The sequence below is a fragment of the Vibrio sp. 1751 genome, from assembly GCF_033339895.1.
Lineage (GTDB): Bacteria > Pseudomonadota > Gammaproteobacteria > Enterobacterales > Vibrionaceae > Vibrio > Vibrio alginolyticus.
Map to the genome: position 1 here is coordinate 57,672 of NZ_JAWOVM010000002.1, position 57,263 is coordinate 114,934.

Annotated in this window: 62 protein-coding genes (2 of these 62 cut by a window edge); 18 read left to right on the forward strand and 44 right to left on the reverse strand. The window is 45.0% G+C overall.

Going from position 1 to position 57,263, the window contains the following annotated elements; genetic code table 11:
• From R7041_RS01415 to R7041_RS01460, 10 genes are all read right to left on the reverse strand, one after another.
• Positions 1-640, reverse strand: the 5' end (the start) of a protein-coding gene (locus tag R7041_RS01415) for a bifunctional NUDIX hydrolase/phosphatase PAP2 family protein (RefSeq protein ID WP_206949676.1). It extends 806 nt beyond the left edge of the window; only the first 640 of its 1,446 coding nucleotides appear in the window; its start codon is at positions 638-640; the stop codon falls past the left edge of the window.
• A gap of 385 nt (positions 641-1,025) precedes the next feature.
• On the reverse strand, positions 1,026-2,357 hold the full coding sequence (locus tag R7041_RS01420) for a trypsin-like serine protease (protein WP_017633778.1): 1,332 nt from the start codon (positions 2,355-2,357) through the stop codon (positions 1,026-1,028).
• A gap of 191 nt (positions 2,358-2,548) precedes the next feature.
• Positions 2,549-3,028 carry a GNAT family N-acetyltransferase gene (locus R7041_RS01425; protein ID WP_005377290.1) on the reverse strand — a complete coding sequence of 160 codons (480 nt, stop codon included), beginning with the start codon at positions 3,026-3,028 and terminating at the stop codon, positions 2,549-2,551.
• Between the two features lie 189 nt (positions 3,029-3,217).
• Positions 3,218-5,095: a propionyl-CoA synthetase gene (locus tag R7041_RS01430; RefSeq protein ID WP_206949675.1), complete on the reverse strand. Its 1,878-nt coding sequence runs from the start codon at positions 5,093-5,095 to the stop codon at positions 3,218-3,220.
• 77 nt (positions 5,096-5,172) lie between these two features.
• The gene (prpF, locus tag R7041_RS01435) at positions 5,173-6,369 is read right to left on the reverse strand and encodes a 2-methylaconitate cis-trans isomerase PrpF (RefSeq protein WP_005377286.1); all 1,197 of its coding nucleotides are present in this window, start codon (positions 6,367-6,369) and stop codon (positions 5,173-5,175) included.
• Positions 6,370-6,378: 9 nt separating this feature from the next.
• Positions 6,379-8,970 (reverse strand): Fe/S-dependent 2-methylisocitrate dehydratase AcnD, encoded by a 2,592-nt coding sequence (acnD, locus tag R7041_RS01440; RefSeq protein ID WP_005388187.1) that lies wholly within the window; start codon positions 8,968-8,970, stop codon positions 6,379-6,381.
• A 156-nt stretch (positions 8,971-9,126) separates the two neighbouring features.
• Entirely contained in the window at positions 9,127-10,269 is a 1,143-nt protein-coding gene (gene prpC, locus R7041_RS01445; RefSeq protein ID WP_005377283.1) for a 2-methylcitrate synthase, read from the reverse strand.
• Between the two features lie 132 nt (positions 10,270-10,401).
• Positions 10,402-11,298, reverse strand: coding sequence for a methylisocitrate lyase (prpB, locus tag R7041_RS01450; RefSeq protein ID WP_005388185.1), 897 nt, complete (start codon positions 11,296-11,298; stop codon positions 10,402-10,404).
• A 12-nt stretch (positions 11,299-11,310) separates the two neighbouring features.
• The gene (locus tag R7041_RS01455; protein ID WP_005377279.1) at positions 11,311-12,024 is read right to left on the reverse strand and encodes a GntR family transcriptional regulator; all 714 of its coding nucleotides are present in this window, start codon (positions 12,022-12,024) and stop codon (positions 11,311-11,313) included.
• Positions 12,025-12,288: 264 nt separating this feature from the next.
• Positions 12,289-12,687 (reverse strand): GFA family protein, encoded by a 399-nt coding sequence (locus tag R7041_RS01460; RefSeq protein WP_017633774.1) that lies wholly within the window; start codon positions 12,685-12,687, stop codon positions 12,289-12,291.
• A 266-nt stretch (positions 12,688-12,953) separates the two neighbouring features.
• On the opposite strand from R7041_RS01460, the gene R7041_RS01465 reads away from it, so the two are divergent.
• From R7041_RS01465 to R7041_RS01485, 5 genes are all read left to right on the forward strand, one after another.
• Positions 12,954-13,925, forward strand: coding sequence for a tripartite tricarboxylate transporter substrate binding protein (locus R7041_RS01465; RefSeq protein ID WP_206949674.1), 972 nt, complete (start codon positions 12,954-12,956; stop codon positions 13,923-13,925).
• 238 nt (positions 13,926-14,163) lie between these two features.
• Positions 14,164-14,658 carry a tripartite tricarboxylate transporter TctB family protein gene (locus tag R7041_RS01470; RefSeq protein ID WP_065274568.1) on the forward strand — a complete coding sequence of 165 codons (495 nt, stop codon included), beginning with the start codon at positions 14,164-14,166 and terminating at the stop codon, positions 14,656-14,658.
• Between the two features lie 19 nt (positions 14,659-14,677).
• Positions 14,678-16,204: a tripartite tricarboxylate transporter permease gene (locus R7041_RS01475; protein ID WP_005388177.1), complete on the forward strand. Its 1,527-nt coding sequence runs from the start codon at positions 14,678-14,680 to the stop codon at positions 16,202-16,204.
• A gap of 279 nt (positions 16,205-16,483) precedes the next feature.
• Positions 16,484-16,999 (forward strand): adenylate kinase, encoded by a 516-nt coding sequence (locus R7041_RS01480; protein WP_206949673.1) that lies wholly within the window; start codon positions 16,484-16,486, stop codon positions 16,997-16,999.
• Positions 17,000-17,080: 81 nt separating this feature from the next.
• Positions 17,081-17,851, forward strand: coding sequence for a sulfite exporter TauE/SafE family protein (locus tag R7041_RS01485; RefSeq protein ID WP_206949672.1), 771 nt, complete (start codon positions 17,081-17,083; stop codon positions 17,849-17,851).
• Between the two features lie 293 nt (positions 17,852-18,144).
• On the opposite strand, the gene R7041_RS01490 is transcribed toward R7041_RS01485, so the two are convergent.
• The 13 genes from R7041_RS01490 to sctW all read right to left on the reverse strand — a co-directional run bounded on the left by R7041_RS01490 (position 18,145) and on the right by sctW (position 28,984).
• On the reverse strand, positions 18,145-19,116 hold the full coding sequence (locus R7041_RS01490) for a TAXI family TRAP transporter solute-binding subunit (RefSeq protein WP_005388171.1): 972 nt from the start codon (positions 19,114-19,116) through the stop codon (positions 18,145-18,147).
• Positions 19,117-19,321: 205 nt separating this feature from the next.
• Complete coding sequence (vopD, locus tag R7041_RS01495; RefSeq protein WP_005377262.1) at positions 19,322-20,326, reverse strand: type III secretion system translocon subunit VopD; 1,005 nt, start codon at positions 20,324-20,326, stop codon at positions 19,322-19,324.
• Between the two features lie 10 nt (positions 20,327-20,336).
• Entirely contained in the window at positions 20,337-21,536 is a 1,200-nt protein-coding gene (vopB, locus tag R7041_RS01500) for a type III secretion system translocon subunit VopB (protein ID WP_005377260.1), read from the reverse strand.
• A gap of 7 nt (positions 21,537-21,543) precedes the next feature.
• Positions 21,544-22,029, reverse strand: coding sequence for a SycD/LcrH family type III secretion system chaperone VcrH (gene vcrH, locus R7041_RS01505; RefSeq protein WP_005377258.1), 486 nt, complete (start codon positions 22,027-22,029; stop codon positions 21,544-21,546).
• Positions 22,030-22,041: 12 nt separating this feature from the next.
• A complete protein-coding gene (locus tag R7041_RS01510) occupies positions 22,042-23,865 on the reverse strand; it encodes a virulence-associated V antigen (RefSeq protein ID WP_277987410.1) in 1,824 nt (607 codons plus the stop codon).
• Between the two features lie 10 nt (positions 23,866-23,875).
• Positions 23,876-24,160, reverse strand: coding sequence for an LcrG family type III secretion system chaperone (locus tag R7041_RS01515; protein WP_005377254.1), 285 nt, complete (start codon positions 24,158-24,160; stop codon positions 23,876-23,878).
• A gap of 60 nt (positions 24,161-24,220) precedes the next feature.
• Positions 24,221-24,634 (reverse strand): LcrR family type III secretion system chaperone, encoded by a 414-nt coding sequence (locus R7041_RS01520; RefSeq protein ID WP_053304394.1) that lies wholly within the window; start codon positions 24,632-24,634, stop codon positions 24,221-24,223.
• Entirely contained in the window at positions 24,634-26,760 is a 2,127-nt protein-coding gene (gene vcrD / locus R7041_RS01525; protein ID WP_086013006.1) for a SctV family type III secretion system export apparatus subunit VcrD, read from the reverse strand. The genes R7041_RS01520 and vcrD overlap by 1 nt, the downstream gene beginning before the upstream one ends.
• On the reverse strand, positions 26,744-27,085 hold the full coding sequence (gene vscY, locus R7041_RS01530; RefSeq protein ID WP_158156522.1) for a type III secretion system chaperone VscY: 342 nt from the start codon (positions 27,083-27,085) through the stop codon (positions 26,744-26,746). Before vscY ends, vcrD begins: the two co-directional genes overlap by 17 nt.
• A gap of 5 nt (positions 27,086-27,090) precedes the next feature.
• A complete protein-coding gene (gene vscX / locus R7041_RS01535) occupies positions 27,091-27,468 on the reverse strand; it encodes a type III secretion system protein VscX (RefSeq protein ID WP_206949670.1) in 378 nt (125 codons plus the stop codon).
• Positions 27,465-27,839 (reverse strand): type III secretion chaperone SycN, encoded by a 375-nt coding sequence (gene sycN / locus R7041_RS01540; RefSeq protein ID WP_005388159.1) that lies wholly within the window; start codon positions 27,837-27,839, stop codon positions 27,465-27,467. Before sycN ends, vscX begins: the two co-directional genes overlap by 4 nt.
• A complete protein-coding gene (locus R7041_RS01545; RefSeq protein WP_005377239.1) occupies positions 27,826-28,110 on the reverse strand; it encodes a TyeA family type III secretion system gatekeeper subunit in 285 nt (94 codons plus the stop codon). Before R7041_RS01545 ends, sycN begins: the two co-directional genes overlap by 14 nt.
• On the reverse strand, positions 28,091-28,984 hold the full coding sequence (gene sctW, locus R7041_RS01550; RefSeq protein WP_005388156.1) for a type III secretion system gatekeeper subunit SctW: 894 nt from the start codon (positions 28,982-28,984) through the stop codon (positions 28,091-28,093). The genes R7041_RS01545 and sctW overlap by 20 nt, the downstream gene beginning before the upstream one ends.
• A gap of 185 nt (positions 28,985-29,169) precedes the next feature.
• On the opposite strand from sctW, the gene vscN reads away from it, so the two are divergent.
• The 10 genes from vscN to R7041_RS01600 all read left to right on the forward strand — a co-directional run bounded on the left by vscN (position 29,170) and on the right by R7041_RS01600 (position 37,726).
• Positions 29,170-30,492, forward strand: a complete 1,323-nt coding sequence (gene vscN, locus R7041_RS01555) for a SctN family type III secretion system ATPase VscN (RefSeq protein ID WP_017821332.1) — start codon at positions 29,170-29,172, stop codon at positions 30,490-30,492.
• Positions 30,489-30,950, forward strand: a complete 462-nt coding sequence (locus tag R7041_RS01560) for a type III secretion protein (protein ID WP_025768127.1) — start codon at positions 30,489-30,491, stop codon at positions 30,948-30,950. The genes vscN and R7041_RS01560 overlap by 4 nt, the downstream gene beginning before the upstream one ends.
• A 9-nt stretch (positions 30,951-30,959) precedes the next feature.
• The gene (locus tag R7041_RS01565; RefSeq protein ID WP_206949669.1) at positions 30,960-32,165 is read left to right on the forward strand and encodes a type III secretion system needle length determinant; all 1,206 of its coding nucleotides are present in this window, start codon (positions 30,960-30,962) and stop codon (positions 32,163-32,165) included.
• The gene (vscQ, locus tag R7041_RS01570; RefSeq protein WP_206949668.1) at positions 32,162-33,130 is read left to right on the forward strand and encodes a type III secretion system cytoplasmic ring protein SctQ; all 969 of its coding nucleotides are present in this window, start codon (positions 32,162-32,164) and stop codon (positions 33,128-33,130) included. The genes R7041_RS01565 and vscQ overlap by 4 nt, the downstream gene beginning before the upstream one ends.
• Positions 33,127-33,777: a SctR family type III secretion system export apparatus subunit VscR gene (gene vscR, locus R7041_RS01575; RefSeq protein WP_005377232.1), complete on the forward strand. Its 651-nt coding sequence runs from the start codon at positions 33,127-33,129 to the stop codon at positions 33,775-33,777. The genes vscQ and vscR overlap by 4 nt, the downstream gene beginning before the upstream one ends.
• A 13-nt stretch (positions 33,778-33,790) precedes the next feature.
• Positions 33,791-34,057, forward strand: coding sequence for a SctS family type III secretion system export apparatus subunit VscS (gene vscS / locus R7041_RS01580; RefSeq protein WP_005377227.1), 267 nt, complete (start codon positions 33,791-33,793; stop codon positions 34,055-34,057).
• Positions 34,054-34,839: a type III secretion system export apparatus subunit SctT gene (gene sctT, locus R7041_RS01585; protein ID WP_206949667.1), complete on the forward strand. Its 786-nt coding sequence runs from the start codon at positions 34,054-34,056 to the stop codon at positions 34,837-34,839. The genes vscS and sctT overlap by 4 nt, the downstream gene beginning before the upstream one ends.
• Positions 34,840-34,854: 15 nt before the next feature.
• Positions 34,855-35,904 (forward strand): SctU family type III secretion system export apparatus subunit VscU, encoded by a 1,050-nt coding sequence (gene vscU, locus R7041_RS01590; RefSeq protein WP_042523790.1) that lies wholly within the window; start codon positions 34,855-34,857, stop codon positions 35,902-35,904.
• Between the two features lie 102 nt (positions 35,905-36,006).
• Complete coding sequence (locus R7041_RS01595) at positions 36,007-36,717, forward strand: helix-turn-helix domain-containing protein (protein WP_031781101.1); 711 nt, start codon at positions 36,007-36,009, stop codon at positions 36,715-36,717.
• 106 nt (positions 36,718-36,823) lie between these two features.
• Positions 36,824-37,726: a DMT family transporter gene (locus R7041_RS01600; protein WP_372035280.1), complete on the forward strand. Its 903-nt coding sequence runs from the start codon at positions 36,824-36,826 to the stop codon at positions 37,724-37,726.
• Positions 37,727-37,815: 89 nt separating this feature from the next.
• On the opposite strand, the gene R7041_RS01605 is transcribed toward R7041_RS01600, so the two are convergent.
• The 20 genes from R7041_RS01605 to R7041_RS01700 form a co-directional block, all read right to left on the reverse strand.
• Positions 37,816-39,294: a hypothetical protein gene (locus R7041_RS01605; protein WP_042523794.1), complete on the reverse strand. Its 1,479-nt coding sequence runs from the start codon at positions 39,292-39,294 to the stop codon at positions 37,816-37,818.
• A 9-nt stretch (positions 39,295-39,303) separates the two neighbouring features.
• Positions 39,304-39,762, reverse strand: a complete 459-nt coding sequence (locus R7041_RS01610; protein WP_005387141.1) for a CesT family type III secretion system chaperone — start codon at positions 39,760-39,762, stop codon at positions 39,304-39,306.
• A gap of 230 nt (positions 39,763-39,992) precedes the next feature.
• A complete protein-coding gene (gene vopR / locus R7041_RS01615; RefSeq protein ID WP_017821338.1) occupies positions 39,993-40,970 on the reverse strand; it encodes a type III secretion system effector VopR in 978 nt (325 codons plus the stop codon).
• A gap of 10 nt (positions 40,971-40,980) precedes the next feature.
• Complete coding sequence (locus tag R7041_RS01620; protein ID WP_025768119.1) at positions 40,981-41,427, reverse strand: type III secretion system chaperone; 447 nt, start codon at positions 41,425-41,427, stop codon at positions 40,981-40,983.
• Positions 41,428-41,682: 255 nt separating this feature from the next.
• A complete protein-coding gene (locus R7041_RS01625; RefSeq protein WP_104979260.1) occupies positions 41,683-42,846 on the reverse strand; it encodes a VopS family T3SS effector adenosine monophosphate-protein transferase in 1,164 nt (387 codons plus the stop codon).
• 3 nt (positions 42,847-42,849) lie between these two features.
• Positions 42,850-43,281 carry a type III secretion system chaperone gene (locus tag R7041_RS01630; RefSeq protein ID WP_206949679.1) on the reverse strand — a complete coding sequence of 144 codons (432 nt, stop codon included), beginning with the start codon at positions 43,279-43,281 and terminating at the stop codon, positions 42,850-42,852.
• Between the two features lie 185 nt (positions 43,282-43,466).
• On the reverse strand, positions 43,467-44,105 hold the full coding sequence (locus R7041_RS01635) for an HrpE/YscL family type III secretion apparatus protein (protein WP_005387146.1): 639 nt from the start codon (positions 44,103-44,105) through the stop codon (positions 43,467-43,469).
• The gene (gene vscK, locus R7041_RS01640; RefSeq protein ID WP_206949666.1) at positions 44,084-44,749 is read right to left on the reverse strand and encodes a Yop proteins translocation protein K; all 666 of its coding nucleotides are present in this window, start codon (positions 44,747-44,749) and stop codon (positions 44,084-44,086) included. Before vscK ends, R7041_RS01635 begins: the two co-directional genes overlap by 22 nt.
• The gene (sctJ, locus tag R7041_RS01645; protein ID WP_086012989.1) at positions 44,742-45,488 is read right to left on the reverse strand and encodes a type III secretion system inner membrane ring lipoprotein SctJ; all 747 of its coding nucleotides are present in this window, start codon (positions 45,486-45,488) and stop codon (positions 44,742-44,744) included. Before sctJ ends, vscK begins: the two co-directional genes overlap by 8 nt.
• A complete protein-coding gene (gene sctI, locus R7041_RS01650; protein ID WP_206949665.1) occupies positions 45,488-45,832 on the reverse strand; it encodes a type III secretion system inner rod subunit SctI in 345 nt (114 codons plus the stop codon). Before sctI ends, sctJ begins: the two co-directional genes overlap by 1 nt.
• A gap of 8 nt (positions 45,833-45,840) precedes the next feature.
• The gene (locus tag R7041_RS01655) at positions 45,841-46,476 is read right to left on the reverse strand and encodes a YopR family T3SS polymerization control protein (protein ID WP_025768115.1); all 636 of its coding nucleotides are present in this window, start codon (positions 46,474-46,476) and stop codon (positions 45,841-45,843) included.
• Positions 46,473-46,832, reverse strand: coding sequence for a YscG family type III secretion system chaperone (locus R7041_RS01660; protein WP_033906171.1), 360 nt, complete (start codon positions 46,830-46,832; stop codon positions 46,473-46,475). The genes R7041_RS01655 and R7041_RS01660 overlap by 4 nt, the downstream gene beginning before the upstream one ends.
• 3 nt (positions 46,833-46,835) lie before the next feature.
• Complete coding sequence (gene sctF, locus R7041_RS01665; protein WP_005377199.1) at positions 46,836-47,084, reverse strand: type III secretion system needle filament subunit SctF; 249 nt, start codon at positions 47,082-47,084, stop codon at positions 46,836-46,838.
• Positions 47,085-47,102: 18 nt separating this feature from the next.
• Positions 47,103-47,306 (reverse strand): EscE/YscE/SsaE family type III secretion system needle protein co-chaperone, encoded by a 204-nt coding sequence (locus R7041_RS01670; protein ID WP_149192513.1) that lies wholly within the window; start codon positions 47,304-47,306, stop codon positions 47,103-47,105.
• Positions 47,293-48,594, reverse strand: a complete 1,302-nt coding sequence (sctD, locus tag R7041_RS01675; protein WP_017821344.1) for a type III secretion system inner membrane ring subunit SctD — start codon at positions 48,592-48,594, stop codon at positions 47,293-47,295. The genes R7041_RS01670 and sctD overlap by 14 nt, the downstream gene beginning before the upstream one ends.
• Positions 48,595-48,599: 5 nt before the next feature.
• The gene (gene sctC / locus R7041_RS01680) at positions 48,600-50,474 is read right to left on the reverse strand and encodes a type III secretion system outer membrane ring subunit SctC (RefSeq protein ID WP_242531795.1); all 1,875 of its coding nucleotides are present in this window, start codon (positions 50,472-50,474) and stop codon (positions 48,600-48,602) included.
• Positions 50,471-50,899 carry a YscB family type III secretion system chaperone gene (locus R7041_RS01685; protein ID WP_206949663.1) on the reverse strand — a complete coding sequence of 143 codons (429 nt, stop codon included), beginning with the start codon at positions 50,897-50,899 and terminating at the stop codon, positions 50,471-50,473. The genes sctC and R7041_RS01685 overlap by 4 nt, the downstream gene beginning before the upstream one ends.
• Before the next feature lie 12 nt (positions 50,900-50,911).
• Positions 50,912-51,892 carry a T3SS regulon anti-activator ExsD domain-containing protein gene (locus tag R7041_RS01690; RefSeq protein ID WP_206949662.1) on the reverse strand — a complete coding sequence of 327 codons (981 nt, stop codon included), beginning with the start codon at positions 51,890-51,892 and terminating at the stop codon, positions 50,912-50,914.
• 148 nt (positions 51,893-52,040) lie between these two features.
• A complete protein-coding gene (locus R7041_RS01695; protein WP_005377191.1) occupies positions 52,041-52,901 on the reverse strand; it encodes an AraC family transcriptional regulator in 861 nt (286 codons plus the stop codon).
• Positions 52,902-53,510: 609 nt separating this feature from the next.
• On the reverse strand, positions 53,511-53,924 hold the full coding sequence (locus tag R7041_RS01700; RefSeq protein WP_047102708.1) for a YscW family type III secretion system pilotin: 414 nt from the start codon (positions 53,922-53,924) through the stop codon (positions 53,511-53,513).
• Positions 53,925-54,312: 388 nt separating this feature from the next.
• Here R7041_RS01700 and exsC point away from each other — a divergent pair, with 388 nt between their 5' ends.
• Positions 54,313-54,759: a type III secretion system regulatory chaperone ExsC gene (exsC, locus tag R7041_RS01705; RefSeq protein ID WP_005377174.1), complete on the forward strand. Its 447-nt coding sequence runs from the start codon at positions 54,313-54,315 to the stop codon at positions 54,757-54,759.
• A gap of 8 nt (positions 54,760-54,767) precedes the next feature.
• Positions 54,768-55,073, forward strand: coding sequence for a T3SS regulon translocated regulator ExsE2 (gene exsE2, locus R7041_RS01710; protein WP_017821350.1), 306 nt, complete (start codon positions 54,768-54,770; stop codon positions 55,071-55,073).
• A 126-nt stretch (positions 55,074-55,199) separates the two neighbouring features.
• On the opposite strand, the gene R7041_RS01715 is transcribed toward exsE2, so the two are convergent.
• A complete protein-coding gene (locus R7041_RS01715; protein WP_104975362.1) occupies positions 55,200-56,720 on the reverse strand; it encodes an aldehyde dehydrogenase family protein in 1,521 nt (506 codons plus the stop codon).
• Positions 56,721-56,959: 239 nt separating this feature from the next.
• Between R7041_RS01715 and R7041_RS01720 the strand changes: the two genes are divergently transcribed.
• Positions 56,960-57,263, forward strand: the start of a protein-coding gene (locus R7041_RS01720; protein ID WP_206949661.1) for a sigma-54-dependent Fis family transcriptional regulator. 1,463 nt of this gene lie beyond the right edge of the window; only the first 304 of its 1,767 coding nucleotides appear in the window; it begins with the start codon at positions 56,960-56,962; its stop codon lies beyond the right edge, outside the window.

Genomic DNA, 57,263 nt, shown 5'->3' on the forward strand with positions numbered 1-57,263 from the left:
GTTTCGAGATCTGACTAGCTACCTCGTAACTCGTTTCTGACAACGCCCCTACCCAACTCTGTAAATCTATCAGCCACGCCAATTCAACCTGTCGAAATGAAGGCGCGGATTCGATCAGCTGAGTCACATAAGATACTGATTGCTTGGTAGCTTGATCAAAAAACTGAGTGGCTTGTGGCCATTGCTCAGGATAACGATATAAAGATGATGGTAATTCAGATGGGCTAAGCAGCATCGCTGACGCAACTTCTACTCCATAATGAGGGGCAAACCAAATAGGCAGTTCATTTCCACCTAAAGAATTATTCATAGAAAAAGCGATAATATCAGAGTCTGATATACAGTCGTAAAAAACTGCAGTGTCCGTTCTGCCAAGCTCCTCTCCAACCGTAACCACTATACCGGTTTCTTCCCACGTTTCTCGTTGAGCAGCAACTTGTGGAGACTCACCATCAATGATGGTTCCGCCAGGTAGAGAAATCTTATCCGTCAATACTTCATGAACTAGCACTAACTTGTCATCAGCGCGAACAATACAGAGCGTTCCTTTAACTTCGCTCGCAGTGGCTTTAGCCGTAGAGATCGGTGAAACAGGTAACAAAATAAAACAAAGGATGAGTAATAACAGCTGTCTCAACACAAAATATGACCTTAAATAAACATAATGATAACCAATGAATCATGGCAGTTAATCTTATCTTTTTCGACAAAAATTAAGTAACGAGTTATGCCAAACTGAGTTGATCGCGTAAAATCTGATCTCAACGCTCACTGGAGAATAATTTAATGCAAACCTGACAAAAATCAGACAAAACATAAAATGTTGATCGCAATTCTGCCAGTTATATAAAGATAACGTCAGGACAAAGTCATACACATTTTGTGGGTTCTCATAGTTGACACAATAAAAAAGGGCTTATTATTCGCAAACAATAAACCCCAGTTATAATAACTATGTACTGATCGTTGAAACCAAGAATAAATCTTATCTCATGGTCAACGAATCAAATTCACTGGCCCGATCGTTAGTTAGACTTGCAATTCGCATCGCCTACTTTTTGCCAAACACCCCAAGGCCCTGAGTCTGCTGGATTATCACCTTGAGTCCACCACTGCGCTTGCCAAACTTTACCATTCCAAGTAACCGTATCTCCTTTGAGATACACTAAGCTGGCTTGCCATACAGTTGTACAGCTATCTGTGGGAGGCGTTGTCACCGTTTTCGCTTGAGCGGATACTAACGCTTGGTATTGTGTGCTGGTCTTATCAACGTTGAAGTTCAAAGCCACTCTTGCTTCTCCGCTCTGAGTAGCACCAAATTCAACATCAACACGACAACTTGCATTCATTGCTAACGTCGCCTGAGAGCACTGATCATTGGCAATAACAGCTGCATCAGTAACACCCGAAGCAAACGCGCGAACATTTTCCACAGTGAACGTGGTGCTCCCTGAATTCTGGATAACAAAGCTATGTTGCTGTAACTCCCCAACATTAAATGATGCCAGTGTCTGTTCGGTGGTGTATCCAACAGAAACATTCTCTTTTGGTGGTGTTGCTGTTCCGATAACACCATCGACAAAATTGCGCATAGCAGCGATATCGCTATAAACCCCATACATACCAGGACGAGCACAACCTATTCCCCAACTGACCACACCAAGTTGAGTAATTACACCACTGCGATTAATGACGATTGGACCACCACTATCTCCCTGACAAGAATCTATCCCACCTTGAGGAATACCAGCACAGAATGACACTTCTCCAACCGTTGTGTAGTTGCCACCGGCTTGACGGCAAGTCATATCCGACACAAGTGGGACGTCAACCTCTTGCAATCGAGACGGAGAGCTTCCTCCTTCAGAAGTTCGCCCTAAGCCAGCAACACTAAGCCAATCTCCGATGCTCGCGTATTGCGTTAGACTACCATTCGCAATCTCAACTGAAGAAACACCTTGAGGCACAGAGTCGAGCTTCAATACCGCGAGGTCATGAGAAAGCGTCGCGCGGCGATATGCCGGGTGCATATGGATCTCACTGACGTTTGCACGAACACCATCACTACCGTTATAAACAACGCCACCGATTTTAACCGCAATCTGACTCGGAGAATCACCCTCAACACAATGTGCAGCAGTCAGGACGTAACCATTCCCGATATAACTGGCCCCACAATACGATCGGTTACCATAACGACTAACAATTTGGGTGTAGAATTTCCAGTCACGTGGGTCGGCAGTTACTCCGCCTACGATCTGGGGTTGGATGGTGTGATTTTGCGTCTGTGACAAATCATCAGCACTTGCGAACATTGGCAAAACGGCTAAAGCAAGTAACGATTTTGTTAGTTTCAAAATATTGTCCTCTTGTTTTTGTAAGCACGATCCTCGTGCTACTAATAAACAAGCAGACAAAAACGCCGATACCAATGTAGGTGCATATCAATTTGTTAACATTGCGAGTAGCTTATAGAGAAAAGTCTATTGACGAACTGAATGATTTCAATTCGATCGAACCTAAATCACAATATTAAAGTTAAATACGATTATTCGTTCAGCGGTTTTCTTAAATAGTGGATATGGTGTGCAAACCCTTGTTTTTCATACAAAGATATTGCGCCCTGGTTAAAATGCCATACTTCAACAAACATCTGTTTTGCACCGTAATCAGAGAACGTTGACTCAATTTTATTAATCAAAGCCTGCGCCGTACCTTGTTTTCGATATTCAGGCAGCACATAGAGCTCATCCACGCTTCCCATCATAACTGGCTGGCTGACGGTAGAAATAAGTTCACAGAAGTGACCAGAAATAAAGCCAATAATTTCATCTCCTTGTTTTGCTACGTAAACAAGGCACTCAGGGTCGTCAATATATCGAGCAATGCTTTTTTCTTGTTCTATCTCCTCTGCCGTTTTGAAAAGCTCAGGAGATTGAAGATGATGCTCATCATGAAGCTCGAACATAAGATCGTTGAGCAACTCTAGGTCGCTAAAACACGCAGGTTTAATCGCAAACGTGGTCATACAAAGGGTCACTAAAAATGGAATGGCTGTAGTTTGTGAGGAAAACGTCGTATTGGCAAGTCACAAATGCTTTCACGATACGTTTGTACTGTTTGAACAACAAAAAGGCCCCTGCACTTAATAAACGTACAGAGGCAGAACCAACCAACAGAGTTCGAGGATCAGGGGTTAGTTAGAATTGAGTTTTTCTCAGCGTCGTAGCACTCGCTCAATTTCGTTCAAGCTACTTGGGTCATCAATCGTTGACGGAACGGTGTATTTTTCACCATCAGCTATTTGACGTATAGTTCGACGCAAAATTTTACCTGAACGTGTTTTCGGTAAACGGTCTACAACCAACGCATGCTTGAAGCAAGCAACTGCACCTATCTCACTACGCACTTTGCCAACAAGCTCACCTTCAAGGTCTAGCTCATCCACTTTGACGCCGTCTTTCAGTACAACAAAACCAAGTGGAAGCTGACCTTTTAGATCATCGTGGATACCAACCACCGCACATTCTGCAATCGCTGGGTGGCCTCCTACTATTTCTTCCATTTCACCTGTCGACAATCGATGTCCCGCGACATTAATCACGTCATCAATACGTCCCATAATAAACAGGTAACCGTCTTCATCCAGATAGCCACCATCACCTGACACGTAGTAGCCTGGGAACTGGCTAAGATAACCAGTTTCAAAACGGTCATGATTACGCCAAACCGTTGGCAGGCAACTTGGTGGTAGCGGACGTTTTAATGCGACAAAGCCTTGTTGGTTAGGCCCGACAGCCTCTCCAAGTTCATTCAGAATTTCGACCTGATAACCCGGAATGGGCTTCGTCGAAGAACCAGCTTTAACTGGCATCATTTCGACACCTGTCGGGTTGCCAGCGATGGCCCAGCCCGTCTCGGTTTGCCACCAGTGGTCAATAACGGGCTTGTCCGCTTTGCTCTGAACCCACTCCAGTGTCGGAGGGTCAAGGCGTTCTCCCGCCATAAAGATGGTTTTCAGATTCGACAAGTCGTACTGTTTTAAGTGCTCGCCTTCCGGGTCCTCTTTCTTAATCGCACGAAACGCCGTTGGTGCAGAGAACAACGCATCTACTTTATATTCATCACACACTCGCCAAAATGCGCCAGGATCCGGTGTTCGAACAGGCTTGCCTTCGAATAGGATAGTAGTGCAACCGTGAATCAGTGGAGCGTAAACAATGTAAGAGTGCCCTACTACCCAGCCCACATCAGATGCCGCCCAAAAGACGCCATCTTGAGGAATGTTATAGATTGCGCTCATGGAGTACTTCATCGCGACAGCATGGCCACCGTTATCACGCACAACGCCTTTCGGCTTACCTGTCGTACCCGATGTATAAAGTATGTAGAGCGGATCGGTTGCTAACACCGGAACACAACCATGTGGCAGCGCTTGGTTGTACTCTCGCTGCCAATCTAAGTCTCTATCTTGGTTTAGCTCAGCGTCGCACTCTGGACGTTGGAAAACAAACACTTTCTCAGGCTTCCAACGGCTGTCCATAATGGCTTTGTCTACCATTGGTTTGTATGGAATGACTTTGTTGATCTCAATCCCGCACGACGCCGTCATGATCACTTTCGGCTCTGCATCTTCAATTCGTACAGCAAGCTCATTAGGAGCAAAACCGCCGAATACTACGGAATGAATCGCCCCCAAACGCGCGCAGGCAAGCATCGCCATTGCGGCTTCTGGGATCATCGGCATGTAAATAACGACTCGGTCTCCTTTTTCAATACCTTGAGCAGACAGCATGCCAGCAATTTTTGCTACTTGGTCACGTAGGTCGCTATAGGTGTACGTGGCTTTACGACCTGTCACTGGCGAGTCATAAATGAGTGCAGTATTATCACCGCGTCCTTGCTCGCAATGGTAATCTAATGCTAACCAGCACGTATTCATTACACCATCTGGAAACCAACGTTCTATGCCGTTTTCATCAGATTTCAAGATAGTTTTAGGAGATTCGAACCAATCGATATTCTCCGCTTGAGCGCGCCAAAAACTCTCCGGTTCATTCTTCGCCCATAAGTATTCTTTTTCGTATGAAGACATATTGCTTCCTCCAGTATGTCCTGACATTGCTCTCGTTCTACTCAAAGATCGCTCTTTTAATCCAAAGATCGTCTCTTTTAATCGAAGACATAGAAGGGTACACGCACAAATCCCTCCATCAGTATTCTCGCACTTCGGCTCATAATGGCTTTTTGCACCACCCAGCCCTGCTCAGTTTGCTTCGCTTGTGCCCCAACTTTTAACGTTCCTGACGGGTGACCAAAAGTCACGGACTCTTTTTCACCGCCACCAGCGGCTAAATTCACTAACGTTCCGGGCACACACGCAGCAGAAGCGATAGCAACGGCTGCTGTTCCCATCATTGCATGGTGAAGTTTGCCCATCGACAGCGCGCGAACGAGCACATCAATATCCGACTCATTAACGGCTTTACCACTTGAAGACAGGTAACTTTTCGGTTTAGAAACAAACGCTATTTTCGGCGTATGTTGGCGTGTTTGAGCTTCTTCTAAATCAGAAATCAGGCCCATTTTTAACGCGCCATATGCACGGATGGATTCGAACATTGCTAATGCTGTGTCATCGTTGTTGATATCGTCTTGCAGCTCGGTGCCCTGATATCCTATCGATTCAGCATCAATAAAAATGGTTGGTATGCCCGCGTTAATAAAGGTCGCGTTGAACGTACCCACATCCGGCACCACTAAATCATCAACTAAGTTGCCCGTTGGGAACATACTTCCTTCGCCATCGGAAGGATCAACAAAATCCACTTGAATCTCTGCCGCTGGAAACGTGACACCATCGAGTTCAAACTCTCCGGTTTCTTGGACGAAACCATTGACGATTGGCACGTGAATCAAAATCGTTTTGCTTATGTTCACTTGCCAAACACGCACCGTCACAATGCCATTTTCTGGAATACGGTCTTGTGGGATCAGACCAGCATGAATGGCGAAAGGACCGACAGCGGCAGACAAGTTGCCGCAGTTACCGCTCCAATCGACGAATGGTTTGTCGATCGACACTTGACCAAATAAGTAGTCAACATCGTGATCGGCTCTGCTGCTGCGCGAAACAATCACTGTTTTACTGGTGCTTGACGTCGCGCCCCCCATACCATCAATTTGCTTCGCGTACGGGTCAGGGCTGCCAATAACGCGTAGCAACAGTTTGTCACGTGCGGCTCCAGCCACTTGCGCTTCTTGAGGCAAATCCTCTAGGTTGAAAAAGACACCTTTACTCGTGCCGCCACGCATGTACGTCGCGGGCACTTTTATTTGGCTTGTTTGATTCGGAGTATTATTTGACATACGCACTCCTTATTGTGCCAAGAAATCTTGCGCGAAACGCTGCAGAACACCGCCTGCGTTGTAAACGTGAACTTCGTCAGCGGTATCTAAGCGACAAGTAACCGGAACATCGACTTTATCGCCGTTGCTGCGTGTGATAACCAGCGCTAAATCAGCGCCCGGCTTGATTTCTCCAACCACGTCGTAAAGTTCCGTACCATCCAGCTCTAGCGTATTGCGGTTAACGCCTGGCTTAAATTGCAGTGGTAGTACGCCCATGCCAACCAAGTTAGTACGGTGAATACGCTCAAAGCCTTCAGCAACAATGGCTTCTACGCCTGCCAGTCGAACGCCTTTTGCTGCCCAGTCACGGGATGACCCCTGACCGTAATCCGCGCCAGCCACCACGATCAATGGTTGTTTACGATTCATGTAGGTTTCAATCGCTTCCCACATACGAACCACCTGCCCTTCTGGCTCTACACGCGCCAGAGATCCCTGCACGACTTCGCCGTTTTCCTTCACCATTTCATTGAACAACTTTGGGTTAGCGAAGGTCGCGCGTTGCGCCGTTAGGTGGTCACCACGGTGAGTCGCGTAAGAGTTGAAATCTTCTTCTGGCACACCCATTTTCGCTAAGTATTCACCTGCTGCGCTGCTTGCGAGAATCGCGTTGGATGGTGATAAGTGATCAGTGGTGATGTTGTCGCCCAGAATCGCCAATGGACGCATGCCAGACAATGTTCTTTCTCCCGCTAGCGCACCTTCCCAGTACGGTGGTCGGCGGATATAGGTACTCATCGGACGCCAGTCGTACAGCGGGTTGGGATTTTGCTCTTGATCATTCAGCTTAAACATCTGAATGTAAACTTGCTTAAACTGCTCAGGTTTAACATGAGTACCGACAACTGCATCGATCTCTTCATCGCTTGGCCACAAATCATTGAGATAAATTGGTTTGCCGTTTTGGTCCGTGCCCAATGCATCGCGCTCGATATCAAAACGAATCGTACCCGCTAGCGCATAAGCGACAACCAATGGTGGTGAAGCCAAAAAAGCTTGTTTGGCGTACGGATGGATTCGACCATCAAAGTTACGGTTACCAGAAAGCACCGCTGTCGCATATAAATCACGGTCGATGATCTCTTGTTGGATTTTTGGATCCAGCGCACCACTCATACCGTTACAAGTTGTACATGCGTAACCAACAATGCCAAAGCCAAGCTTCTCTAGCTCTGGTAATAAGCCCGCTTCTTCCAGATACAAGCGTGCAACTTTAGAACCCGGAGCAAAAGACGATTTCACCCAAGGTTTACGTACAAGACCAAGTTCGTTGGCTTTCTTCGCCACAAGGCCAGCAGCAACCACGTTTCTTGGGTTACTAGTATTCGTACATGAGGTAATAGCAGCGATGATCACTGCACCATCTGGCAACTCGCCTTCTTTCTCTTCCCACGCTCCAGAAATGCCGCGCTGTGCCAACTCAGAAGTTGGTAAACGACGATGAGGGTTTGACGGACCAGCCAAGTTACGGCTAACTGATGATAAATCGAACTCAAGTACGCGCTCGTAAACGGCGCTATCAAGATCGTCTGCCCAAAGACCGGTTTGTTTTGCGTAATTTTCTACTAGAGCAACTTGTTCTTCATCTCGACCAGTTAGTTTCAAGTAATTGATGGTCTGCTCATCAATATAAAACATGCCAGCTGTTGCGCCGTATTCTGGTGTCATGTTTGAAATCGTTGCGCGGTCTCCGATCGTTAGATCACGTGCGCCTTCTCCGAAGAATTCAAGATATGAAGATACCACACGCTCATTACGCAGAAACTCAGTAATCGCGAGGACAATATCCGTTGCGGTAATGCCCGGTTGACGTTTACCCGTCAGTTTGACACCGACAATATCTGGTAGACGCATCATTGATGGTCGGCCAAGCATGACGGTTTCTGCTTCCAGACCACCGACACCTATCGCAATAACACCAAGAGCGTCTACGTGAGGCGTGTGACTGTCCGTACCCACACAGGTGTCTGGGTAGGCAATGCCCTGCTTTGCTTGTACCACAGGAGACATTTTTTCCAAGTTGATTTGGTGCATGATGCCATTCCCAGCTGGAATCACGCTGACGTTTTCAAACGCTGTTTTACACCACTCAATAAAGTGGAATCGGTCTTCATTACGGCGCTCTTCAATCGCGCGGTTTTTGTCGAAGGCATCAGGGTCAAAGCCCGCATGTTCAACCGCTAAAGAGTGGTCAACGATCAATTGTGTCTCAACCACTGGGTTCACTTTTGCAGGATCACCGCCCTGATCTGAAATGGCATCGCGCAGACCCGCTAAATCGACTAGAGCGGTCTGACCAAGAATGTCATGACAAACAACGCGTGCTGGATACCAAGGAAAATCAAGATCGCGTTTGCGTTCAATTAACTGTTTCAGGCTATCTGTCAATGTGTTCGGGTCACAGCGGCGGACCAGTTGCTCAGCTAGCACGCGAGAGGTATAAGGGAGTGTTTCATAGGCTCCAGGAGAAATGGCATTGACGGCTTCGCGTGCATCAAAATAATCCAGTTGAGTTCCCGGAAGCGGCTTACGATATTGGGTATTAATATTTGTGTTCATGGTTTGCTTCCATTCAGTCTTTACATCTTGCCTTCATCAAGGTTTTCCATTGCTCCAGAAACACAGTGATGAGAGGTTTTCCTTCCTCTGTTAGAGAGAATGACAAAGGAAGGAGGTGGTCAACCAAAGCATATAATGCCCTCGTTGACCTTCGCGCTAGCGATTCTCGATAGGCACCCATTCTTGATGATCTGGGCCCGTATAATCGGCACTTGGGCGAATAATACGGTTATTGGCACGCTGTTCATAAACGTGTGCAGCCCAGCCCGTTAAACGACTCATCACAAAGATTGGGGTGAATAGTTTGGTTGGAATGTCCATGAAGTGGTAAGCCGATGCATGGAAGAAGTCCGCATTACAGAACAGACCTTTCTCTCGCTTCATCACTGATTCAACACGCTCAGAAACCGCATATAGATGTGTATCACCAACTTGTTTCGATAGCTCTTTGGACCAGCGTTTTATTAAGGCGTTGCGAGGGTCACTTTCACGATAAATCGCATGACCGAAGCCCATGATCTTGTCTTTATTGGCTAGCATTTTCATGATGTTCGCTTCCGCCTCGTCGGGCGTTTGCCAATCTTCAATCATTTCCATCGCCGCTTCGTTCGCACCGCCGTGAAGTGGTCCACGAAGCGTACCGATTGCTGCCGTGATACAAGAATGGATGTCTGACAACGTTGATGCACAAACGCGTGCTGCGAATGTAGAAGCATTAAACTCATGTTCAGCATAAAGAATGAGCGAGCAATGCATCACTTGTTTGTGCAGCGCAGATGGCGCTTTGTCCGTAAGTAATCGCAAAAAGTAACCACCGATGCAATCTTCAGTCTGATCCTCGGTGTTGATACGCACGCCATCATGACTAAAGCGGTACCAGTAACAGATGATGGCAGGGAACAAGGCTAGCATACGTTCGGTTGCTTTCAGTTGCTCCTCGAAGCTCATTTCCTGCTCTAGGTTACCCAATACAGAACAACCCGTGCGCATCACGTCCATTGGGTGTGCGCTTGCAGGAATCAACTCTAAAGCTTGTTTTAGCTCGGCTGGCAAACCTCTAAGGCTGAGTAGGTGTGTCTTGTACGCATCAAGTTCTTGTTGATTCGGCAAGTGACCGCGTAACAGAAGGTGAGCCACTTCTTCAAACTGTGCGTTGTTCGCAAGATCAGTAATATCGTATCCACGATAAGTTAAACCAGTTCCCGTTTTTCCGACAGTACATAAAGCTGTGCTTCCTGCGCTTTGACCACGAAGGCCTGCGCCACCTAATTCTGCTTTCTTTTCTGCAGTTTGAGACATTGTTTGAACTCCTTTTCTGTCTGACTTTTCCCTCTCTGGGGTGTTTTTAGCCAAACGAATTTCACGTTATTAGATGAGATAAATTCCGATTATCTTTTTCTTGGGCTTCCGTCTATTTTTGCTTTTCCCCCGCTATTTCCCTTCAGAGAATAACTGGTCAAGTTTGTCTTCATAGTCGTGGTAATTCAGGTGCTGATACAACTCTTTACGTGTTTGCATCGAATCAACCAGTGCTTCCTGATTACCCACTTCTAGCAAATGTTTGTAGACCGTTTCAGCAGCTTTGTTCATGGCACGGAACGCACTTAATGGATAAAGCACCATGTCCACTTTTGCTTTCGCTAGCTCATCGCAGCCATACAGCGGTGTCGCGCCAAACTCTGTAATATTCGCCAGAATAGGAACGTGCTTTCCGGTCGCTTGCTCAAGCGCATTTGAAAACTGAAGGTACTGGTCCAGCTTGTTCATCGCTTCGGGGAAGATCATGTCTGCGCCAGCTTCCACACACGCAATCGCGCGCTCGATTGCGCTGTCCATGCCTTCAACAGCTAACGCGTCAGTACGAGCCATAATCACGAAACTTTCATCATTGCGTGCATCAACCGCGGCTTTTACACGATCAACCATCTCTTGCTGGCTGACTATTGCTTTGTTCGGACGATGACCACAACGTTTCTGTGCGACTTGGTCTTCCATGTGCACCGCTGCCGCGCCTGCTTTTTCCATCGCTTTGATCGTGCGAGCAATGTTAAATGCACCGCCAAAGCCCGTGTCAATATCAACCAAAAGAGGCAAATCACATGCGTTAGTAATGCGGTCAACATCAACCAAAACGTCGTTTAATGTTGTGATACCGAGATCCGGCAATCCGTATGACGCATTTGCGATACCGCCACCAGACAAGTAGATCGCTTGGTGACCCAAGTTTTTTGCCATCATGGCGCAATACGGGTTTATAGTGCCGACAATTTGTAGTGGATTATTTTGTTCAATGGCGAGTCTGAATTTCGCTCCCGGTGTTAAGCTCATGACGAATTCCTTCTAGTCTTTGTCTAAACTTTCTGTATGTATAATTTGAGATTGGATGAGCTTTCGACTTCCTGATATGTGTCTTCTCATCAACATTTCTGCAAGCTCTTCATCGCGATTGCGAATGGCTTCCAAAATGAATTTGTGTTCGGTGAGCGCCTCATTCGGGCGAGATTGCGCACGTGGCGACTGGTAACGATACATCCGTAATAAGTGATAGAGTTCATCACACAGCAGAGATATTAACTTACTGTTTCTGCTCGCTTGGATGATGCGATAGTGAAAATCAAAGTCACCATGTTGATGGAAGTAAGACGCGCCTTCCATTTGGTCTATATGCTTGGAATGTGTCGACAATAGCATTTCCAAGCTTAAGAGCTCTTCTTGCGTAATGTGTCGCGCAGCTAACCTTGCTGCCATGCCTTCCAATGCTTCTCGAACGGCATAAAGTTCTATCAGCTTTTCCGGAGAAAAAGTGGTCACTCTGGCCCCAACATGAGGAATTCGCTCGATGAGCCCTAGCCCCTCTAAGCGCATCAATGCTTCACGCAAAGGCCCACGACTGACTTGATATTTCTTTGCTAGCTCAGGCTCTGATATCTTATGGCCAGGCTTCACATCGCCATTAACAATGACTTCAATCAGTGTTTCGGTCAGCGTTTCGGATTTGGTGTGTTCTTTCTCAGAACCCAGCACTTTATAACGAGCTTTCAACTCAGAGTTCATATTCAGATACTCTTGTTACCGACATCGAAATGTCTACAATTTCTTAACCTGAATATAAAGTAGTCGATCAAAGTGTCGACAATCAAGTAAATTGTCGACAATTTAGACTAAGGTCGTAATTTAAATGGGCCTAAAATGCCCATTAAGTGCCTTTTTTAGCAGAAATAAAGAATGGTGAGTTCATATTGTCGACAACTTATAAACCTTTAAGCTTATGATCTAAAAACTAAAAGCTCAGCTGTCGAACAATAATCGGATAAAAAACTATTCTTTAGGTACAAATTGATCAAAGACTTGTTGCGAAGTCATCTTTTGTGAAGCGGAATTGAGGTCATAATAAGCTGGCTTTTCATCGGTAAAAATCTCTAAAGTGAGTTTGAAATCTGGGTTATCGAACAAACCAGCGGAAAGAATGTACTCACCTGTCGGCAACAAATGGTAGAAAAGGTTTGTGCCACACTCACCGCAAAACCCCCTCACTCCCCAGTCTGACGACTGATAACGTTTAGGTTCACCACCTTTAAACGTCACGTTAGGCCCACAATGCACCGCATGAAGTGCGCCACTCGACCATTTTCGACACATAGAGCAATGGCACAGGCTAACCTCATTTTTAACCTCAGCGATGACTTCAATTGCGCCGCACAAACACGTCCCTTTCATTCTCTTTTCCTCGTTCATTTTCCGTCATTTTATTATGGCCTACCAAAGCGTAAAGCCGCGTGACCTAACACCAACTTCTCGCCGTGAACTTTATGAACAAAATAACCGAAATGCTCAATATTCTCTTTATATCTCTTTTACAGACAGATATTTAACACTTAATTAACCTTTACACCAAGTTCAGCTTTAACGCTTACAAGGCATGACAACTGAGCAAAAACAATAAGGCTCAACTAAATAGAGTCGCTAACATAAGGAACGTGAACATGTTAAAGGTACTCAAACCAACGCTCGCCGCTTCAATCATCGCAGCTTCATTTTCATTCAACGCTCTTGCTGCAGATATTGAAAAAATGCACTTTCTTATCCCTGGAGGTGCCGGTGGCGGTTGGGACATGACCGCCCGAGGTACTGGTGATGTATTAATAAAATCAGACATCGTCGAAACCGTATCATTTCAAAACCTATCTGGTGGTGGCGGTGGCAAAGCAATCGCACATTTGATTGAAACGGCTGATCGTCAAGAAGATACACTCATGGTGAACTCAACACCGATCGTCGTTCGCTCGCTCAGTGGGATCTTTCCACAATCTTTCCGCGACTTGACTCCTGTTGCCGCAACGGTTGCCGATTATGGCGCCATTGTTACATCAGCCGGTTCTCCTTACAGCTCTTGGGAAGATGTCGTTAAAGCTTTTAAAGAAAACCCACGTAAGGTGAAGGTTGCTGGTGGCTCTGCTCGTGGTTCTATGGATCATTTGGTTATAGCAGCAGCTTTCAAAGGTGAAGGTTTTGATGCGCGCAAAGTTCGTTACATTGCCTATGATGCAGGTGGAAAAGCCATGGCTGCCCTACTTTCAGGCGAAACACAACTGCTCTCTACAGGGCTAGGTGAAGTACTCGAAATGTCTAAGTCTGGGCAAGTGAAAGTGTTAGCGATTACAGCACCAAAACGTTTAGAAGCTGCGCCTAACATTCCAACTCTCACCGAATATGGTAATGAAACTGTCTTTGCTAACTGGCGTGGATTCTTTGCAGCACCAGGCACAAGCCAAGAAAAGCTAGATGAATGGAATGCCGCATTTACTAAAATGTATAACACCGACGAATGGCAAGTCGTTCGAGACCGCAATGGTTGGATCGACAACTATAAAGCGGATAAAGCATTCTTCGCGTTTCTTGAAGATCAAGAGCAACAGATGGGTGACTTAATGCGCGAGTTAGGCTTCCTGAAGTAACAATCGAATTGGGGTCCCTCAGATACCAACCTCAATGAATAACGTAGGTTGGTATTTCCCCATTGTATTTGCACTCTAAGTTTCACCGCATATGGACATTGTCGACAATCGGCATGCACACTCCTTTGTTTATATACCCAAAGCGGCTCGACTAGCAGCGAAATGCTTAATTGTTAATGGTTTAGTTTATTCATTGACGTCCATATGCGGTCTTTTTTACTTTTGTTAGGAGTTGAATATGCCTCGTTCAACCAACTTTTTCACCAAAGAGTATTTGCTCTGTCGTGACCGCGTCGGCGCAATGATCTTTCTACTCTTCTGTCTTTGCTACGGTTATCAAACCTCGCAGATTCCATTGTTTCCAGGTGATGAGTATGAACCATTCACCGCACGTACTCTGCCAACCATCCTGACTTACGTTGGTGTCGGCCTTTCTTTGCTATTGCTGGTGACAGGACAACCAGATAAACAAAGTGGCGCAGTGCTGACCTTCAATTGGAAGTTACTGATTGCCTTTTTAGTTTTAATGGCACTCTACGGCGTGGGCCTGACGTACTTAGGTTTTGTGATAGCTACTGGCTTCTTTTTATTGGCTGGCTTTTATCTGCTCGGGGAAAGACGTAAACCCGTTCTGTTTGGCGCGTCGTTTCCATTCGTGATCGCGTTCTACTTATTACTCACTCAAGGTTTGGACATCTATCTCGAACCGGGTTTGATTTTCACCATCTGGTAGTCAAAGAAAGGACTGAATTATGTTAGATGGAATTCTACAAGGTTTATCCACCGCAGTAATGCCAATGAACATTATGATGGTGATCGTTGGTTGCTTCGTCGGTACATTTATCGGCATGTTACCTGGACTTGGGCCGATCTCAGCCATTGCTTTGATGATCCCAATTACTTATGGCCTAGAGCCCTCCTCTGGCCTTATTTTAATGGCGGGTGTTTATTACGGTGCGGTATTTGGTGGTTCTACATCGTCGATTTTAATTAACGCGCCGGGTTGTTCTTCAACCGTGGTCACAGCATTCGACGGCTACCCAATGGCTCAAAAAGGCCAGGCAGGTAAAGCATTAGCTTTGGCAGCTTATTCGTCTTTCACTGGCGGTACGCTATCTGCCATTATGTTGCTTGTTGCCGCACCAGCATTGGCTAGCGTCTCCCTTAGCTTCCAATCGTCGGACTATTTTGCGTTGATGCTACTTGGGTTATCAGCAGTCGCGGCTTTTGCGGGGAAAGGTCAGGTAATCAAAGCGTGGATGATGACCATTCTTGGTTTGATGCTATCTACAGTTGGAATCGATAAAGGCGTAGGCGTTGAACGCTTTACCTTCGGTTTAACGGATTTAATGGATGGCTTTAGCTTCTTGTTGCTTGCAATGGCGACATTCGCACTGGGTGAGACACTGATGGGCATCCTTAAACCATCAAAAGACACCAGCGATGAAGAACAAGAAAAGCTGAGCAACATTGGCTCAATGAAAGTGACCAAGGAAGAAATCAAAGATGTTGCGCCTGTTTCAATTCGCTCTTCAATATTAGGTTTCTTCACTGGCGTTCTTCCTGGCGCAGGGGCAACCATTGCTGCTTTTTTAAGCTATGGTATGGAGCGCAACCTCGCACCTAAAGAGAAAAAGGATGAGTTCGGTAAAGGCAGTATCCGTGGTTTGGTTGCGCCAGAGTCTGCGAATAATGCAGCATCTAGTGGTTCATTTGTACCGCTATTAACGCTTGGTATTCCGGGCTCTGGTACAACAGCAATAATGCTCGGTGCGCTGATCGCTTATGGTATTCAACCTGGCCCTCGCCTATTTGTTGAACACCCAGATGTGTTCTGGTCAGTGATCATTTCCATGTACTTCGGCAACATCGTACTTGTGATCCTGAACTTACCATTGATTCCGTACATTTCAAAGCTTTTGGCGGTTCCAAGAACGGTGCTTCTACCGATGATTTTATTCTTCTCAATCACCGGGGTTTATTTGGTCTCTTTTAACACTATGGATGTGTTCGTGATGCTGATTGTGGCTATGGCTGCCATTGCACTTCGGCTCGCTAACTTCCCGCTCGCACCTTTATTGCTGGGCTTCATCCTTGGAGGATTAATGGAAGAGAACTTACGCCGCGCATTAATGATTTCAGATGGAGAACTGAGTTTCCTATGGGAGCGTCCTATTACCCTTACCTTTACTGTTTTAGCTGTATTGGTATTGGCAAGTCCACTAATCGTAAAGCTGATTCAAAAGTTTAAAGCACAGCCAGTCAGCGTTGAGCAGTAATCGCTGTCTCTTTCAACCTAGATAAAGCCATCCATCGTGATGGCTTTATCTTCCGCCCTCCAAATCGTTCGCTTATTGTGCAGATGGTATTGACAAATCACTGTCGTTATATAAAGGTGATTGTATGAACACACACTTAGCGCAACTTAACCAACGAATTATCATCATTCCATAGGAATGGTGGGATTTTTTGATGCGCTCAGTATTTATCGAACCCACCCATAGCGGTGGGTTTTCTGTCTCTACCGTATGGGAAAAGCTCTCTTGGAGGCGGTCACAATGCAAAAAATAGCAGTTTTTGGTAAACCCGGCAGTGGAAAATCGACGGTAAGTAAAGCAATCGCGTCTGCTACCGGTCTTCCTCTTCATCAATTAGATTCAATAGTTTATAAACCAAACGGTGATCCCGTTGAGCGTAACGTTTTTGATGAAGCCCATAGCAACATACTAAGCTCAGATCGTTGGATTATAGATGGCCTTGGACCGTTCAGCTCTTTCAACGCTCGTTTAGATGCAGCCGATACTCTCATTTATATTGATCTACCATACTCAGTAAGCTATTGGTTTGTGACGAAACGTCTCCTTAAAGGACTATTCATTAAACCTGAAGGTTGGCCTGATGGTAGTTCGGTACTGAAAGGAACGTTACAAAGCTACAAAGTTCTTCAGCAATGCCCCGCATTCTGGAATGATGACTTTATGTATCGCCTCGAAGGGTACTCTCAAAGTAAAGCCGTTCATGTCATCAAAAACGTTACAGAACTGAACAATTTTGTTTTAGAGCGGGTAAAGTAAACCTCATATCAGAACATTAGAGCATGTAGGTTAGATCATCTGAAGCTCTAACAATGAAAAAGAACATAACAAGGATTGTTTATGCTTTTAGAACTCTCACTTTTATTCGTTGCTGGCGTAATTGGTGGGATCATTAACTCCATAGCGGGAGGCGGAAGCTTTATTACTTTTCCGGCTCTATTGGCAGTTGGTGTTCCTCCTATTATGGCTAACGCAACAAACACATATGCTTCATGTGCGGGTTACATTAGTGGAGCCGTCGGGTTCAGAGAAGAGATCATGAAGAACAAGCATGAACTGCTGTTCACAGTCTCATTCAGTTTAGTCGGCGGCGCTGTCGGAGCATATCTGTTGCTCAACACGCCAGAGTCGCTATTTATGGAAGCCATCCCTTGGTTACTCTTATTTGCCACCGTGCTTTTTCTCACCGGTTCTCGTTTAACAATGCTAATCAAAACTGTCGCGAAAGAGCACAAACATGCTGGCATACTCGGAGCAATCGCGTTGGGTTTACTACTTGTTGGTGTCTCTGCTTACGGTGGTTTTTTCAACGCAGGTTTAGGGGTTATTGTTCTGAGCTATCTGGTAGTAGCTGGCCACCAAGACATTAATTTAATGAACGGTTTGAAATTGCTCGTATCTACGTGTGTTTCACTCATTGCTATCGTGATTTTTGTTGCCAATGGCTCCATTGACTGGCACACAGGTAGTGTTGTTTTGGTCGGTACGTTGGTAGGTGGGTATCTTGCAGCTCGTGTATCTCGTCAACTGAATCCCAATCATGTTAAAGGGTTTGTTGCTCTTTCTTCTATTCTCATCACTATCTACTTTTTCATTGATGTTTATGTTTAAGCAAAACTTGTACAAGTGGATAACACTCCTACAAAAACACCAGCGCGAAAGATTAATGCAGATAGCTTAACGATTTTTTGTGTCACTCCAGCGAGGTTAGGAATCTAATAGCACTACACTGAGCGGCTAATGAAACCATTTTGATCACAAAGTGCTCGGATGGAAGATCCTGTATCACGCTCCTTCGTCGCTGTACAGGATGACGAGAGATAGAAATATGCCACTCGCAGTTAAACGAGTGGCATTGATCGAGAAAGATGGCGTTTTACATCAATAATAAGAGAAGGTAACGCTTACTTAATCAGCCCTACTTCTTTGTAGTATTTGAGCGCACCTGGGTGAAGAGGCGCAGATAAACCGTCTTTTACCATTTCCTCTTTCTTCAAGTTTGCAAACGCTGGGTGGAGACGGCGGAAATCATCGAAGTTTTCAAATACCGCTTTAACCACGTTATAAACCACATCTTCTGGTACCGCAGTAGAAGAAACAAACGTCGCGCCCACACCAAAGGTTTGAACATCACTATCTGTGCCACGATACATACCACCCGGGACATTTGCGACACGATAGAAGCTGTTGTCTGCAACCAGTTTTTCTACATTAGGTCCAGCTACCGTTACGATATTACTATCACACGACGTAGTGGCTTCTTTAATCGCTCCACTTGGGTGACCAACGGTATAAATCATCGCATCAATTTTGTTATCACAAAGTGCTTTTGATTGCTCTGCTGCTTTTAACTCAGAGACAAGCTTAAAGTCGTCGTTACTCCAACCATACTGGTTCATTAGCACTTCCATAGTACCTCGCTGACCAGAACCAGGATTACCAATGTTAACGCGCTTACCTTTCAAATCATCAAAAGTTTTGATGTTCGCGTCTTTACGTGCAACGACAGTAAACGGTTCTGGATGAACGGAGAATACGGCGCGTAGCTCTTTAAAAGGCCCGCTTTCTTCAAACTTACTGGTTCCTTTGTAAGCATGATACTGCCAGTCTGATTGCGCGATACCGAGGTCCAATTCACCAGCACGAATAGTGTTGATGTTATAAATCGACCCCCCAGTACTTTCTACCGAACAACGGATACCGTGATCTTCTCGCGATTTGTTAACCAAGCGACAAATAGCGCCACCAGTCGGATAATAAACCCCTGTTACGCCACCGGTACCAATAGTGACAAACGTTTCCTCCGCAGACGCAGAAAAGCCTGTTGTGAGTGCCGCTAAAGAAGCAGCAAGTGCGATTTGCTTAAACTTAAACATTGAACATCCCTTTTACCTGTGTTGATGACCGTTTAAGTATAGCAACCGTTAACAATTTGATAACGTTTGAGTTCTCATCCTTGGAGGTTGATTTATAGATATATACTTTTTTATCAACTTAACCTACTGATAAATAGCATTTAGACTTGAATCCCATAAAAAAAGCGTTGTATAAACAACGCTTTGTAGTTAGTGAAACGGATGGTTACACCGTTGGGACTGACGCTCGCCACGCTTGGTTCTGGCTATCTGAGATAGATCGGAACAAGTCACGTAGCTCTTTCAATAAGCCTTCTTGGAAACCAATGTTTTCATCGGCTTTCTGTTTGGCTGCTTGTGCGCGAGTCGCTTGTACTTCATCATCTTTGCTGCGCGCTTGCGCTTTGGTTTGCTCTACATTCGATGCTGAGTTTGCCATCTGGCCCAAAGCTTGAAGAATCGCGTTCTTTGCTTGGTTTGAGCTCATCAACTTATCGAACTTACGGCCACCACTTGTCAGCTGCGCTGTCGTGTCTGCGATATTGTCTTTCGCTAGTGAGTGCGCACGCTTAACCTGATCTTGCTGAGTTTTAGACAAGCTATTGTTATTTAATAACTCTTCTGCTTGATCGAAGCCAGCTTTTTGCGTTTTCAGTACATTATTGCTCGCCATTTCATTCTTGATTTCTTTCCCTGCTTTGAAAGAACCAAGGGCACCAATAATTGCGGTAGCACCCGCTAATACACCCGAAACGACTGCCATCGCGATCATTGCGCTTGCCGAGTTGTTGAGTTCTGCCGCTTGGCTTTCTAAACTCGCGACGTTTGCTTCAACAGCAATTTCACGTTGTAGCACTTGCTGCTCACGGCTCAGCTTTGATACTTGATACAACAATGTTAATAGCGTCAACGATTGTGATACCGCATCTGATGGTGACTTGATCACCTCCTCACCGTTAAGTGCTTTCATCGTTGTGCTCATTAATGAGCTCACCGTCGGCGCAAGAGCACTCATTAAGTTTGCAACAACTTGAGCTTGATTACTCACTGTAGGAGCTTTAGGTGTCTCTAACTGGTAGCGTGCTGCACCAGAAACACCTGACTCACTTTGGCTTTTAACGGCGCCCGCTTCAAGCTTTGTTTCCGGCGCTTTTTCTGCTTTGTTGGTTTTAATGGTGTCGCCTAAACCGTATAGTTCACCACGACCCGTTCCGCCTACTTTATCTAGCATAATAAACTCCTTATACCGTTGCAGGACGGCTTAACACCGTTTGCATAGTTTCACTTTTCGCTTGAATCATTTGCATGATGAGGCTCATCAGCTCTTGGAAGTCTTCCATCAACTTACCAATCTCTTCTTTGAGCTTATCAATGACAGCCTGGCTTAACGTCATTTTGGCTCGAAGGTCTGTGATATCAGCCTGAATCTCTGTCACGTGAGCATTGTTAGCAGCGTGAACACTGTCCGTTGCGCCTTTACCCACGTTGACGGCAAGATCGACGGTTTCTGCGCCATAACGAATCGCTTTCGCTGTTGTTGTCGCAGCTTTTGTGCCCATATCCGCCACTTTCGCCATGTTTGCAGCGGCTTTCGTAGCGATTTCCGTGACCTTTTGAGCTACCTTACCAGCACCTTTCGCTGCAAGTTTCGCGATACCGCCAGCTGCTGCACCACCAAACGTCACAACAGCTCCGATAACCGCGACGGCGATTTCTAATGCCATTACGACTTTGTTTAGCACATCGACATTTACGCCCGCTTCTTTTAGCGCATCTTGAACGGCTGGCTCTTGCAACGCCATGCTCACTGCTCCCATAACGCCACCAGCGATCATAAGTGCACCGGCTGCTGCACCAACACCCGTTGCCACCATTACGGCACCAACAACAATAGAAACCACCGCACTGATCCAACCAAAGATCTTCGCTGCTAAGCCTGATTTTTGGGCTTCTTTTGCAGCGGCTTCCGATTCTTTGATTTTGTCTTGGTTTTCCACCATCTCTTTTTCGTGCTTAGCTTTTGCGACCTTCACTTCCTGAATTTTCAGCTCGTTTTGAGCACTTTTCAGTTTATCCGTGATAGCAGCAAGCTCTACTTCAAAATCATCAGCAGATCCTGCGATGATTTTGACGGCAATCGAACCTGTTTGGTCTGCAACTGCATGGAGAGATTTTGCAATGGTATCGACGATCTTTTGCAGCTGTGCCATGGCTTTTAGCGTCAAATCATTCACTTTGTCACTAACAGCTGCGTTAGGTGCATCTAACTGAACTTTTACTTTTCCGGTGTTCAGTACATCTGCATCTTTACTCTTCACGTTTTCTACCGTCACAGAAGGCGTCGCTGTAGACGCCGTTTTCTGCACGTTATCTAACGTGGCTTGGCCAGATTCAGGGCTATAAACCTGTGTCTGGATGCGGTCAAGTGCAATAGAACTCATAGTCTAATTACTCCTTTTTATTTCTCACCGCTTCTAACATGATGCCTGCACGCTCATGCAAATCTGCATATTGTGATTTTCCGGCAGACATCTCCTTCGCGCTGTAAAACCCACTCTCTGCTTCTGTCAGTTGTTCCAGTTTCAGGTGACATTCAGCAGAGTGAAAAGGTGGGCGTGGATCATTTACGTCCACTAGCGCTGCGTAGCTGTAGGCGTCTATTGCCTGCAGATACTCACCCAACTCCTGACGAGCCGCGCCAAGGCCAATGAAAAATCGCGCCTGATAATGATCAAGCATGCTGAGTAATTGAAATACTTTCGCTGCTTGCTCAATCTTTCCCGATTGGAAAAAGTTGTAACCTACGGCATAAATGTGTTCGATGGTGTCCTGAGACACATCGTGCAACATTTTTAGCGTGCCTCCCTCTTCCAGAAAAGACAGCAGCTCCTCTGCTTGCATTTGGGATGGATCGGTCGCGTTTGTTTTAGTCATGGTTGGTTATCCTTAAATGGCTCGTAGGATTTCTTGTAAAATACTGTGGTACTTCTGAACAAACTTGTTCATCGCTTCAACGGTCGAGTTGTATTGAGAACTGGTGTCGTTCAGCTCAGTGGTTTTGATTTGCACTTCATCGTTAAGCAACTTGGATTTAGCACTGACAGAACTAGAAAAATTAGACAGTTTTTTCGACTTCTCTTCGTCTTGGTACGACGCACCATCACCGATAGTAATACCTTGTGTTTGAAGGAAGTCTCGATGGTTTGTTATCTTATTATCCGTCAAATACTTGTACTCAGGTGAAACTTCAAAATCCGTTTGATTGCTGTAGTTAAAGTCACTCGCTTTGAAGTTACTTTCTGGATATCCCGGTTTATAAACCCCATCAACACTTTGCGTAGAGTGAATTTTTGATTGCACAACACCAAAAACTTTAAGCTGTATTGTGAGATCCTCTAATGCCTCTTTCTGGTCATTACGTTTCTCTAAACGGTTAACACGACGCTCATTTAGTGCAAGCAGCACTTGCTCATCAAAACGGTCTCCAATGCTGGACTCAACAACGGCCAACAAATCACGAGCCGTTAGAGAGTGCTCTGCTCTCACCTCGCGATCCGCTTTCTCTTTATCGGTGATATTGAGTAGACGCTCTTTCAATGCCCCTAAGTTCTTGCGCAATGCCTCGTATCGCTCAGTAAATGAAGCCCCGGTAGATTCACCTTTTACTATTTTTTCAAACTGTAATCGGATATCTCGTTCGGTGTTTTCTTTGATCAAATTAACTTGAGCTGCCGTTATCTGTGTCTTTTGGACATCGGCTATCGCGCTGTCCTGGTAAAAGTCGTCGATTTCTATATTTGTTAAACTCACCGCGAAGTTGGCGAACAGACTAGAAAGGGTCAAAGGCTCAGTTCCACCAATGACAGTATTAAGTGCTGCTTTTAGATTGTTCGTTCCACTCACCTCACCATAAGCTGCGCTATATTGGCCTTTCACTTGAGCGGCCATTTCATCTAACGCTTCTTTAAGCTGCTGTTTAGAAATACCAGGAGTCCAGGTAATTCTGCTAGCTAGCGCACTTGCGTCATCGGTGCTTAAAGTAATACCAATGCCTTGAAAACTACTTTTTAATTGAGCTGAGACTTGAAGGGCGAAACTCTCTTTAGTCAACAGAAAGTCCGAGCTCTTCAGCTGCGCGAGATTAACGGAACCTAGGCTACTAAAGGCATTGCGAAGAAAAGAAATAGAAGCATCTCTCACTTCACGGGAGCCCATTTGATTAGCAAGCTCTGCAACAAAAAGAGAAATTTCTTTGGTGGCATTAGCCAGACCTGTCTCGGAGAGGTTGGCGATCTGCTCCGCTTGGTTACTCTGAGTGCCCAGATTAAATTGACTAACAAACTCAGTAGATAACGAGCTATCTACGTTTTCCGTCAGTAACTTACTAAACCAAGCCTGAAACTGATTTGATAGCGTTTGGTTTGTTTGAGCATTAAACTCGGCTGCGGTTAATTCGCCATCTGAGTTAGCACTTTGTAGCGACTTTATCCAAACAGATGCGGTGTCGGTCAATGATATACCAGCAAACGCGTTATTTTTCGCTTTTAGGTTTTCAAGCGTATCAACATAAAGCGCGATGCTTTGTGATTCCGTTTGTCCCGAGATAGTTGGCAATGAAGAGATTAGAGAGGCAAGTTGCTGAGTCTCTGCTTCACCCAGTACAGGGGTAAATGCCTCTATCAAGTTTTGTTGGAAAGTGGGTAATGGTGCACTACTCGCAGCTGTGTCTGTTGCTCCTGTCGTAGAGCCAGTCGTTTTCATATTCGTCATTTCCAAACCTCTAAATCATCATGCCGCGCATCACTGTGGGACGCTTTCTGCGTTTACCTGACGTACCTTGTAGCTGAGTTTGTTGTTGCCGGCGGCGCTGGACTTCGTCTATTAGCTCTTGCTCTGCACGTTTCATGGTATCTACTGGCGCTTTTATGCCGCCAAGTAAAACATCCCCCGCAACAGGACCAACACCTAAGCCTTCCAATAGCTCGTTAAAAATATCGGTTCTGTCTTCAGCTTTTCTAATGGCAAGCTCAGCGTTCTCAATCGCATCGGTAAACGGTTGCTTCATCTTGATTCCTATCTTAAAGCGGGTCATCTCATCGGTGCTGTCAGTAACAGTCGTGAGTTTTTACTTTTTCAACTTTTTCAAAGGTCTATAATCTGCTAGGCGTAAACAGTACCAGTCGTCTAGCTCATCATGGCTTGCACCGCATGCTTTTAGATAGAACTGTGCCAATCGCTGGCTGCTCATGTTGCTACCACGTAACACATCGACGTTGCCGCGAATGACCCAATCGGAGGGATAAAGTTGAATGGCATGTTCAGCCAAGAGAAATAAGCCGGCAAAGGGGTTACTCAACCCCAATTTTGGACGAACGCGTTTCAGAAGAACGATGATGATTTCACCGTCCTCCACCCGAAAAACGAGCTCTAAGCCTTCAACTTCAATTCGATAACCAAGTTGAATTTCACTTTGTTGCCAAAAGTATGGCGTCACTTCGATCCCCGCTTGCGCCAGCGAGAGTATTAGTTTTGTTTTCATTACATCCCCACCCTTCCAAGTGGCTGAATATTGATTTGCTGGGTTAGTTCTTGAAATGACAAAACGGGCAGATCGTAGTATTCCGATTCAATAAGCTTTCGCACATATCGGCGTACATCCATAGACACAACTAGCACAGGTTTATTCGGCATGCGGCTTAAGTCACCAATGGTCTGTTTCACATCACTGACAAATTGTTGCGTTACTGACGGGTCTAACGCCAAGTAACTCCCTGCTGAGGTTTGACGAATACCGCTGCGTATTGTGTCTTCGAGATTTTGATCCAATAAGTAAGCGGGCAACATGTTTTGTCCGCTTGCGTATTTGTAGCAAATGTAACGTTTTAAGCTGGAACGAATGTACTCCGTCAGCTGTACAACATCTTTCTCTTTTTGGCCCCACTCAACCATCGCTTCCAAGATCACGCGAAGGTTTCGGATAGAAATGTCTTCAGAAACCAAGCGTTGCAAGATTTCCGTCATTTTTTGCAACGGAACAATACGCTGGGCCTCTTTGACTAGCTCCGAATAACTGCCTTCCATCTGCTCCAACAGATAACGCGTCTCCTGAATACCAATAAAGTCTTGTGCGTACTCCTTGAGAACATGAGACAAGTGGTACGTTAAAATCCTGTCGGGTGTGAGAAAACCGACATGACTGGCTACGAGTTTTTGCTCATAACTCTGTGCCACCCAAATGCTAGAAATACCGGGTAGAAAATCTTCATCTTGCTCATAAGGCACGCCTAATAAGTCGATCTGCTCATTCCCTTCTGTCACCAAGAGTTGGTCTTTTACAATTCGTCCTCGTGCAACCGGAACTTCTTGTAACTGAATTAAATACTCACCATTTTGCATCCCCTCGTTAAAACGCAGGTGGATACCCGGGAAAGGCACGCCGAGGTCGAGATATAGTGCGCGCCTCACCCTTGCTAGCTCTTCATTTAATGCGACCGCTTCCAAGCTTTCCTGAAGGCTCGCGTCAAGATCAATCAACAGCGGGACCGTCATGGCGAACTCTTCTTGCTCACCTAACTTACCTTTGCTGTTTCTAGAAGGCGTGGGTTTGCTTGGCTTCGCTGCTGGCGAACCGGCCCCTTGCGAAACAAAGCTTGATAAGTCGGTGCTATCTGATTCCGCTTGTTTTTTCTGTTGATAGAAAAGGAAGAAACCACCACCACCAACCACGGCGGCCAAGACCAGAAAAGTGATTTTTGGAAACCCAGGGATGAGTGCGAACAGCACCAAAAGCACACCACCAATAAGAAGCGCACGTGGCTGAGCAATCACCTGCCCACCAATATCCGATCCAAGATCAGAAGAGTCTTCATGAGAAACACGCGTCACGATAATACCGGCGGTAATCGCGATAAAGAGTGCCGGGATCTGCGATACCAAACCATCGCCAACGGTCAAAATCGCAAACAACTCAAGTGCTTCAGAAGCACTCATGCCTTTTTGCGTTACCCCGATCGTGACGCCACCTAAGATGTTGACCACAATGATGACCAGACCCGCAATGGAGTCGCCTTTAACGAACTTCATCGCGCCATCCATCGAGCCATACATTTGGCTTTCTTTTTCAATCAGTGATCGTCGGTGCCTAGCTTCGTGTACGTCAATTACTCCAGCACGCATGTCACCGTCAATACTCATCTGCTTACCAGGCATCGCATCGAGTGAGAAGCGCGCACTAACTTCTGCTACCCTTTCTGAGCCTTTGGTGATCACCATAAACTGAACAATGGTAATGATCAGGAACACAACAATACCGACCACTAAGTTACCGCCCACAACGAAGTTACCGAATGTATAAACGATTTGACCAGCATCGCCTTGTAGCAAGATCAAGCGGGTTGTCGTGATAGATAAAGACAGACGAAACAATGTCGTGATCAATAGCACCGCAGGAAATGCAGAGAACTCAAGTGGCGTGGTGATGTAAATCGCTAACATAAGCAGCACCACCGCAATGCTCATGTTGGTGCCAATCAGCACATCCACCAGTGCGGTAGGAAGTGGCAATATCATCATAAAGACGATCGCGAGTAACATCACCGCAAGCATGATGTCTTTGCGTTGCCCTACTTTGTTTAGAATATCGATCAACTTATTCATGTGATTCACTATTTAAAGATTGCAGATAGCGTCGGTGCGCTTGGCGTGCCCCATCGACGTCATTTTGTTTCCAACGCGCTTGGCTTAAACAAAACCAGAGTCCTGCCGAGTCAGGATGAAGGTCGGATTTTAATAAGTGCTCACACACCTCAATCGTCCGGGTATATCGACCACTTTGTAAACACGCCACAGCAAGTGTTTGCATCGCCTCTTTGTGATGCGGTTCTATTTCTAGAACCGCATCGAGAATAGAAATGGCATGCTCTGGCTTTTGGTATTGAACTTGTAGCGCAGCGTGAACAAGTAAGAGTTCAATGTCTTTGGATCTCAACATGTTGGTTAGACCTGAATAAGGAGATTGAGCGCCATAGTAAGGTAACGCTGATCAAGTTGTGTACTTTGTAGCGTTTCGGATGCTTTGATAAAAGAAACGGAGCCTGAGTCCTGTGCAAGAACTTGCAGCTGAGCCAACGTTTCATCGAACTGTTGGCGGTACTTTTCTGGACGCAACAATTCTGAGTGCAACAATTTTGGCTTGGTTAACGCGATTAGGTATTGGTCTGAAGGCCTGAGGTCATAGAGCTTCTCTAAATGCGTAGCGACCGCCTGTCCATCCGGAAGTAATTGAAACCGTTCAGGGAAATCGGCCTTAACTTCACTATAAGTAACATGCGTAAAGGCTTCGATGCCTACGTTTAAAGTGCTAACTCGAGTCATGAGCCTGCCACATCGTTATGTAGACGAGCCAAAAGCGTAAACGCTTGCTCTAAGGTCGGAAGTGTTACTTCTTCTCCTTTTAGCCTTGCTGAAAAAACCAGAGTTTGCTCATCTAACAAGCCGGTTTTAATTTCGAAAGGCCAGCCTTGATCGGCATGACACAAACACAGTGCACTTTGAATCATGTCACTGGTTTGATGCCAAGATAACGCTCGAGACAACATCAAGAATAACTGCTCACCCTGTCGCTCAATATGCAGCGTACCACTTTGCTCAAAATCCAGCTGCACCCGTCCAGCTGATGAGAAATCGACGGCATCGAGCCCCATTCCTCGGCAAAATTCATCGACGGATGCATCAATCCAACTCATCTTCCCACGCTTCCTCTTCTTCTATATCAATGGCTTCGTCTAGCGCCTTTTGTACCGCTTGGATTAAATTCTGTCGTTGTTCTTCATCGGCGAATACGTCAATTGGGATTGCGCGAACTAACTTATGGAACTCTCGAAAAAAATCGATTTTTTGTTCTACCGCCGTCAATTCCATTGCGTTGGCGACTTTCCATATCTCATCACTGCTTACCCATCGCTGCTCTACCAACGCAATCACATCAGCCATCAAATTAGAAACTTGATAAGCCATAATTCGTCCTTTCCGGTTTAAACATTTGGAACAGCTGATTCACACGATCTTGCAACGTATTTAGAGTTTTGAGTTTTTGCATATCGGACATCAACCACTGCAACTTAACCGAATCGATACTGCTACCTTGAACACTAAGATCTGCACTCATGCCTTGCAGCATAAAGTCAACAGCAGTCGATACCTCCTGCTCACCAAAGCGCGCCACTACATCTTGATAAGCCGCGCCGAGCCCTTGATAACTATGAACGGTATCGCGGTAGAAGCCGCGCAGCTGATGCAAAGAGCTAAACTCTTGCTCTTGGCTGTATTCATCAGCAAAATTTGAGACACGGATTTCCGTATCAATTTGAGACCATGTATCTGGGTTTTGCTCGATTCTTAGAAGTGCTTGGTCAATCAGCGCTAGTAGGTGTTTACTTTCTGGACTCGCACTCAAAAACTTTTTAACGGCTTTTAGGGCGAGGTATTGATGGCTTTTCTCCTCGGAAAACCCATTCAAGTAGGCTTGTAATTGCGCGATGGTCGAGATATTTCCTCCCGCCATTTTTGTAGCCAAATCTTTGATCTTTTGATTCTTTTCAAGATCAGGGACTTTTCTTAAATAGTCCGAAACGAGTTCATGTGCTTCATTAACTCGAACACCACTGTCTTTCACTTTGCGCTTGGTCAGATCTTTCTCTGCTTTTTCGGAACCGAGTGAAGTGAGTTCTTCCATCGCATCAAAAAGTGATTGTGTGGCATTGTGAACACGGACGGTTTCACCGCGATAATTGCCTTTTTGTGAAACGTCGGGGCGAGACGATTCCAACCCGTTTTGGATAGACGCATCAAACTTTGGATTTGTTGCGATATGATTGTTGATAATACTCATTCACTTGCACTCCTTCCGCACAATACAGGCGAATTATAGGAAGTGCGCTTTTTTGAAGCTGTCAAAATCAGACGTGTTTTTTTAGTGCGCTTTCAGTTTTCTAAAAACTCCCGACTGATATTCACTATAAATTGATTCTTATACTTTCTATCCTCTCAGCATCAATCATTGCGCATATTTTTACCTTGAACGATTTCTCATACATCACTGATATCCAACAATCTGCGATTAAACACACGCGTTTGATCCAAATTCGCGGGCGCGTTACACAAGTCACCGGCACCATTATTAAAGCTGTCGTCCCTGGCGTTCGTGTAGGTGAACTGTGTGAGTTGCGTAATCCCGATCAAACTCTGTCTTTGTTAGCGGAAGTGGTTGGCTTCCAGCAGCATCACGCTTTGCTCACTCCGTTAGGAAATATGTTTGGGATTTCCTCAAATACAGAAGTAAGCCCAATGGGTAAAATGCACGAAGTGGGTGTTGGCGACCACCTGTTAGGTACAACGCTTGACGGGCTTGGGCGCCCTTTCGATGGTACGCAGAGTCAGGAACCAAGTGCTTGGTATCCTGTTTATCGCGATGCGCCACCACCAATGCAACGTAAACTAATTGAAAAGCCAATCTCTCTTGGCGTTCGATCCATTGATGGGCTACTGACCTGTGGTGAAGGTCAGCGCATGGGTATTTTTGCAGCGGCTGGTGGGGGTAAAAGTACCCTACTGGCAAAACTGATTCGCTCCGCAGAAGTTGACGTGACCGTTCTCGCCTTAATTGGTGAACGCGGACGCGAAGTACGCGAGTTTATTGAGCATGACCTAGGCGAAGAAGGAATGGCCAAATCGGTTTTAGTGGTCGCTACCTCTGATCGCCCAGCAATGGAGCGCGCCAAAGCCGCTTTTGTTGCAACTTCTATCGCAGAATATTTTCGTGACCAAGGTAAACGCGTGCTACTGCTGATGGATTCTGTAACGCGTTTCGCCCGCGCACAGAGGGAGATTGGACTAGCCGCAGGCGAGCCACCAACACGACGTGGCTATCCGCCTTCCGTTTTTGCCGCTTTGCCAAAGCTGATGGAACGAGCTGGACAATCAGACAAAGGATCAATTACAGCACTGTACACCGTGTTGGTGGAAGGTGACGACATGACAGAGCCTGTCGCGGATGAAACTCGCTCCATTTTAGATGGGCACATCATTCTCTCGCGTAAACTTGCCGCAATGAACCATTACCCTGCGATTGATGTACTTCGGTCAGCAAGCCGAGTGATGAATCAAATCGTTGAACCCGATCATCAGGCGTCTGCTGCTCATATTCGCGAAATGTTAGCTAAGTATGAAGAAGTTGAGCTGCTAATCAAAATTGGCGAATACCAACATGGCGCAGATAGTCGAGCGGATTTGGCCATTGCACAAAGTGATGATATACGCGCCTTTTTACGCCAAGGCACTCATGAACCAAGCGATCTTGATGGCGCTATCGCTCAACTTAAAGGGATGGCGAAACAATGATAGAACGCTTATTAGAAATCAAAAAAATTCGCGCTGAACGTGCGGATAAAGCCGTCAAGCGTCAAGAATACCGAGTGTCAAACGCCGCAGCACAGGTTCAAAAGGCCGAACGTTCTGTCGCGGACTATCACGTTTGGCGCCAGGAAGAAGAAGAGCGACGTTTTGCTAAAGCAAAACAACAAACACTCGTTCTCAAAGAGCTAGAAACATTAAGACAAGAAATCGCGTTGTTAAGAGAGAGAGAAGCCGAACTTAAACAACGTGTGGCCGAGTCAAAAAAAGCGCTTGAAATCGAACGCTCGGCACTTAAAGAAAAGCAAAAAGAGGCGCGACAAGCCCATAAAACCAAAGAAAAATTCGTTCAGTTGCAGCAACAAGAAGTCGCGGAAAAATCGCGAGAAAGGCAATACAAAGAAGAACTCGAACAGGAAGAGTTTCGCACTGTCGACATTATCTAAAGGTTCACTATGCGCATTACCCCAACAACTGAAACATCGAATACGCTGCACAAATCAACGCCAGAACAAGTGCCTCTCGAGAAGGAGGCCGAGCTTCAATCACAATTCGAGCATGCAATGACGAAGAAGCCTAGCAAGGGAAAGGAGTCTATCGTTGGGAATCCCCCAAAAAATCATACTGGCGAAGAAGACATACCGCTAAGGCATGAGACATCTCAAGGTCTAGATAAGAAACCTAACTCATCGAACCAAGAAGCCAACGCTGACAAAAACATCTCCACTTTAAAAGGTCAAAGTGACGTCGTCACTAAGAGAGATATAGAGAAATCGCAAGACGACGCAGAAAATAGCGAAGAAATAATTAGCGAAAACAATAAATTGCTTAAACATGATGGAAAAAGCGATGGCGACACAGTTCTAAGCTCCCCTTCTACCGAGCGTGTTGATCCTCACTTTCAAGCTCATTTGAAAGATGATAAACCGACGCCGATGGATAAACATACCTCGCCGGATTGTCTCTCTACGCTTGAATCTGGCTTGCTCCCCCAAAGTGCGACAGCGATAGAGCTCGCTCAAGATGGGATTAACATTGTTGGCTTAACGAAAAAGCAAACTGAAACAGCGCACAATAAGCGTGCAACTCCGCCGCTACAGAATACAGGCAAACGACCAGACCAAACTGGTGGCCTGCCTGAAACCAAGCCTCTTGAAAAAATCGTGACGAAAAGCGCACTAGTCGCCGTTAAAACGGATGAAGAAAAAGTCCCTTCTCAGCCCTTTGCAAGTGCGGTAACACAAGGCGATGTCATCCTAAAAAGTGTTGCTTCGCAGGCTCAACCAAGCCCAACGCGAGACGTAAACCAATTACTCCAGCAATTGGTGGACAAAATCTATGTTGCTCTGCCAACCGCATCGGACAACAAAGAGGTTCGGCTGTTTCTAAGTGAAGGACAATTAAAAGGTGGTGAAATCCACATCAAGTTGGACGCTCAAGGGTATAGCGTGACGATTCGACAAGAGCATGCCCTTACCATTATTAGCCAGCAAGCTAGACAAGATCTTGCTGAACGGCTAAACCGATTCGGTGGTGAGCAGCCACTTCGCTTAGCGATCAGCGAACAAACTCAACAGCTCGATCAACAACAACATGAACAACAACACTCACGCCAACAACGCAGCGTGTATGAAGAATGGCAAGCGGAGAATGACCTATGACGCCGTTAATAATCCCCAAAGTGGATGCAGAAAGTATCGCGCTCAGCAATCAACTTTGTGCAAAACAGTGCCACTTCCAAGGGACTGATGGTCAGAGCGTATCGATTACTGTTGCTCAAATCCCTTCATTTGAAGGGTTCCGTTTAACCACGTTGATTGGAGGGCAAACCCTACAAGTAGACTTTTCTCGTGCGCAGCTCCAACATTGGCTGAAATCGACCTTAAATGCTACTGCGTTTGAGTCCCTGCCTAACTCCCTCCAGTTAGCACTTTTGAGCTCACAGATAGAACCGCATAGTGAGGCAATCAAAGCGCTATTTGGTCAGTTACCCATTCTTAGTCAACTACAGCCGTTAGAGGCGAGCCAGGCCCAAGAGCATGCTTTAATGTTAACCCTCAATAAGCCTAACGGCTCTCTTTGTTTGTGGGTTAGCGAAGGATCAAACGTGTTGTTGGATGCGCTACCAAACAGCGCTGCTCTACAAGCTCGACACCTCGCTTTACCTGTGTGGTTAAGTCTTGGAAGGACCCATTTGACGTTAAGCGAATTTAATTCGCTCGAGCTGGGAGATGTCATCTTTTTTGACGATGGTTACATCGCCAAGCAACAAGCCATTTTTCAAGTATCTAACCAGAATCTCTGGCGCTGCCAACTGGATGACCAAACTCTTCACATTATGGAAAAAGAAACCAATATGAATGACGTAAACACTTCAGAAATGTTAACCGACCACCAGCAACTGCCTGTGGAACTCACGTTTGATATCGGCCATCAAACCATCACGCTAGAGCAGCTTAACCAGCTTCAGCCAGGGTACGTATTCGAGCTAAACCAGCCTGTATCTAAGCCGGTAACATTGCGTGCCAACGGCAAAATCATTGGTGAGTGTGAACTGGTTAATGTTAACGAACATTTAGGTGTGCGCGTACTGGAGCTGTTCGGTGGCACGCAGGAGCCAGCATGATCCAGTTACCCGACGAGCTCAATCTCATTGTCAGCTTAGCACTGCTGGCACTGATCCCATTTATCGCTATGATGGCGACGTCGTTTGTGAAACTCGCCGTTGTATTCTCACTGCTGCGTAACGCTCTCGGTGTACAGCAAATTCCGCCGAATATGGCGCTTTACGGATTGGCTATCATTCTGTCAATTTTCATCATGGCTCCCGTCGGGTTTGAAACCTACGACTACGTAAAGCAGCATGATATCTCCCTTGAAGATTCTGCAAGTGTAGAAGGCCTCATTGAAAGCGGTTTACAGCCTTATCGAGAATTTTTGAAAAAGCATATTCGGGAAACCGAAGCCATATTCTTCACTGATGCTGCACGCACATTGTGGCCGCAGAAGTACGTAGACCGTTTAGAGTCGGACAGCTTATTGCTCTTACTGCCCGCATTTACCGTCAGCGAGCTTACTCGCGCTTTTGAAATTGGCTTTCTGTTGTACTTACCGTTCATCGCTATTGACCTAATTGTGTCGAATATCCTACTCGCGATGGGGATGATGATGGTATCGCCAATGACGATTTCCCTCCCCTTCAAATTGTTGCTTTTTGTCTTGCTTGACGGCTGGACAAAGCTCACCCACGGCTTAGTGTTGAGTTACGGTTAATCACGGAGAAAGTATGCATTCTGCTGAAATCATTCATTTCACGACTCAAGCATTAACCCTAGTGTTGTACTTGTCATTACCGCCGATTTTAGTCGCAGCATTGGTTGGTACATTGGTGTCGCTTATTCAGGCGTTAACTCAGGTCCAAGAACAAACGTTAGGCTTTGTGGTCAAGCTTATCGCGGTCATTATTACGCTGTTCGTCACAACGCAATGGCTAGGGGCAGAGCTCCACGCCTTCGCCTCGCTTGCTATGGATAAAATTCCTCAAATACGATGAGTTATCACGACTTATACCAGGCTTTATTTTTGTACAGCCTGACGTTACCTCGGTTAATGGCATGCTTCATCTTTTTGCCTATTTTGAGCAAGCAAATGTTAGGCGGCACCATGGTGAGAAATGGTGTGCTTTGCTCACTCGCACTGTTTATATTTCCGATGATTAATCAGCAAACCTTGCCTGCAGAAACCGACGGCATTTGGCTGATAATGATTTTGGGTAAGGAGGTATTAATTGGGCTATTGATAGGATTTGTTGCTGCTATCCCCTTTTGGGCGATAGAAGCGGCCGGTTTTCTGGTCGACAACCAACGTGGGGCTGCCATGGCAAGTATGTTTAACCCAACGCTAGGCTCACAATCCACACCAACAGCGGTATTACTGACCCAAACGCTGATTACCCTGTTCTTCTCTGGCGGGGGCTTTGTCACTTTTATCTATGCGTTATTCAAAAGCTATACATCTTGGCCGATCGTGGACTTTTTCCCAACCGTTAGCGACGCATGGGTTAGCTTCTTCTACGCGCAATTTGAACAGCTTATGTGGCTTGGTGTGTTGATGTCCGCTCCACTAGTGTTGGCAATGTTTCTTGCTGAGTTTGGTCTGGCGCTTATCAGTCGTTTTGCACCGCAATTGAATGTTTTTTTCCTTGCCATGCCAATAAAAAGTGCCATCGCGAGTGTTTTACTGATCGTGTATCTCGGAATAATGATGGATCACTTTGAAGTACAGTTTTACGGCATTACCCGATTCGCAGAACAACTCAATACCATTTGGCAATAACGCTTAGGATTCTTTATGAGTGCAGAAAAAACAGAGCAACCCACCGCAAAAAAATTACGCGATGCTCGACAGAAAGGTCAGGTTGCCAAAAGCCAAGAAATCGTATCGTCTGCATTAATTTTGGCGCTCATAATTGTACTGTTTGCGTTCGCCGATTATTACATGTCGCACATCTCAGCGCTTATTCTCCTACCAAGTAAGCTTGCTTATCAGGGTTTCCAAGATGCGCTAGTCGATGTCGCTATCGCCATCGCAAAAGAAATTGCCTATCTACTCGCTCCGATTATTCTGGTTGCTGCACTCGTCGCCATCTTTTCCAATATGGGGCAGTTCGGGTTCCTATTTAGTGGTGAATCCGTTAAACCCGACATCAAAAAGATCAATCCCGTCGAAGGGGCCAAACGCATTTTTTCCCTTAAGAGTGTGATTGAGTTTATCAAGTCGATCCTTAAAGTCTCTCTTCTTTCCTGCATTATCTGGGTGACATTACGCGGTAACATCAACGCTTTAATGCAAATTCCAACTTGTGGGCTAGAATGTGTCCCGACCATTACTGGCGTCATGATTAAACAATTAATGATTATCTCTTCGGTAGGCTTCATCGTCATCGCTGCCGCAGATTTTGCGTACCAGAAATTTGATCACACGAAAAAGCTCAAAATGAGCAAGGACGAAGTGAAGCGCGAATACAAAGAGATGGAAGGCAGTCCAGAAATAAAAAGCAAACGTCGTCAGTTGCACCAAGAGCTACAAGCCTCCAATCAGCGCGAAAACGTTAAACGTTCTAATGTATTAGTTACAAACCCAACACATATCGCGGTTGGCCTTTATTACAAGAAAGGCGAAACGCCCCTGCCCGTCATCACTTTGATGGAAACCGAGGCGGTAGCCAAACGTATGGTCGCAATCGCTAAAGAAGAAGGCGTTCCTGTGATGCAAAAAGTCCCTCTTGCTCGTGCACTATACGCCGACGGCAACGTCGACCAGTACATCCCAAGCGATCTTATTGAAGCAACTGCGGAAGTGCTTCGTTGGTTGGCCTCGTTAGAGTCCGAGGCGGACTGACAAACCACATCCCATTCAAGATCTGGGCTTACAACTGCCCAGCTTTCAACCTCGATACTTTCAACGCTATAATGCGGTATCCTTTAACTGTATGTTGTTTTTATGAAATCTAGCTTAAGCATTCGCTCCTACACGAAACGTATGAGCCGACATACTCATAGTGATTATCATCAACTGGTGCTTCCTCTCCAGGGCAACATACATATTGATATGGATAGTTATGTCGGAAAGGTGGCGGTTGGCGACTGCATAGTCATCCCCAAAAGTTGTGCTCACGGTTTTAATGCCGAAGAGTCATCACGCTTTATTGTTGCGGATATGACCACTTTGCCCACTCATTTGATGGATAGTAGTGTGGCTGTGTTTTCGATTAGCCCGCCTCTACTGAGCTTTATCCAGTTTGTCGAAAAACAGCTTGAGTATCAGGTTAATGATGAAATTGAAAACTCAATGGTTGCAACCTTCTATCTGTTGCTGGAGCAACAAAAGCGGTCTCGCTCCGTAGATTCGCGTATTCGAGATGTACAGGTTGTGATCGCCGAGCAGCTTGATCAGCCACTCACCATTGCCTCATTAGCGAATGCCGCTTGCTTGAGTCCGACGCAGTTTAAAAAGCTTTTTAAAGAGCAGCTAAAAGTGAGCGTTCATAAATACATTACATTACAACGTATGGAAAAAGCCAAAGCACTACTGACTCATACAGACCTTCCAGTTCAGTTGATAGCTGAACGAGTTGGCTATAGTGACCTTTCCGCGTTTAGTCGACGGTTTTCAATGCATTTTGGCATGTCTCCTAGAGAGTTTTCCCGGTAGTCACTAAAATAGTCCTCTGGAACAAGTATTCCGTCTTTTCAGCACAAAAATCTCTATCGCTTTCTTTTATTCTTTCTACCCTAAAACAGCCATTCACTAGGTAGAAATTACAGTGTTAAAAAAACATTTCACCGACTATCAATTAGGAACTTTATCCATACTTTTTGCTTCAACCCTGTGGGGAACGACGGGCACCGCTGCCAGCTTGGCACCGGATGTCAGTGCTCTCGCCATTGGCGCATTTTCTATGGGTATTGGTGGATTTATGCAAGCATGTCTGTCAGCGAAGTCACTGAAGAGAGATTTTCGAAAAGTCGTACATAAGAAGAAAACGTTACTGGTTAGTATTATCGCCTTAGCCACCTACCCACTGGCTTTTTATTCATCAATGCGATTCGCCGGTGTGGCTATTGGTACGGTTGTTTCTATCTCCACTGCACCTTTCTTTTCTGCTTTGTTAGAGTGTCTCTTTAGCCGAAATCAGACCATAACCAAGCGCTGGATGATGAGTTTCGCAATCGGGGTCATTGGCATTACCTTGTTGTTGGCTTCTGAGTCATCCGCAAATAGCTTATTTGATCATGATATGAAGCATTGGGGTGTATTACTTGGCCTATTGGCAGGTTTGACGTACGCCATTTACTCATGGGGAGTAAAGACTATGATTGACCACGGCATTGAATCGCAAACGGCCATGGGAAGTGTTTTTGGTATTGGTGGAGTTTTGCTTCTACCAACACTTTTCATCACGGGCGATAATCTATTTGCATCATCAACTAATACGACGGTCATGCTCTACATGGCCTTGATTCCAATGGGGTTAGGTTACGTCGCTTTTGGGTTTGGGCTACGGTTTGTTACAGCCAGTGGAGCTAGCATACTCACGCTATTTGAACCTGTTATCGCAGCAGCACTAGCAGTTGCGATTGTTGGGGAAGAAATTTCTTTCATTGGTTGGGTTGGTATAACGTTGACACTTGTGTGTTTGTTTCTTCAGTCGAAAAGTTAAATTCAATGGACATGAGCCAGCCCCAAAAAGGAACGCTGACGGTAGATAAAGTAAGGAGCAGCACCTACCCCCTACTTTACCATTTGAAATTACACCCAGCCTTCTGCCAAGTACATCAATCGCAATTGACTTGGTGAGCCTAATTTTTCTAGCGCATCTAACTGGACGTCACTCAGGTTTGGGCATTTATCAAGATAAACTCGTCCGTTTGCTGCATCTAGGGGGAGCTTGTAGGTTAACTTTTCGTTTATTTTACTTGCTTCCCCTTTATCAATCGCTCGAACAGCTGGCATGAGCCAATCCCAATCTTCTCCTAACAGTTTTTTAAACGCCCCGTTAGCAATAGACTCGGTTTTACTTGGTGCATCCTCTGGGCTTAGCTTCAAGATAGAATCTACGTCAGGAACCAAGTGCTCACTTGGCTCTGAACCCAACATCTTTTTCAGTGTTAATCGAGCGGCTTCCATCTCTTGTGCCTCTTTAGGCGCTTGAGGAGAAGTCATTTCAGTATTCTCCTTAGGACCAAGGTACGCCATTAATGCGCGGACAGAAGCCGGATCTTGCATACTGAAGGTAAAGTCTCCTTTTGCATTGGAAACTTCAAGTCTAGGTAAAACACCAGACATTTCACCTTGCATAAGTTGCTCTTTTACTTCCGTATTTAACCCGTATGCCCCAGCTTGGTTCGCCACAAAACCACCGCCGCTCATGATAACAGTCGTTGCCGCAGAACCGATTGCCTCTTTTGCTATCGGTGTGACGCCCACCGTTGCTACAGAGCTAACACCGAACGTGCCCAGGCTCCCCGTCGCCATACCTAATGTAGCTCCAATGCCACCTTCAGCCGACAGTACCGCATGACCTTGAGCCAAGGTTTGCTGCATCGGCATAGAAAGACGTTGATCTCGCCCTGGCAGCTGTGAAATTTGTTCTAACTGATGATGGTAAGCCTCAGCATCACCATTTACGGCCGCTTTGTGTAGCTCTCGACCTGTAGAAATCAATAAGCCAACGCCAGGTAATGCCAAGTTAATAACGGCGTTAACACCAGAACCTTTTAGCTTTTCTTTGCCCATCTGCAGCAGTTCAGCAGCAAAGCCATCCATTTTTCCCGGATACTGGGCTTCTAAGCTTACCTGCATACGCGGATCTTTGCTGATCGCATCAAACGTATTTTTAAGCTGCTGGTACGTATCGCTGCTCACTTTTATTTCATCCAATAGGCTGACAACTTCTAAGATTTTACGCTCAGTAAGTGGCTCACCGCGATAGCCTGAAGGACTCACTAGGGAGTAAGCCAACAGCGCAACCTCAGGTTTTTCTTGCTTAAGTAGCGCCTGCTTTAAATCAAGGTGAGTTTTGATGTTTTCTTGGAAAAACTTAGTGTATTTGCTTCTCAATACGCCTTCGTGAATAGAAGCAAACTTGTGACCTTTGTGGAATGTGGAAGGTTCTTTTACTTCACCTCTTTTACTGATCACTCGGTCATCTTTTTGCGCAGCAACTGCACGAAACTGCTCTAGATCAGGTACTGGGCTTTGGCTGATTTTTTGTGTTGTATTAACCATTTTTCTCTCCTACACACGAAGTGATTGAACATGAGCTTGTTCATGATTAGAGGTGGTTGGAATCGCTTGATCCAACATTGCGAAACGCGCTTGCCACAGCTCGGCCTGTTCAATAACTTCGTGAAACCAAGCGGTAAGGTTCGTCGTATTTAGATGCTCAACGGGTTTACGTCCTGCTAAGACAAGCTGTCGACCATTTGGAGCTAAAGCAAGTGCGAGGCTGCCACTACCAATTCCTTGATAGTTAGCATGAGCAAGAAGCTCTAAACCTTTTAGTCGTTGTTCACCGGATTTTTCTAACCCTCCGAACGTTACAGACAGCATCAAATCATCCGTATCTGTAGCGATGAAATACAACATGTAGCGATCATCGACCAGTAGCTGACAACGTTCATTTTCTTCAAAATTCAGTTCGGGCAACTCATTGAGTTGGCAAAACTCCAAGAGCAGTTGTTGAATCGTGTTCATAACTTTTTCCTTTTGTTTCAATAACTCTATTGAACAACGATTGCAGATTGAACGATGTCGGTAATGGCTTTATTTTTGTCACTTTTTCGCCTTCATTGTGAGGTTTTCCGCAGAAATCTCGCTCTAAAAACGAGTTGCCAGAGTAATAAAAAAGAGCAGCTCAGAGCTGCTCTTTCAATAAAGGTTAGATGCTTAGCATGGTGTATTTGCTCACTTCTTTTGCAGAGTGACTAACCCAGTTTATGGCTATCAAAAATGACTTCTGTTGGCGGGAACATATTCGAAACAGGTGGTCGTTGTGCATCTCCAAACATTGGTGCACCGAATGCAGATGTCGCCCACGGGTCAACAATTTTCACATCCTTACTCCACGTTGATGGATCTTTTATGTCGCTCCCCTCTTGTCGACCAACCAGTACATAAAGGTGTGTACCTGAATGACCCTTTTTAAACGCAACCACTTCTACTTTGGGTTCACTTTCAGGTGTTCCTGACATGCCTTGAATCATCTCAGCGGCGGCAGCAAAAGCAAATGTAGTACAGCAGCCGGCTTTCGCGGTTTGTACTGCCTTAGCAATGTTCTGTAGAGTGCTTAATTGCGGTGCGGTTCCTCTTTGTGCTGCAGCTTGAACTCCGTTTGCGGACATCGTCGCTCTGTGATCTTGCATGATTCGCGCTTGATCCGCGTGAAGCTCTTTTAGTCGTGGCTTTCCTTTTGTTTCATAAAACTGTGACCCCTTAACACCGAACGTATTTAAGTCCGTACAGGCAAAATCACCAAGCTTTTGAAGGTTGGCTTTATGTTCGTTGATAAGCGCGACACTCGATGAGGCTTTATTGGTTTTGGAAGAAGAGGCTGCCGTTTGTGCAGTGGGCCAATTTGAGCTAGGGCCAGACGACAATCTCTCAAGATTTTTCAGGCTCCCAAGCGTTAACTTGTTTTCACCATTCAACACATTTTTCAGCATGAGCTTCGCAACATCTTTAGGAATACCCTGCTTAGTAAGCAGGTTCACTACAATATCTTTCGCTTTATTCTGGTGGCTAATACGCGCGCTGATACTTTTATTTTTTGGTGCGCCCTCTTTAACAAAAATATCTTTACCGTTGTGTGCTCGAACCTCTTTGTCGTCAGCTTGATTTTGTGTCGCCAAATGTGACGTTAACTGACTCAACGAGTGCATTTGCGATGTATTAATATTGACCATGTGTGATGCCTTAAACTTGAATAAATGCGTGTACGTCTGTTTGGCTAAAATCTACAACCGTGTTGTTTTGAAATAACTGTCCCCAAGTATCAACTAATTCGTTCAACTGAATGATTAAGTTAGCAATGTTGGTGAGTTCACTTCCAGTCGCGATAGCAACTTGAAGAACAACGTCTTTGCGTGTTGGATTCACACAAAACTGCACACCACCTGTTTCTCGATACAAAAAGTTGTATTCAAGTAAAACTTGAAGTTTATCTAGCGTAATATCATCTTGTTCTATAAGCAGGTTTTTGGAAATCAATAACTCGCCTTTTTCCTCTACGAGCAGAACATCGACACTGTTGTTTTCAGCAAAATGCAGTGACCACATTTGATCGTCATACGCTGTCACGCGCTCAAGGTTCAGCACTTCTCCTAGCTCAGAGAGAAGCATATTAATCTTTCCTGTATCCATGTTGTGTCCTGTCTAATTTATTATAACTAAGTGACATCGATATATTTGTTTCAGCGAAGCCACTTGGGTATAACGGCTCATTTAAATAAGCGAATAAGGAGAAAAGAGATTTTATGGCGAGATAGAAACCGACACTTTATTTCAACGTCTCATTTTTATTGCTATTAGCCGTTTTATTGAGAAGAAAAATTAAGGTTAAGCTGGAAAATAAAAGAGCGGCAATCGCCGCTCCAAAAATTAAATAGAAGTAAAAAATCACTTAATACCGTGAAGGCTATTTTCTGCATCCATAGCTAAAGGATTGAACGAGTCGTTACGAAGTTCTGCTATCGCGTATAGCATACGCCCCATGCGACCATTTCCATCGGTAAAGCCATGGTACCCGATAACTCCGGCGAACAAATGTTTACCTAAGTCTTTATCTTCTACAGGGTTCTCTTTCAAAAAGCCTTCAATGTGCTGCTTTAACATGCCCTCACCGCCAATACTTGAAGGCAAAGTGCCACCCGAAATATTTGGCCCTCGGTAATCACGCTCAACATTAGGCACCAATCGAGCGTGTAGCTCTTTTAGGTTTTCCATATTCAATAAGTCTTTACCATTAGACGCGTATTCTTTCAGTAAAGACGTAATATTTTCGGCATCGTTTCCTTTAGAGTTAGAAGCATTAATGATCCACGCCGCAGCTCTTTCAACATTATTGGTTACGCCACTTTTGTTAAACGCGTCCTCTGCCAGTCCTTCAGCGTATACACCTTGGCTTAGATCGGTGCTTGCTAGACCTTCGATATGACGTTGCGCCGATTTAAGATGCATCACCTCCATATCAAACACCGCTTGCATTTGATTAATGCTACCTGCCGGGTTTTTCTTCGCTGCAGATACACCACCGCCGTAGTCTTTTACTACACGTCCAGCAAGCGACTTCGCTGCACTTTCGCCAATCAGTGATGTGAGGTTTTTACCAGAATCGGTTTCTAACATTGCCTCTGTCATCGCTCGCTCTGCTAACTGGTTTAGCTCAGCAGAGTTCGACTGAACTGATTTACTGTCTAACTTCGCAAAGGCATTTAAGACATCTGATGCGGTTTTTATGCTTCCATCTTTGAAGAACATTTGTCCATGCTCAACAGAAGAAGCAGCTTGTAAACGCTGAGCTTGTCCTTGCTCATTATCAAATACGGCTTTTGTAAGGGCTTTCGCTACCGATTGTGGGCTACCTTCGCGAAACAGTTTTCCTGTCGCTTCAAAAAATCGCGCTACTGCACCATTCGTAGGATTGGCGCGAGTAAATTCTTGGGTCGCTGCGTTGATTTGGTATTCTTTGCCACCAATACTCAGCTTACCTTCGTTAAGTATCTCGTTACGAGCTTGCGGCATGGCGGCCTGCAACGCGCTAACACTTCCAAAACTGATCATGTTTTAAACCCTTAATGTGGAAAAATGAGTGGTATTCGTTTCCGGTACTTCGGTTGTTTTATTGGTTACTTCTTGTGTATTCGCACTTTTTAACCACTCGATGAAATTCGCAAATGACTCATCGAAAAAAGATGCAGTTAGCAGTTGCTGAGGCAGGTGTATGAAACCGATATATCCGGTCTCTTCCTCCCAGCATACCGCTGGAGAGCCTTGCGTTAAGGCACCTTTCATATGTTGATGCAAAATATCAGCACTCGGTTTATCACCTGAAATTAGCCCGATAAGCGTCACACGATCTTCTTGTGCACGAATTGTGATTGCTGTGTTTTGCTCAACGAGTAGATGGCAACAATCATCCTCATCAAAAACCAACGGCTCCAATTGGCAGCGGCTGGCAAAATCTGTCAGTAAAGAAGTTATAAATCCATTAGCCATTCGACTAAATAATCCTATTTTTGTTGTTTTAGAGGCGCTGCTTGGTTGCAACACTTATCAACTAAGCAGCTTTCTTAGGTGTATTCTTAAGGATTTATGGCAGTGAATATTTTAGAAATGGTCGGATTTTTTTTGTTTAAAGGCATTAAAATGAAAAAACTCAGCAAGTGCTGAGTTTTTGAGGTTTATTCATGAATCGTAATTTTACGCTCGCTGAGCTGCTTCACCATGGCTTGCTTTAATGCATGCAGCTGTCCATCAATACTGGCGTCGATGATCCCAACTTCTGTTTCCAAAATGCAGCCTCCATTTTTCAAGCGCGCATCTGCTACCACGTCAACGTAACCGACTTCAGGGAAATCACTTAATACACCAGCCACCTTTTCTCTCACCTCAACAACCTGCTCTGGGTGGACATGTAAAATGACCTGCTTTTGGTTACTCACCAGTTGCAACGCTTCTCGAACTACACTCACCGTGGTATCGACATCATCGAAGGTATCGATGATCTTACGTACTGCTTCTAACACCACACCTGTCATTTTTTCTTCGACTTGCTGATAGTAGTCATTACAACGTGCTAAGGTTTCAACCATCGTTTGCGCATTTTCAATCTTGGCTTGTGCAAGGCCATCTTGATAACCACGTTGTTTTTCGGTTTCGTAGGCTTGTTGGGCATTAGCAATGATGCTTTCAGCTTTGGAGTTCGCGGCTTCAACTAAGTGTTGCGAATCCAGATAACTGGCATAATCTTTCGCTTTCAGCACCTTTAAGCCAGGTGCCAGCTGCAAATTGTCTGTTTTTATTTCAACAAATGAAACCATTGAGGAATAACCTGTTTTGCGATTTTTTTTGTGAGTCGATACGCCAGATCTCGTTGATCCGCTTCCAACCAGTTAGCTGTTTCCGCGTTTTCGCTAAATTGCTTTTCTAATTTGAATTGCCAACGAAGAACAACATCTTCCGGTGAGTTAATCAAAATAAACCTCATCCAAAAATATCCCAGCGCCCTCATGCTTGCTTCAACAGACCTTTCATCCAATAGTTCTGGTAACGAACGCTGCCAGCCTTGCGGCCAGCTGGATAACAGCATAGGCCCGTTTTGAATTAAGAACCGAGCGCCTTCCAAACCAAAAACGTTGTTCAGAACCTGTTTCGGGCGTTTTAAAACAACGCCTCGCATTGCCACACAGTGTAAAGCTCCGCCCACCATCAATACGAGTTGGTTCAACGCATCCGCTGGGAGCAACGCCAAGCTATGGCAAGGTTTGTTAAAAGCCGTCTCAGGAACGGGAGATAACGCCCACTCATTTATGCACCATTGGTTAAACATGGGGTTATCTCTCCAGCCTTCGATATTTAGTAACCAAGGCTGCTTTTGCTCTATCCAACTTCTATGGATGTACTGGCAAGGCGCATAGTTAAACTGGTGTTGTACCTGCGCGAGTGGTGTTTCTGGTTTAACCACGCTTCGTGTTCCTACGACACCATGTAAAAGTAGCGATATTTGAGCCGATGAGTGCCGCTACCAAGAACACCAAAATGGCGATAAGATTATTCGCCGTCTCTTTGGTGACCTGAACCGACAAAATGCTTTTAAATTGATTGTTTTGAGTAGCAACTCGAACCTCTGATGAGGGTACCATCACTACGCTGATTCGATCGTAGTTCAGCCCCTCAATGCTATTGTTCACTAATAATTTGATCTGCGGAACATATGAATCAAGCGCAATATCTGCTGCGTGTTTAATAAATACGGAGGCAGAAGCTGGAGTTGGGCGCTCTCCTGGACGCAGATCTTGATCTTCCAAAACAACATGAACACGTGCCACCAGCACGCCATCAATCTGAGATAAGGTTGACGAGAGCTCTTGAGATTTCGCGTACACCAAACGGGCTCGTTCTGCTAATGGTGACGAGATCAAATCGTCTTTAGGAAACACCTCTTTCAGTGTAGAAAACTGCTCTCTTGGATAACCTTTTCGCTTTAGCGCATCTACCGCGAAGGCGATTTGAGAACTGTCTACCATTAACTTGACGGTGTTGTCTTTGTCAGGTTCTTTTGTTGCAACGACACCTTCGGATAGTAAGATCGACAACATCTCATTACCCTCTTTCTGAGTAACGTTGGTGTATAGCTCGGTCTGACAACCTACCAGAAACAACGTGAGCATGATGAAAACTGCTCTCATTTTATTCATCATCACTATTGTGCCTTCAATAAGGTTTCTACGTTTTGTGTGGTTTTACCCACGGTTTTCGCGATCAGCTCTTCTTGAAAAGTAATGCGTGTCAGCGCCCACTGCATTTGCAGTAATTGCGCCGGATCATCACCCACCATCTTCATGTTGTCTTGCAGGTTACTTTTCGCGTTATCGATAGTGTTTTTCAACTCGCTGATGTTTTCTAGCAAACCTCCCTCCAGGCCATTACTTGCCTCGGGAACCGACATGGCTTGCTCAAAACGTTCGCTTAAACCGTCTTCGACTTGCGCATCCTGCAACTTATCAATGTTGGTTTGGATCACCTCGGTGTACTGCGTGTTTATCATATGTACTCCTAAGATAAATCTAACTTGTGACTGTGAGTCATGATGTTTTTCACCATCGCATTTTTTTGGATCATGAAGCTAAGTTCATCACGAACCATGTCCAGTGTTGATGCCATATCAGGTAACGACTTCAACTCTGCCCAGCAATGCCATAAGGCTTGTTCTTTCTGGGCACCCAGTGGAAAATGCTGCGCTAGCATTGCTTTTAGTGCTGTTTTATCAGCAGGTGGTTCGGCAATAAGCTGTCCCGAAAAATTCCCTAGTAACTCCTGCTTCAACACCTTTAACAAATCAGATTGTGGCTGCTCGTTGCCTTTTGCACTCTTCGCCTCATGAAAGGCGTACCACATTGCCTCTCGTTTAACTTGAGGGTCGGAAAACGCTTCATTTAACGATGATAAGACACTTTGTTTACTGACAACCTCTGCGTCTTTTAATGATTCGTACCACGCTTTAATCTCCGCCAGTTTCGCTTCTGTTTTCTCTAGCGTCTCTTTTGGAGAAACATGTGAAACTTGCTCTTGCTTGTCACTTCGCTCCATGAGTGCTTTCATCTTGTCTTCATCGCTCCGCTCATAATGGCGCGACTCCGACTGACGCAAAGATTGGTGTTGAAGACTTAGGTTGCTTGAATCAATGATCATCCAAGATTCCTAATGTCCTGAGAAAAGCTCGCAGCAAATGCTTGGCTTTCTTCGCTTCCTTGTGACGCAAGTTCTACCCAGTTTTCCGCTTTGCTCAGTAAACCGGCTTTGGCAGAAGCGAGAGCCGCTAAGCTGATCAGATCTGGATAGGCGTTACAAAGTGGTTCGAGTAATTGATGAGCCTCTTCATACAAGCCTTTATTCATGAGGCTCATTGCACGAATCATCGCAACGGTCTCTTCAGAACCTGAGCTTGCTTCAAGGCCATCTGCAATCGTGTTGGCTTCTTGATGACGATGCATACCTGTTGCCATCAGCGCGATTTCAGCCAGCAGTTGGCGCGTTTCTCGTTCCATGCTTTACACCTTCTGGAGAATCGACTGCATCACATCTTTAATCGCACGAGTCGTGGTCGCATTGATATTGTAAACAACAGACCATTTGTTGATCGCGTGCTGAAGCTCGGCAAGCTTTGATGGATCATCGGCATTGGTTTCTAGGTTCTTGATGGCTGCCGTCACTTCTGTGTTGGCATCTTTCGCTTGTTGTTCTAACTTAGCTTTAACATCATCAAGGTTTACACTGTTACTAGCATCGTAAAATGACATAAGACTTCCTCGTATTTTTTAGTTAGCTTCGTATGATTCAACGACCGCATGGGCGGCTGAGTAAGCTTCATACTGTTTGAGTAGCAATTGGTACTGCTGTGGTGAGCACCCTAAATCCAACTGACGTTTCACCACCGCTTGTGCTTCTAAGAGCTTGCTCTTAATCTTGTGCACTTCCGCACCGTTTGTGTCGTTATTTAAAATTTGTTCAAGATTTGTCATTGTTCGTCTCGCCTTCATATCCAAGTTCTATTGTTATCACCCGCCCGCCTTTAACCAACTCAATACCAGCAGGTGTAACACTGGATATTCGGTAGCCCTGAGGCGTTCTTGCACCGACCATATAGCGAACGTTATCGGTCAGAATCACATATGGAACCTGGCCAAAGTTAACGCTACGAAACGGGAAATCGATGTTAGTGCCTTTACTCACCTTAGGTATGGATTTCAAAACTAAGTACGGTTTCTCACCATATTGTTCCCGGAAGTCTCGGGTCACACCGTAAAATCGAGTCGTTTCGATATCATCAAGCTCACCACGAACTTCGATGCGATCACCGCTGGTGACCAACTGGACTTTCTTCAGTAGCTCCGCATCCGTTAATAACGCTTTTAGCGTATCCATGTAGGCACCCGCTCGCTGCAGTTCAACCTTCCACGCAACAAGACCAGGCACGTCTCGCTCCAAGATTTGTTCAACTTGGTTCCAGCGGCTGGCATCATCGATATAGCCCGTCAGCAGCAGTGTGCCGGTCTCATCGCCATTTTCGACTTTCACTTGGTGATAGCCGAGGTTGCGCAAAATAAATCGAACCCCGCGACGGATTTCTTCCATCGTTCTTAAGTCACTTTTGTAATTTATGCCCAATACATCAATTCGACCAAGCAGATCGAGTTTCTGTGTTCGGTCTTCAACATAGCCCTCTAAGACTGCTTGGCGTGCGGCGGCATTCCATTCCACGCGAACGTCGCTAAGTTTGAGCTCGCCTAAGATGTTACGTACCAAAACAATGGGTTCTGCTTCTGTAACAATTTCATTGTTGTTTCCGTTAGCTTGGCTGTACCACATACCGGCAAAAATGACACTCGGGACAAAACTACAAAGCAAAGCGATGAGCGTTGTTTTTTTCCAGCTAGAGCGTTGCACAGCAACCACAGGTGTATTCTGTTGGCTAGATTCGTCGCTGACGTTACTCACAATTAACGCATCTTCCGCGTATCCCAGAGCGAACTTCACAACGCCGACCGAGACAACAGCATGGCGTGACAACTCGATACCATCACCTGCAACAGCGATGTCTTCACTGTTAATATTTGCCTCTTCGCAGCCTCGTAAAATGACCGAGTCTTGCTGGCAAACGAGGGTGAAATGGTTCGCTTCGACCCCAGCATCAGACAGTACAAGATCAGCAATAAAGTCGTCACTGCCAAGCACGAGAGCACCTTCAGGTAAGGTGACTTCTACTCCGGTATGCACGCCTGATAAAATACGAATTTTCCATTGCTGCATCGCGGTTAAGACTCCTCTGAAGGGCGCACACACTCACTTTGTGAGTCATCACATTCCAATACTTTCACCCGCCAACCCTTTTGCCCTGTTGGTAATCGGCACTGCGTTAATTGAGACGACTTTTGCTGTGACAATAAGTCTTGTTGATAGCGCTCGGCTTGAACCCTCGATGTGCAGCTATATACTTCCACTACCGATTTAAATTCAGCGCTATTGTTGGAGATGTTGTTAAGCTTGCCGATACTTGGTCGCAAGTCATATTCGTTGCCAATCAACACACTATCGCCAATACCATCCACAACAATTCGAGGTTCTAAAATAAACATTCGTACTGTGCGGCGCTTAGTATTGGTATTACTTCTAAACAGCGCGCCTAAATATGGGATGTCTCCTAGCAATGGCACTTTACGTAACTGATGGCTCACTTCATCTCGGTACACACCACCGATAAGTAAGCTTTGCCCTTGTTTAACCGTCGCTAAGGTGCTGATTTCAGTTTTACGAACGGAAGGAAGATCATCGACGCCACCATCAGCGATCTTTGCACCGTCTTCGAGATGAAGGCTCAGGTTAATTTCAGGTCGTGCAGCAAATCTATCACCAACGATACGTGGGACAATTCTCAGTAACGTGCCATACGTGACCTCTTCCAGCGCTGCGGTTTCTTTACCAACCAGCTTGACGTAAAACGTGCTGCTGTTGTTCAGTACCGCTTCGACATTTTCCTGAGTTAACAATGTTGGTCTTGAAACCACTTGAGCACTGCCTTTGGATTCCAATAAACGAATTTGAGCCAGCAAGTAATTTAGATTGGTTGAATCAAGCAAGGACTTAAAGTTCTGTCCACTGCCGAGCGTCACATCCCCCGAATTCACATCACCTGTTGTTTTGATATCGACAATGCGGTTGTTTCCGACAGACACTCCCGCTCGCCAATCCACGCCTAACTGACTTAAATCGTTGGCACTGATATCGACAATCGATAGCGCGACTTCAATTCTTGATTGCGGCTTGTCTAATTGCGCGACCAGTTTACGATAGAGCGGTAATCGTGCTTGAGTATCACGAACGATAATCGCATTAAGGCCCGGCTCTGCTTCAACTGTTGCGCCACCATGAACTGAGGCGGTTTTATTACTTTTTACAGGCTTATCTGGACTGGTAACTTCTTTGCTAGACGCACTCGCCACTTGCGTTTGAACACCAGACACGACCCGTTTTAACACCGATGCGATGCCCGGGACCGTAATTGTCTGATCTCGATATGCAATTTCTCTATCCGTTGCAGAAGCGTACTTCAAAGGAATTATCTCAACGAATAATTCGTCGGTTGAATTCGATTTCTGCAGCAAGCGCGTTTCCAATGCCTCCGCCGTTTGTACCACTAAGTCGACATAACGTGGAGGACCCGCAAGATAGACTAACCCTTTGCTCTCAGCAGCTCTCCAACCATAACGAGAATCCCAAACGCCGGTGGAAATTAACGTGCTGCGTAGCTCTCTAGCCGTAAGTAATTCCAATTGAAGTAAACGTGAGCGAGTTTCTGTCGCCTTATAGACATGTAAGACGGCACCATCGAAATACCACATCAAGTTGTACACTTGCGATAAGTAATCGAGGAATTCCGCCGGATCTTCAGGGGTAAAACGCCCATTCACTCGATCGTTGACTTTGTCACTAACAGAAACCGAGACACGATAATTTGCACCGAAGTTATTCAACAACTCTTTTAATGAGTCGTTATCTGCATAGTAGCGGAACGGTTGTTCAGGCCAGTGTAAGTCTGTTGCTTGCGCATATCCCAAAGGAACAACACTCACTGCGCATAACAATGCCTTTGTTGCAGCACGTCTAATGTTGGGAAAGATTTTTTGCATCATGGTAACCACACTGTATGGTTGATTGTGTGGTTCACGCGTTCTTGTTCTAATAATGCAATGTAACGCTCACATAGATTGACGTGCTTAGAAAGCAAAGCAGAGAACCGTTCCACGGAACAGTCCTCAACCCTTACTTTACTTTGCAAAATCAATTGCTGATCATCATTGGTTGTCAGTACGCCGCCATCCTCACGAATGGTTTTTAATGAGAGCTGCATGCAACGTTGTAACGCTTGTTCTTGTTGATAATCTAGATGCTCTTTAAACTGGAAGGGTAACGTCGCTTCCCATAAAATCCATGACGCATGTTGCTTGATGGTCAGTGATAACTGGTCAACCTCGATGTTGTAAGAACCATTTTCTGAGGCAATAAAATCCCTTACCTTTAGCGCTTCCGCTAAAGATTTCATCATCTTATCTAACATTTAACGCCCTATTTAGATCTGGCTGAGGTGATTGCAAGCCTGGCCGCACTGACCACTTTGAGTATCAAAATAGTAGTGATCGATATCACCAACAGTTTGCATATTCTTGAACCATTGCCATACTTTCGCAACCGCATTTTGGTCGTTGTAAACCACATCGCATGCATCCCAAACTTCGTTCAGCTCAGGGGCTTCAAGTCGCACTTCCGAACACCAATTTTTCCACTCAGAAATAAATTGTTCGGTTGTAGAGGTGTACTCCGCGAACCCTTTCAGCTCGTCTAAAGACGGTTGCCACTTCTCAATTAACGAACGATGACATTCAATCACTTGCAACTGTTGTTCGCTGAACGTCCCAAGTTGCTTTTTAAGTTGATGCTGCTGGCTCTTAATGAGATCGAGTTGCTGTTGAACAAAGACGGCACTGGTGTCTTCCCCTGATAGCTTCGACCAATATTCCTTCTGAATATCGAGTTGATTGATAAGTTGTTCAACTTTAATCGAAGCATGAAGAGCACTTTGATCGACTTGTCGGTTAATCCACTCGTTGAGTGATAAATGGAAACAAAGCATCAACGTTTTTGGGACAGCCAAATTAAAGCGAAAGCCCAGACGAGAGTTGATGTAGTCCAGCCTTTGTTCGAACGTTGTGATTGTGCTGCTATCACTGAGCTGCGATCCAATTTCCAAAAATAAACGCATGGCAAACCGGTCTATCGAAGCACCAAGTTTTTGATACGTTTTAACTAACTGGCTAGCGCATAGGCTATCGACGACATTTCTATCCAACAAGCGTTGAAGTAAAGATAACTGCTCATAATTTATGACGCCTTCACTCAACAATTGTCGGTGATTGACGTGCACAACATTGAGATCCTGCGTAGGTTTCGAGGCGCTTTCATAACGAGCTCCTCTTTGTAAAACAGTCACTTTCCGCTGTGTCACTATGCTGTCTGGAAAAAGCGAACGGCGTCGCCAATGCTGCTTTTTCATTTATGTTCGTCTCCGCACCCCTTTCGAACAATCCAGAAAGAAAGAGATGTAATAATTTTTAATCGTTCGTTGTTACACGATACATAATAGAATTTACACTGGTGAGTGACTTTCAAAATTAGTCAGAAAATTTTAGTCCCAAGTCATTTCATTTCGCGATAGCCACTTGATCGTCTCCCGAACGTACGCGGCTTGGGGTCGTTCCAAAACGACGACGGTAACTCTGCGTAAAGTAAGACTGGCTGGAAAACCCTGCCTCCATCGCCACATCTACGATGCTCATCTTACTCGTCAACAGCAGTTTATGAGCATGCAGTAGTCGACGCTCACTGATCCAAGCTCTTGGAGAAATGCCATAGTGCTCATTAAAAAGCTCTTTAAAAGTGGTTAAGCTGGCACCAAACTCCTGCGCGTAGTCTGTCAACTTCCATTCTTTTAAGTAATGCTGTTCCATAAATCGACGTAACCGTTCCGACGTACGGTTTGTTTGTTGTGACAGCAACGCATACAGTGATTCTCCTCCTTTGCTGTGTAGCAAGAGAATGAGTAGTTCTTCGTATTTTAGGCACATAATGGCATCAGGGTACGCTTGTTGCTCAAGCGTCTGCATGCTGGAAAGCACTTGTTCAACGAGTATGTTCAAACCAAAAGTAAACAAACCAGAACAAACTTTGTCTACCTTAGGCAGCATCATCAAGAGATCACTGTGTTTTTGCAGCAACTGACTAACGAGTTCATTGTCGTAGGCAATAATCGACGCTTTGTATGCCCCATCTAGCGGAGAGTACTCTAACAAGTAATCTCCTTGGGATAGAAATACCCCATTTTCTGCAGCAACATCGATTGTGCAATCACCTGTTTGAACTCGAAGCTGACCATTGTGAACGACAACAATGTGAGACTGGTCTGAGTGAAATACTTCGTCAGATTTTTCATAGCAGGAAAAACTACGAATTTTTCGTGAACTCGAGTCGACCCTTTCTGAGTTTAGTTGGCCTGACACATCCATTTTCTACCCTTCATTATTTTGAGTTTCTCAGTGCAAATGTTGAGAAACTTTCAAAGCACTACTTTGATTGTTGTTATTTCTAAGTACTGCTGTATGAATTAAAGAAGCAAAGAAAAGAGCATAGAAGTTCTATCACTTACCATACCCCCCGAATAATTAGCGAATAACCCAAGCATTACCTTTACCTAAAGGTAAAAGTTTGACTTAGTAAATTTCTGCTGTCCGTCTTTATTATTTTTATCAGATAGCGTTTATCATTAGCCAAAACTTAAATATCATTTCGTTATTTAAGTTTGGTTGTTTTGTTATACATTAGAATACAATTAAATAGATTTCGGCATCGTTTCGAGAACAAAATTAAATTTCCAAAATCATAAAAATGTATGTTTTATAGCCTAAAACGCCAAGCCAACGTGTTCAAGGAGCGAGATATAATCATAAAAAATACTGTTTTTGCAACAAGTATGAGTCTAAAAAACAACTGACCCGATGACTTCAAAGTCATGTAATTAATGTTTATAAAAGACAACAAATCTTTCACAACAGGAAAGATATAGTCTTTATTTTTATAAATTAGAAAACTCTAATAAAAATGTAGTACTTAAAATTTTATCTGTTTATTTTTGGAACAAGAATCAAGTTTTCTTGTTTATTTCCCTCAAAAAATAAATAGTTCTTTTCTTTTTCCGCAACGAGATCACCGTTTGAATAAAGCTTTCCAATAATCTTCATTTTTCCTTCACCAGCTTGAATTGGTGCAATTAAAAACGAATACTGCACAGGCAACTGAACGCCTTGGTAGCTCTGAGATGCCGATTTAAAACATTGATTATCAATAATTTTACATATTTCCACTTCAAGAGAAGTAATCGAAGGTGGAAAGTAGCCGTCGACAGAAACCCAACCATAGACTGATGCCTGACTCTGTGTATCAAAGCCATCCACCCCATTAACGGACACAGTCTGACTGCACCCACTCAGTATGAATAACCCAATAAAACCAGCCCATATAGAATTGTTCATTATGACCCCATAAACTTATTTTATATAATCTAGCTCATTTGAAATTCACACAATTCTTTATGTAAAAATATAAAAGATCAACTTATATTTATACTACAAGCGGACAATAAATCGCATTTTTCAACAACACGTAGTTAACATGGACTGTAATTTCAAAAGCAGTTTCTGCTCACTTTCATTCCTTCCTTAATTGAAGTTTATTAGAGAAAAATGATATTCATATATCTCATTTCCATTGAGATATGCATCTGAACACATTTACTTTTGCCTTTCTATTTCTCTCAACACATTTAAAAGCCAAAATATAATAACAACCGACTAATATTGATAAACATGAAGAGATACATCTAATATTTTCCTTGATAAAATTTCAAAAGGGACTATTCCTATGTCAGCACGCCAAACTATCGATGAGATTTTGCTAAAGTTTGCTCATCAAATAGGCTTGCCTGCACTGCATCTAACGGAAAATGAAGTAAGCTTAGCCTTTGATGATAATCTAAGGGTGCATATCATCTTTCATCCTGAATCGACAACTCTGCAGCTCGAAGCTGAGATTGTTGGCCTTCAAATTGTAAATTCCGATCTTTATCGTTCTTTTTTGGCCTTTAATTATCACTGGCCTGAGCACCAGTTATTTTTTAGTTTAGATAACCACCGACACGTCCTATGTTTAAACCGACTCATTAACATTAGGCGACTGGATTACGAATATTTTGAAACAGCTTTAGCAGAATTGCTGACGCACAGCGAGTCGTGGGAAGCGTTATTGTCTTCTCATGTAACTATTGATGAGGCACCACCGATGCCACAAACTTTAGACTTGAGAGTTTAGGTGTCTTTATGTCCAATGACATCCAATCCACATACACCAATTCATCGGTTCATGACGTTCAACAAGCGCAACAAAGTGATGCAGTGCCGCAAGGAACGTTTCATGGCCGTAAAGTCACCCTACTCTCCTCATCAGAAAGCAGTCTGATGCGAACAAGCTCTAAAAGAGAGCTTGGTGAATGTTTAAATCAATTTGCCAGTCTCGAATCTTGCAATCGCGTTTTGGACTTTGATCCGCAACTCAACATTGACAAGCAAAACGCCGCCGTAGAAAAGCTTATGGAACGAAAAGTGGCGATAATTCAACGTTCCTGATATCACAATATAAGCAGGTTAAACATCTAGGTTAACCTTCAGCCGACAAGCTCACGCTAATAAAAAACCCCGAAGATTCGGGGTTTTGATTCATACTGCTTTTTCTTTATTAATTACTTAGTTTCACTAGAAGAAGCCTAACGGGTCGATGCTGTAGCTAATCAGCAAGTTCTTCGTGTTCTGGTAGTGATCCAGCATCATCTTGTGCGTTTCGCGCCCGATACCCGATTTTTTGTAACCACCGAACGCTGCGTGTGCAGGGTAAGCGTGGTAACAGTTAATCCAGATCCGGCCAGCTTCAATATTACGGCCCATACGATATGCAACGTTCGCATCACGTGTCCAAACACCTGCGCCTAAGCCATATTCAGTGTCGTTTGCGATTTCCAACGCTTCAGCCTCATCTTTGAATTTGGTGATAGCGATCACTGGGCCAAAGATTTCTTCTTGGAAGATTCGCATCTTGTTGTGGCCTTCCAACATGGTTGGCTGAATGTAGTACCCCTGGTTGATAGACTCTGGCTGTTCTGACACTCCACCACCAAAGACCACTTTTGCGCCTTCTTCACGGCCGATTTCCAGGTAACTTAAAATCTTATCAAACTGTTCTTGAGAAGCCTGAGCACCGACTTGAGTATCGGTATCGAGCGGATTACCTTGTTTAATCAGATGTGCACGTTCCGTAAGTTTCTCTACAAACTTGTCATAAATCGCTTCATGAACCAGTACGCGAGATGGACAAGTACAAACTTCACCTTGGTTGAAGAAACCAAGTAACGTACCTTCGATACACTTATCAAGATACTCATCTTCGTAATCGAAGATATCTGAGAAGTAGATGTTTGGAGATTTACCACCTAACTCAACTGTCGATGGGATCAAGTTGTCTGCTGCACATTTCAGAATGTGGTTGCCAACTTGCGTAGACCCGGTAAACGCGAGTTTCGCAATGCGGTTGCTGGTTGCTAATGCTTGACCCGCTTCAGAACCATATCCGTTTACAACGTTGATGACACCAGGAGGAAGAAGGTCACCGATTTTTTCCATCAGAACCAGAATGGATGTTGGGGTTTGCTCTGCTGGCTTCAATACCACACAGCAACCCGCCGCTAGTGCCGGTGCTAGTTTCCAAGCCGCCATCAACATTGGGAAGTTCCACGGAATAATTTGACCAACCACACCAATCGGTTCTGGGAAGTGGTAGCTTGCGGTGTGCTCATCCAGTTCTGCCGCACTGCCTTCTTGTGCGCGAATACAGCCAGCGAAGTAACGGAAGTGATCCACTACTAAAGGTAAATCTGCCGCCAAGGTTTCGCGAACTGGTTTGCCGTTTTCCCAAGTTTCTGCAACTGCAAGCTCTTCTAGATGCTGCTCAATACGGTCAGCAATTTTCAGCAAGATGTTCGAACGTTCTGTCACGCTGGTTTTGGCCCATTTTGCTCTGATGTTGTGCGCGGCATCCAGTGCTAAATTAATATCTTCCTCGCCAGAGCGAGCAACTTTACAATACGCTTGTCCGTTGATTGGTGAGATATTGTCAAAGTACTCACCACCCGTTGGTTTTACCCATTCCCCACCGATAAAGTTATCGTAATGCGATTTAAAGTTAACAATGGCATTTTCACTACCTGGCTGTGCATAGATCATAACTCTTCCTTTTGTTTCTCGTTCAATGTGTTATTGCAGTGTCGTATCGCACTGTTCACAAAGAGCATTACGCAAGTCACACGCCAACTACACCACACTTGTTGTTAATTAAATGTAAAACTATGATTACCAAGCGATAACAAACCAAGTGAGCGACGTTTGAGCGGATGTATGGTGTAAACACCAATGTTCAAGTGTTCCAAAATGGCACACCCTCACTGTGACAAAATGGTACAGTCATGGAACTTCAACATATTAGCGATAACAATTGGCTTTCAACTTCATGGGTCAGAAGTGAACAAGCGGGTTTAAAACAGCGTCGACGCCCTGAAGATATTCGAGTAACGCCAGCGACGCTCCAAGATAGGCGTCACCAACTCAATTTTTTGCTAGAGGCAGTCACTCAATTTGCGCTCCCTTTGTTTAATCAGCTATTTGCTCATAGCGACAGTCGCTTAATTTTGACGGATTCAGATGGTGTCATCATCGGCAGTTGGGGACAGCCTAGATTTCGTGAAAAGTTAACGGAAATCTCGCTAAGCT

Coding starts and splice junctions, on each gene's coding strand:
- R7041_RS01425 (WP_005377290.1), bottom strand. CDS start 3,028: ATGACCACGTTTGCGATTAAACCTGCGTGTTTTAGCGACCTAGAGTTG.
- R7041_RS01430 (WP_206949675.1), bottom strand. CDS start 5,095: ATGTCTTCATACGAAAAAGAATACTTATGGGCGAAGAATGAACCGGAG.
- prpF (WP_005377286.1), bottom strand. CDS start 6,369: ATGTCAAATAATACTCCGAATCAAACAAGCCAAATAAAAGTGCCCGCG.
- acnD (WP_005388187.1), bottom strand. CDS start 8,970: ATGAACACAAATATTAATACCCAATATCGTAAGCCGCTTCCGGGAACT.
- prpC (WP_005377283.1), bottom strand. CDS start 10,269: ATGTCTCAAACTGCAGAAAAGAAAGCAGAATTAGGTGGCGCAGGCCTT.
- prpB (WP_005388185.1), bottom strand. CDS start 11,298: ATGAGCTTAACACCGGGAGCGAAATTCAGACTCGCCATTGAACAAAAT.
- R7041_RS01455 (WP_005377279.1), bottom strand. CDS start 12,024: ATGAACTCTGAGTTGAAAGCTCGTTATAAAGTGCTGGGTTCTGAGAAA.
- R7041_RS01460 (WP_017633774.1), bottom strand. CDS start 12,687: ATGAAAGGGACGTGTTTGTGCGGCGCAATTGAAGTCATCGCTGAGGTT.
- R7041_RS01465 (WP_206949674.1), top strand. CDS start 12,954: ATGTTAAAGGTACTCAAACCAACGCTCGCCGCTTCAATCATCGCAGCT.
- R7041_RS01470 (WP_065274568.1), top strand. CDS start 14,164: ATGCCTCGTTCAACCAACTTTTTCACCAAAGAGTATTTGCTCTGTCGT.
- R7041_RS01475 (WP_005388177.1), top strand. CDS start 14,678: ATGTTAGATGGAATTCTACAAGGTTTATCCACCGCAGTAATGCCAATG.
- R7041_RS01480 (WP_206949673.1), top strand. CDS start 16,484: ATGCAAAAAATAGCAGTTTTTGGTAAACCCGGCAGTGGAAAATCGACG.
- R7041_RS01485 (WP_206949672.1), top strand. CDS start 17,081: ATGCTTTTAGAACTCTCACTTTTATTCGTTGCTGGCGTAATTGGTGGG.
- R7041_RS01490 (WP_005388171.1), bottom strand. CDS start 19,116: ATGTTTAAGTTTAAGCAAATCGCACTTGCTGCTTCTTTAGCGGCACTC.
- vopD (WP_005377262.1), bottom strand. CDS start 20,326: ATGCTAGATAAAGTAGGCGGAACGGGTCGTGGTGAACTATACGGTTTA.
- vopB (WP_005377260.1), bottom strand. CDS start 21,536: ATGAGTTCTATTGCACTTGACCGCATCCAGACACAGGTTTATAGCCCT.
- vcrH (WP_005377258.1), bottom strand. CDS start 22,029: ATGACTAAAACAAACGCGACCGATCCATCCCAAATGCAAGCAGAGGAG.
- R7041_RS01510 (WP_277987410.1), bottom strand. CDS start 23,865: ATGACGAATATGAAAACGACTGGCTCTACGACAGGAGCAACAGACACA.
- R7041_RS01515 (WP_005377254.1), bottom strand. CDS start 24,160: ATGAAGCAACCGTTTACCGATGCGATTGAGAACGCTGAGCTTGCCATT.
- R7041_RS01520 (WP_053304394.1), bottom strand. CDS start 24,634: ATGAAAACAAAACTAATACTCTCGCTGGCGCAAGCGGGGATCGAAGTG.
- vscY (WP_158156522.1), bottom strand. CDS start 27,085: ATGTTGAGATCCAAAGACATTGAACTCTTACTTGTTCACGCTGCGCTA.
- vscX (WP_206949670.1), bottom strand. CDS start 27,468: ATGACTCGAGTTAGCACTTTAAACGTAGGCATCGAAGCCTTTACGCAT.
- sycN (WP_005388159.1), bottom strand. CDS start 27,839: ATGAGTTGGATTGATGCATCCGTCGATGAATTTTGCCGAGGAATGGGG.
- R7041_RS01545 (WP_005377239.1), bottom strand. CDS start 28,110: ATGGCTTATCAAGTTTCTAATTTGATGGCTGATGTGATTGCGTTGGTA.
- sctW (WP_005388156.1), bottom strand. CDS start 28,984: ATGAGTATTATCAACAATCATATCGCAACAAATCCAAAGTTTGATGCG.
- R7041_RS01560 (WP_025768127.1), top strand. CDS start 30,489: ATGATAGAACGCTTATTAGAAATCAAAAAAATTCGCGCTGAACGTGCG.
- R7041_RS01565 (WP_206949669.1), top strand. CDS start 30,960: ATGCGCATTACCCCAACAACTGAAACATCGAATACGCTGCACAAATCA.
- vscQ (WP_206949668.1), top strand. CDS start 32,162: ATGACGCCGTTAATAATCCCCAAAGTGGATGCAGAAAGTATCGCGCTC.
- vscR (WP_005377232.1), top strand. CDS start 33,127: ATGATCCAGTTACCCGACGAGCTCAATCTCATTGTCAGCTTAGCACTG.
- vscS (WP_005377227.1), top strand. CDS start 33,791: ATGCATTCTGCTGAAATCATTCATTTCACGACTCAAGCATTAACCCTA.
- sctT (WP_206949667.1), top strand. CDS start 34,054: ATGAGTTATCACGACTTATACCAGGCTTTATTTTTGTACAGCCTGACG.
- vscU (WP_042523790.1), top strand. CDS start 34,855: ATGAGTGCAGAAAAAACAGAGCAACCCACCGCAAAAAAATTACGCGAT.
- R7041_RS01595 (WP_031781101.1), top strand. CDS start 36,007: ATGAAATCTAGCTTAAGCATTCGCTCCTACACGAAACGTATGAGCCGA.
- R7041_RS01605 (WP_042523794.1), bottom strand. CDS start 39,294: ATGGTTAATACAACACAAAAAATCAGCCAAAGCCCAGTACCTGATCTA.
- R7041_RS01610 (WP_005387141.1), bottom strand. CDS start 39,762: ATGAACACGATTCAACAACTGCTCTTGGAGTTTTGCCAACTCAATGAG.
- vopR (WP_017821338.1), bottom strand. CDS start 40,970: ATGGTCAATATTAATACATCGCAAATGCACTCGTTGAGTCAGTTAACG.
- R7041_RS01620 (WP_025768119.1), bottom strand. CDS start 41,427: ATGGATACAGGAAAGATTAATATGCTTCTCTCTGAGCTAGGAGAAGTG.
- R7041_RS01625 (WP_104979260.1), bottom strand. CDS start 42,846: ATGATCAGTTTTGGAAGTGTTAGCGCGTTGCAGGCCGCCATGCCGCAA.
- R7041_RS01630 (WP_206949679.1), bottom strand. CDS start 43,281: ATGGCTAATGGATTTATAACTTCTTTACTGACAGATTTTGCCAGCCGC.
- R7041_RS01635 (WP_005387146.1), bottom strand. CDS start 44,105: ATGGTTTCATTTGTTGAAATAAAAACAGACAATTTGCAGCTGGCACCT.
- sctI (WP_206949665.1), bottom strand. CDS start 45,832: ATGATAAACACGCAGTACACCGAGGTGATCCAAACCAACATTGATAAG.
- R7041_RS01655 (WP_025768115.1), bottom strand. CDS start 46,476: ATGATCATTGATTCAAGCAACCTAAGTCTTCAACACCAATCTTTGCGT.
- R7041_RS01660 (WP_033906171.1), bottom strand. CDS start 46,832: ATGGAACGAGAAACGCGCCAACTGCTGGCTGAAATCGCGCTGATGGCA.
- sctF (WP_005377199.1), bottom strand. CDS start 47,084: ATGTCATTTTACGATGCTAGTAACAGTGTAAACCTTGATGATGTTAAA.
- R7041_RS01670 (WP_149192513.1), bottom strand. CDS start 47,306: ATGACAAATCTTGAACAAATTTTAAATAACGACACAAACGGTGCGGAA.
- sctD (WP_017821344.1), bottom strand. CDS start 48,594: ATGCAGCAATGGAAAATTCGTATTTTATCAGGCGTGCATACCGGAGTA.
- sctC (WP_242531795.1), bottom strand. CDS start 50,474: ATGATGCAAAAAATCTTTCCCAACATTAGACGTGCTGCAACAAAGGCA.
- R7041_RS01685 (WP_206949663.1), bottom strand. CDS start 50,899: ATGTTAGATAAGATGATGAAATCTTTAGCGGAAGCGCTAAAGGTAAGG.
- R7041_RS01690 (WP_206949662.1), bottom strand. CDS start 51,892: ATGAAAAAGCAGCATTGGCGACGCCGTTCGCTTTTTCCAGACAGCATA.
- R7041_RS01695 (WP_005377191.1), bottom strand. CDS start 52,901: ATGGATGTGTCAGGCCAACTAAACTCAGAAAGGGTCGACTCGAGTTCA.
- R7041_RS01700 (WP_047102708.1), bottom strand. CDS start 53,924: ATGAACAATTCTATATGGGCTGGTTTTATTGGGTTATTCATACTGAGT.
- exsC (WP_005377174.1), top strand. CDS start 54,313: ATGTCAGCACGCCAAACTATCGATGAGATTTTGCTAAAGTTTGCTCAT.
- exsE2 (WP_017821350.1), top strand. CDS start 54,768: ATGTCCAATGACATCCAATCCACATACACCAATTCATCGGTTCATGAC.
- R7041_RS01715 (WP_104975362.1), bottom strand. CDS start 56,720: ATGATCTATGCACAGCCAGGTAGTGAAAATGCCATTGTTAACTTTAAA.